The sequence below is a fragment of the Tepidibacillus infernus genome (assembly GCF_048898065.1).
In the GTDB taxonomy this organism is placed as follows: domain Bacteria; phylum Bacillota; class Bacilli; order Tepidibacillales; family Tepidibacillaceae; genus Tepidibacillus_B; species Tepidibacillus_B infernus.
The window spans coordinates 1,036,644-1,094,314 of record NZ_JBLWFI010000001.1; the positions used below are offsets into that span (position 1 = coordinate 1,036,644).

A 57,671-nucleotide genomic window follows, 5' to 3' on the forward strand; every position below is an offset into this window, starting at 1 on the left:
CTGATTTCCAAGCACTCCTGGTAACAATCGAACCACACTATCAACAATTACCATTGCAGCTAATTCTCCACCTGTAAGAACATAATCACCAATCGATAGCTCGTCTGTGACTAAATGTTCCCTAATTCTTTCATCAAATCCTTCATAATGACCACAAAGAAAAATAAGATGTTCTTCCTTTTTCAATTCTTCTGCCTTTTTTTGTGTATAAGGTATTCCTTGCGGGGTCATCATGATGATTCTTGCTTTTTCATAATTTGGGATCGATTCTACTGCATAGAAAATTGGCTCTGGTTTAAGAACCATACCATTTCCACCACCATATGGATAATCATCCACTGTTTTATGTTTGTTGGTAGCAAAGTCCCGAAAATTAATCGTGTTAATTGTTACTGCGTTTTTTTCTTGTGCTTTTTTTAAAATACTAGATTGTAATATACCTTCAAACATTTCAGGAAATAGCGTCAATATATGTATATTCATCTTGATCACCTGAATCTAACTTAATAAACCTTCAATCGGTTCAATGATAATCTTTTTTTCATTTACGTTAACTTCCTTCACTATAAGTTCTACATAAGGGATAAGAATCTCTTTTTTCGAAGTGGCATCCTTTACCACCCAAACATCATTAGCGCCAGGGGATAAAATTTCTGTAACCGTTCCAATTTCTTCATCATCTGTAGAATATACTTTACAACCAATAATTTGATGAAAATAAAACTCCCCTTCTTCCAAATCATGTTGCTGTTCTTTGGAAATCCACATATATAATCCTTTATATTTTTCAACTTGATTAATATTATCATAGCCTTTTAACTTGACCAAATAAAGATTCTTATATGGCTTTGCCGATTGAATCATCGCAGATTGTTGATTTGGATGATTCTCCGACCCTATAAAAATCTGGTTTCCTTTTTTAAATCTTTCATCAGGAAAATCTGTATGTAAATAGATCTTTAATTCACCTTTTATCCCAAATGTATTTACGATTTGTCCAATTTTAAAAAAATGGGTATCCAACTTATTCTACCCTCTTTCTAATTTCTGTTATAATACCATCTTTAATAATAATTTCATAGCGATGAAAAATTTGATCCCAATGATCACCGACATTTACTTCTATTTCGGTATCTACCGTACTATGAAAGATTTCATCTCCTATATTTAGTTTCTCCACTTGTTCTAATTGAACCACCAATTGTTCAAGTTTTTCTTTTCTCTTTTGATGTTCATATCCAATCCGATCTTGAACAATTCTAACTGCTTCTTTTCCTTTTTTCTCAGCTTCCGTTAACAATTTCTTTTGTTGAAATTTTAATTGTTCTAACTCAACTTTAATCTGCTTCATTGATTGTTCAATTTCAGTGACCAACAACTGCTTGGATTGATTGGTTACAACCATCTTCACTGGGACAGGAATCTTAATTTTCATAAAACACCGCCTTTTCAATAAAACTGGTGGAGATAAGTGATCTGGATGATATTTTCTTTTGATAGAGCAAAAGGTGGGGATATCCCCACCCTGTGTTTAGATGATTTCAATCATCACACGTTTGTTTTCTTTAACTGCTGCAGCACTCACAACAGTACGAATTGCTTTTGCAATCCGCCCTTGTTTACCTATAATCTTTCCCATATCTTCTGGGGCAACAGATAGTTCATAAACAATAGACTTATCACCAGTTATTTCATTCACACGAACTTCGTCAGGATGATCAACAAGTGCTTTAGCCAACACTTCTACTAGTTCTTTCATAAGAAAAGACCTCCAATGGATAAATGATCCATTATTATTGTTCGACTTATTTCTCTTGTTTTAATTCGTGTGCTTTTTTCAAAATTCCAGATTTACTGAATAAGTTACGAACAGTGTCAGATGGTTTTGCACCAGTTTGCAACCATTTTAAAGCTTTCTCTTCATCAATATTGATTTGCGCAGGTTGTGTTAATGGATTATATGTCCCAATTTCTTCAATGATACGTCCATCACGAGGAGAACGGGAATCTGCTACAACCAAACGATAGAATGGAGCTTTTTTTGCACCCATGCGCTTTAAACGAATACGTACTGCCATGTTGTTCACCTCCTTTAGCAAATAAAAATCGTTTAAAATAATTAAATAAAAGGAAATTTAAATCCTTTTTTCTTTTTTCCTTTTGTCTTTGCCATATTAGAAAATTGCTTCATCATTTTTTTCATATCTTCAAATTGCTTGAGAAGTCGGTTGACGTCTTGGATACTTGTACCGCTCCCATTTGCAATACGACGTCGTCTACTTGCGTTTAGGATTTCCGGATGCTGTTTCTCTTCTTTTGTCATCGACATAATAATGGCCTCAACATGTGCTAATTGTTTATCGTCAACTTTTAGATCTTTTAGGCCTTTTGCTTTGTTCAATCCTGGGATCATGCCAAGGATTTCATCCAAAGGCCCCATTTTTTTAACTTGTTCTAATTGATCTAAAAAGTCTTCAAATGAAAATTCTGCGCTTCGAATCTTCTTCTCTAAATCTTTAGCTTTTTGTGAATCCACTGTGGCTTGTGCTTTTTCAATAAGAGTAAGAACATCACCCATTCCGAGAATACGGGAAGCCATTCGATCAGGATAAAAAGGTTCAATTTGATCCAATTTTTCACCCATACCCACAAATTTAATTGGGCAACCTGTTACTGCTTTGACTGAAATTGCAGCACCGCCACGCGTATCTCCATCTAGCTTTGTCAAAATCACACCTGTTAGCGATAGAGTCTCATGGAAGCTATTTGCTACATTCACTGCATCCTGACCTGTCATTGCATCAACAACCAATAATATTTCATGGGGTTTTACTTCATCCCGAATCTGTAGCAATTCATTCATTAGGGTTTCATCAATATGAAGACGCCCAGCTGTATCAATGATTACCACATCGCGATTTTCTGCCTTTGCATATTCAATACCTTTTTTGGCAATTTCAACAGGCGATACTTCGTTTCCTATACTAAAGACAGGAATCTTTAATTGTTCCCCTAGTACTTGTAGTTGTTTAATTGCCGCTGGTCTGTAAATATCTGCGGCAACTAATAGCGGTTGTTTGTTTTGTTTTTGTAAATATTTTGCTAGCTTACCGGTATGGGTGGTTTTACCTGCCCCTTGTAAACCTACCATCATGATGATTGTTGGCGGCTTGGGGGACATATTTAACTTACTCTGGGTTCCTCCCATCAATTGAGTAAGTTCTTCATTAACCACTTTAATGACCTGTTGGCCAGGTGTTAAGCTTTTTAGAACCTCTTGACCAATGGCTCTTTCCTTCACTCGAGAGACGAAATCTTTAACCACCTTGAAGTTAACGTCAGCTTCTAATAAGGCCAAACGAACTTCGCGCATCATTTGATTAACGTCTTCTTCTGACACCTTGCCTTTACCGCGTAACTTGTTAAAAGTTTCTTGTAGTCGGCCAGCTAACCCTTCAAACGCCATTTCTGACCGCCTCCTAATCTATTTGTCTTAAAAGATTTATTTTTTCTTTTAATTGAAGGAGAAACTCTCCCTCTTGTCGATCAATAAGCTGCTCCATTTCTTCTAAAATCTTTGTTCTCTGTTCATATTTTGCAAGAAGCTGAAGCTTACCTTCATATTCTTCTAACAAATTTTCAGATCGTTTGATATGTTCATAAACCGCTTGTCTACTAATTCCAAATTCTTCAGCTATTTCACCTAAAGAAAAATCATCTTGAAAGTACAATTCCATATATTGTTTCTGTTTCTCTGTTAAAAGATCTTGATAAAAGTCGTGAAGCAAAATGAGTCTTGTTGATTTTTCTAACATTTTTGACCACCTCACTATAAAGAGAGTAATCTGTAAAGACTATTCCCTTTACAAGAAATATATTACTGGCTATAGAAACGAATGTCAAGCTGTTTTTATTGTCAGATTTCTTCCTGGTCTTCTTCAAGAAAACCTTGTGCAAATAATGCATTGGCAAATTGATCTGCATCAAACTCTTGCAAATCGTCCATTTTTTCACCTAAGCCAACTAGTTTGACTGGTATCTGTAATTCATGGTGAATAGCAATCACGATTCCGCCCTTTGCTGTTCCATCCAATTTAGTTAAGACCAAACCTGAAACACCTGCAGATTCTTTAAACAATTTGGCTTGTTGTAACGCATTCTGGCCAGTCGTTGCATCTAAAACTAATAGGACTTCATGAGGTGCTTCAGGAATCTCTTTTTTAATCACGCGAAAAATTTTATTTAACTCCTGCATTAAATTCACTTTGTTATGGAGACGTCCAGCCGTATCACATAGCAGTACATCCACTTGCTTTGATTTTGCTGATTGAATGGCATCGAAAATCACAGCAGCTGGATCAGAACCTGCTTGATGTTTAACGACGTCTACCCCTACTCGTTCTCCCCAAACTTCTAATTGCTCAATCGCTCCTGCTCTAAAGGTGTCACCTGCAGCCATCATCACCTTTAATCCTTCTTTTTTTAATTTGTGAGCCAGTTTGCCAATCGTAGTGGTTTTCCCAACTCCATTTACTCCTACAAAAAGAATAACGGTTAAACCTTCAGATTGAATATTTAATTCATTTGATTGCCCATCTTTTAAAAAGTTTACGATTTGTTGAGTTAGAATAGGTTTTAACTGATTTGCATCTTCAATTTTTCTAGTTTTTACTTCTTTTCTTAATTGTTCGATCAAGTCAAGAACTGTATGAACACCAACATCAGCACCAATTAAAATTTCTTCTAATTCTTCAAAAAATTCTTCATCAATTTTTTTGGTACGAACGATTAAGTCTTCCATTTTTTCTACAAATGAATCTCTGGTTTTAGATAATCCCTCTTTAAACTTTGAGGTAACTTCTTGTGTCTTATTGGCAATATTTTCTTTTAATTTCTTAAAAAAACCCATATTTAATCCCTCCTAGGCCAATTGCATCGACTTTTCCTTTTCTTCTAATTTGACTGAAACCAATCGAGAAACCCCAGATTCCTGCATGGTCACTCCATACAACACATCAGCGCCTTCCATTGTTCCTTTTCGATGAGTTACGACAATAAATTGTGTATAGGAACAGAATTCTCTTAAATATTCAGCAAATCGATAGACATTTGCTTCATCAAGTGCTGCTTCAACTTCATCAAGAACGCAGAATGGCACTGGTTTGACGCGAAGGATTGCAAATAATAAACCAATCGCTGTTAAGGCTTTTTCTCCTCCAGATAATAAGGCTAAATTTTGTAGTTTTTTTCCAGGGGGCTGTGCAACAATTTCTATTCCCGTTTCTAACAATTGATCTGGGTTAGATAATATCAGATCAGCCCTACCGCCACCAAATAGTTTGGAAAAAACGATTTGGAATTGTTCTCGAATCGCTTCAAAACTCTCAATAAATCGTTTTGCCATCTCCTGATCAATTTCTTTAATCACTTGATATAACGTTTGTTTTGCTTCAACCAAGTCATCTTTTTGTGTAGATAAAAATTGATAACGCTCAGATACTCTTTCAAACTCCTCTATAGCTCCGAGATTGACTGAACCTAGACCTTGAATTTTTTCTTTTAATTCTTTCACTTGTCTTTTTACCAAGTCGATATTTTCAACTTTCATTACCTGTTGTCGTGCCCATTCAAAGCTCATTTGGTATTCTTCTGTTAATTGTGTTAATAAATTTTCTAATTCAGTATCTAGGCGACTTATTTTTACTTCACATTGATGGATACCAGATTCCACTGTCTTTAATTTTTTTCTGATTTCTTTTGCATCAAGCTCTTCTGTTTCAATTTCTTGAAGCATTTTTGTACGAACGTTTCGTTTTTCTTCGATTTGTTTTTGGAATTGTTCCTTTGATATTCGTAACTCCTTAATGGTGTCACTAATTGTAGATTCATCTTGTTTCTGTATGATCAATTCATTTTCTAATTGAATCAAAATTTGTTGTTGTTGTTCTAGTGAAGCTGAGGCTTCCTTCAAATCTGTATCTAGTCTTACAACTAATGATTGACTGCTATCCTTTTCTTGTTGCAAACGAGCCAGATCGATTTTTAAATCTGTGATCGTTTTATTGGTTTTTTCCTTTGTGGATTCATCTTGTTTTCTAATCGATTCTGCCTCTTCAATATTTTTTTGCAGTAGCTTTTCCTTTTTACCCTTTTCTTCAAGGGTATTTTTTAATTCTTCCTCTTTCGTATGATAACTGTTCCATTCGTCTTTTGATTGTTCGATTTCTTGATAGATAATCATCAAACGCTCTTCAATATTTTTTAATTCAATTTCAATTTGTTTATGCTTTCCAAGAAGTTCTTGTTCTTTGATCCGCTCTTTCTCACCTTGATTACGAATTCTCTCCAATAATTCCTGTGTCGAATGGATATTTAATTTGATTTTTTCCATATCAACTTTTTGATTGGATAACTCTTTTTTTGTCTGTTCAATTTGCTCTGTCAATTCATCAATTTCTCGTTGTCGGCTTAATAAATTGATATTTTTTCTTTGCTGGCTTCCTCCAGTCATCGACCCCCCTGGGTTGACAAGATCACCTTCTAAAGTAACGATGCGATAACGATATCCTAATGTTTTTGTTATTTCATTAGCCACTTTTAGATCGGAAGTGATGATTACTTGTCCCAAAAAATATTCGATAATATCCTTGTATTGTATATCTACTTCAATTAAATCGATGGCAACGCCAACATAACCATTGACCTGTTGAATTTTACCTAAATCATATGAACTTATTTTCTTGCCTTTGATGACATCGATAGGTAGAAATGTAGCTCTCCCAAGTTTTTTATCTTTTAAATATTGAATGGCATGTCTGCCAACACCTTCATTCTCTACAACAATATACTGTAAAGAACCACCTAAAGCGACTTCAATCGCTATCTCATATTTTTTGGGGACCTGAATCAATTCGGCAACTGCACCATGAATACCTTTAAGTTTTTGAGTTTCCCGGATTTTTAGTATTTCTTTAACCCCTTGGTTAAATCCTGAGAAATCTGCCTGCATTTCCCTTAGTACTTGTTGTCTGGAATTTAAAGCATCTAACTTTTGTTGTTGATCTAATAATGTTGCTTGTTTTTCTTCTTGTTGCTTTCCTAATTCCCGTTGTAAATGAAGCTGTTCACGATACTGTTCGGAGAGTTGTTCAATTTCGTCCTGAGTATGTTGGATTTCACGACTAATATTTTCCAACTTTTCAGCATGCAATTTCTTTTCTTTTTCAATTTGCTCTCTCTCTCCATTTAACTTATCAATACGGTAGGTAAGACTTTCTTTAGAACTCGCCAAATGACGAATCTCATTTCGAACGGTTGCCATTTCATTTAACAGTTCAAAATATTCTTCTTTCAAACCTTCTATTTTATCTTCATGATTAGCGATCAGTTGACTTAAGGAACTTTCTTCATTCGCTAGTTGTTTTGAAAGTTGAATGATCTTCTCTTCTATCGTTTCTAGTCGCTTTTTTTCTTGCTGCAAATGATTTTGAATTTCAATTTTTTTAAATTGGAATTTTTCAAGATTTTGAATCGTTTGCGTTTTTATCGTCTGGTTATTTTTCTCTCTTTCTCGAAAGACTTCTCTTTTCCCCTCTGTTTTTTCAACTTCTTCACTTATGTTGAGTAATTGTTGCTGGAGTTCATCTAGTTCATTTTCCAGTTGGTTAATGTGCCAACGTTTTTCTGCAATAATCGCATCCATTTGACTTAACTGGGAAGTGATTTCGATTTGTTCTTTAGTCAACTCTTTTTTTGCATTTTCAGTGTTTTGCCATTCCAAATGGGCTTTTTCAATATCATGAACATACCATTGTATATTTAATTCCTTTAATTGATTCGCATAATCTTTATATTGTTTTGCTACTTTTGCTTGTTCTTCTAATGGTTCTATTTGATCTTTTAATTCATAGATCAAATCATTAATTCGAACTAAATTTTGCTCTGTCTCATCTAATTTTTTTTGTGCTTCCTTTTTTCTTGTTTTATATTTAACGATTCCTGCCGCTTCTTCAAAGATTCCTCTGCGATCTTCTGATTTAGAGCTCAAAATCTCTTCGATACGACCTTGGCCAATTATGGAATAAGCCTCTTTGCCGAGTCCTGTATCCATAAATAACTCATTAATATCTTTTAAACGGCAAGGTTGATTATTGATATAATATTCACTTTCACCTGAACGATAAAGTCTTCTTGTAACGGTCACCTCAGAATATTCCATATCTAATGAACGATCTTGGTTATCTAATGTAAGAGATACTTCGCTATAATTAACAGGTTTTCTAGAATCACTTCCCGCAAAAATAACATCTTCCATTTTTGCGCCGCGGAGGGTTTTGGCACTTTGCTCACCCAGAACCCAGCGGATCGCATCCGTGATATTACTCTTTCCACTACCATTCGGACCAATCACTGCTGTAATTCCAGGAACAAATTCAAATTCTGTTCGATCAGCAAATGATTTGAACCCCGATAATTCTACTCTTTTAAGGTACATGCTTTCCTCTCCTTAAAACCTATTTCAATTCTTTTATTTTATCATAATCATGAATGAAAGCCCACAAAAGTGACGATTCCCTTCGAGGTTACTTTTGCTGGTACCATGATAAAAGAAATTTATGCTTTCCAATTAAGAAAAGGTTTGTATATTCCATCGCGCTCCGTCATCCGTGCCCTTCTATGAATACAGATTACGGAGAGAAGGGCACTTCTTAAGGCACACAAAGTGTACAAGTCGTGCTACACAGCTAAAGCTGCTAGTCACGCTATGTCGCAGCTTATGGAATATACAAACCCTTAAATGACAAATGGAAGAAAGTTATACTTTCTTAATCTTTAAAAAAAAGGAGCAGTGGTTTGCTCCCTTTTTCTATACGTTAACATCTAATTTTTTTAAAGCTTGTCGAGCTGCCTGTTGTTCAGATTCTTTTTTGCTTTTACCAATCCCATGGCCGTATACCTTTCCTTCAATTTGTACTTCAGAATGGAATTCACGATCATGAGCAGGGCCAATTTCTTCAACAATTTGATATACGATATTTCCTAAGTTATCATGCTGAACAAGCTCCTGTAATTGACTTTTGTAATCATGAACAAGAAAAAAGTCACCGTGATCAATCTTAGGAAATACGTACCTCTCTAAAAATTGTTTTACTGATTCGATTCCTTGATCCAAATAAAGAGCACCAATAAAGGATTCAAATACATCTGCAAGTAATGCAGGGCGAGCCCTTCCTCCAGTCAATTCCTCGCCTTTTCCAAGTAAGATATAGTCCCCGAAATGAAGGAATTCTGCAAAGTCTACTAAAGAAGATTCACAAACGATTGCAGCCCTTAGCTTCGTCATTTCTCCCTCTTTCATCTTTGGAAACTTATGAAAAAGATAGTCGGATACCGTAAGTTCTAATACTGCATCACCCAAATATTCTAAACGTTCATTATCTTGTAAATTACGATTACGATGTTCATTCACATAAGAGGAATGGGTAAAAGCCTGCCTCAAGATTTGGGTATTATGAAAAGAAATACCCAAATCTTCTTGAAGCAGTTTAAAATCTCTTGCCACTATTGTCACCACCAAGTTCCTATTCTTGATATTTTTTCATAATAATCGTTGCATTATGACCACCAAATCCTAGTGAGTTGGATAGTGCAACTTTAATTTCTTGTTTTCTATATTCATTGGGTACGTAATCAAGGTCACATTCAGGATCTCTTGTTTCATAGTTAATCGTTGGCGGGATGATTCCATTTTGTAGGGCTAGCGCCATCGCAATCGCTTCAACTGCTCCAGCAGCTCCTAATAAATGTCCTGTTACAGATTTTGTCGAACTTATAGCCAGTTTATAAGCATACTCTCCAAATGCTGCTTTAATCGCCATGGTTTCAAATTTATCATTCAATTCAGTCGAAGTTCCATGAGCATTAATATAATCTACTTCTTCAGGTTGAATATTCGCCCTTCTTAAAGCCATTTTCATTGCTCTAGCTGCACCTTCTCCACCAGGAGCAGGACTTGTTAAATGATAGGCATCTCCAGTAGCACCATAGCCAATCACTTCAGCATAAATTTTTGCTCCACGACTTAAAGCATGATCTAACGATTCTAAAATCAGAACTCCTGCTCCTTCACTCATGACAAAGCCATCTCGATCTTTATCAAAAGGGCGACTTGCTCTTTTTGGATCCTCATTTCGTGTAGAAAGAGCCTTCATAGAAGCAAAACCGCCGATCGCTAATGGGGTAATGGTTGCTTCAGTTCCTCCAGTAATCATGACATCTGCATCCCCACGTTGAATCATCAAATACGCATCTCCGATCGCATGGGTTCCAGTTGCACATGCAGAAACAGGTGCACTGTTTGGTCCTTTTGCTCCTGTAAATATAGAAACCTGTCCAGATGCCATATTACCTATTAACATAGGAATAAAAAATGGACTAATTCGTTTTGGACCTTTCTCCAGCATGACTTTATGTTGTTCTTCTATTGTTTTTAACCCACCAATACCAGAGCCGATATAAACGCCCACATGATCTGCGTTTGTATCATCTATCACTAAATTTGCATCATTAATTGCCATTTTTGATGCAGCGATAGCAAATTGAGTAAAACGATCCATCCTTTTCGTCTCTTTTTTATCGATATATTCTTCAGGATTAAAATCCTTTACTTCCCCTGCAAATTTAATTGTAAAATCAGCAGTGTCAAATTGAGTAATATAATCAATCCCTGAATTGCCATGAATCAAGTTATGCCAAAATAAGTCGATATGATTCCCAATAGGAGAAACGACTCCCATACCAGTTACAACGACACGTTTATCCATTATTACACCCCTTATGACGCTGTTTAAGGAAAAGAAAGTTATACATTCTTTATTGAGAAGAAAGTCCCGGAAGTTCGGGACTTTATGTTGTACTTACTGATGAGCTTTAATATAATCTACAACTTCTCCTACTTTGGAGATTTTTTCTGCATCTTCATCAGAAATTTCTATCTCAAACTCATCTTCTAACTCCATCACTAATTCTACAATGTCTAATGAATCAGCGCCAAGATCATCTTTAAATGAAGATTCAAGTTTTACCTCTTCTTCATCAACTCCCAGACGATCTACAATAATTTTCTTTACACGATCAAATATATCTGCCACGATCGTTCACCTCCTCTCCAGTATTATACGAAAATGATTAGGAAAAAACTAGTCACATGACCATTCCACCATCTACATGTAACACTTGTCCAGTCATATAGCTAGCATCCTCAGATACCAAAAATCTGACAACTTTTGCTACATCTTTGGCTGAACCAAGACGAGCTAATGGGATTTGCGATAATAGTTGTGTTCGAATCTCCTCTTTTAGAGAAGCGGTCATATCTGTCTCGATAAAACCTGGGGCTACCGCATTAACAGTAATTCCTCTAGATGCAAACTCTCGGGCCAATGTCTTAGTCAACCCAATTACCCCTGCTTTTGCAGCGACATAGTTCGCCTGTCCCGGATTACCAAGAACACCGACAACTGAAGAAATATTGATGATTCTTCCTTCTCTTTGTTTCATCATTTGCCTAGACACAGCTTTACTTAACAAGAAGACACTTTTTAGATTGGTATCGATGACAGTGTCCCAATCCTCTACTTTCATTCTCATAATTAAGTTGTCCCTAGTAATACCAGCGTTATTTACAAGTATATCAATTTTACCGAATTTGGTTAAAGTCAGATTCACCATATTTTCTACATCATCAGGGTTAGACACATCAGCTTGTACCACTAATGCTACTCTTCCTAACTTCTTTACGAGCTCTGCTACTTCCTCAGCTCTTTCTCTATTTCCCATGTAATTGATAACCACATTGGCTCCTGCTTCTGCTAAAACTAATGCAATCTCTCTACCAATTCCCCGAGAAGCGCCAGTTACAATAGCCACTTTAGAATTCAGCATTGGATTGCCCCCTTTATTTTAAGCTATTTTTAAAGTTTTCAAATGAAGTAATATCTTCAATCGAATAAGTTTGTATTTGGTTATTAATCTTCTTCACTAATCCTGTTAGTACTTTTCCAGGACCCACTTCAACAAATGTATCAATTCCTTGGTCGATCATCCATTCAATTGAATCAGTCCATAAAACAGGGGACACCACTTGTTCTACTAAATGGTGTTTGATTGTTACAGGATTGGTCTCAGGTTTGCCTGTTACATTCATGACAACTGGAACTATTGGTTCCACTATTTTTGTTTCATTTAAGTAAGATTGTAATTTTTCTTTCGCAGGTTTCATCAAGCGGGAATGGAATGGACCACTCACTGCTAGGGGGATTACTCTTCTTGCTCCCTTTGCTTTTGCTTCTTGGCTAGCCATTTCAACCCCGGTTTTACTTCCAGAGATGACAATCTGATTGGGTGTATTAAGATTAGCTAATTCCACAATATGGCCTTTTTCTGTTATTTCACGGCAGACTTGATCTAATTCATTTTTTTCCATTCCCATAATGGCTGCCATTGTACCTTCCCCATTTGGAACGGCTTCTTCCATCCATTGGCCCCGTTTCTTAACTGCCTGCAAAGCATCTTTAAAAGATATACCCTCTGCTGCTGTTAAGGCACTATACTCTCCTAAACTATGCCCAGCAACAAAATCTGGTCTTACTCCCATCTCTTTAACTACATTCCATATCGCTAAGCTAGCAGTAAGGATTGCTGGTTGTGTATGGACTGTTAATCGCAAATCTTCTTCTGGTCCATTAAACATCAATCCAGATAAAGAATAACCCAGCCATTCATCGGCTTGTTGAAACGTTTCCCTAGCACTTGGGTATTCTTTATAAAACTCGGATCCCATCCCTACATATTGGGAACCTTGCCCTGGAAAAATGATCGCTATTTTTTGCATTTAAATCCTCCTTACTTTTGCTTAAACCATTTTAAAAGAGTTGCTCCCCATGTTAAACCGGCTCCAAAGGCAACGAGCAAGACATAGTCGCCATGCTTGATTCTCTTTTCTTGTAAAGCTTCATCCAAGGCAACCGGAATCGAGGCAGAAGACATATTGCCATAACGATCAAGGTTAACAACGACTTTGTCGCGGTCTAATTCTAAGCGTTGTACAGCATAGTCAATGATTCTTAAATTCGCTTGATGGGGTACAAGAAAATCAATATCTTCTTTGTTTAGACCAGCTTTTTCAATTACACGCATTGGTGATTGTTCCATCGTTTTAACTGCAAATTTAAAAACTTCGCTACCTGCCATCTGAATATAATGTAATTTTTGCTGTACAGTTTCATCGGAGGAAGGCATTCTTGAACCACCTGCTGGTAATTTTAACAAACTACCACCTGAACCATCGGAGCCTAATTCAAAGGATAGAAAACCATACCCTTCTTCGACAGGACCAAGGACAGCTGCTCCAGCACCATCACCAAATAAAACGCAAGTATTTCGATCTGTATAATCTGTAATTTTAGATAATGTTTCTACGCCCACAACAAGAACATATTGATAAGTACCTGATTTAATAAATTGAGAACCTGTGGATAAACCATAAATGAAGCCTGAACAACCTGCTGCTAAATCAAAAGCTGCTGCTCGATTAGCCCCTAATTTATCTTGCAAAATATTAGAAGTTGAAGGAAAAGATGTGTCAGGTGTTACCGTTGCGACAATGATTAAATCTAATTGTTCTGGTGTTATGTTTGCTCTTTCTAAAGCTAGCTTTGCAGCTTCATAAGCTAAATCAGACGAAGCTTGCTCTTTGGAAGCGATTCTTCTTTCTCTAATTCCTGTTCTTGAGACGATCCACTCATTATTGGTGTCTACCATTTTTTCTAAATCAAAATTTGTTAACACTTTTTCTGGAACATACGAACCTATACCTAAAATTCCAACACTATTTGTCACCATTTTGATTCTCCACCCCTTTTGCAATTTCTTGCTCTATTTTTTCGATTACTTGATTTTTCAAAAATAATCTAGCTTGTCGGACAGCATTCATAATCGCTTTGCTATCTGATGAGCCATGTGCTTTTATAAAAGCACCATTTACTCCGAGAAGCGGAGCTCCTCCTACTTCGGAATAATCCAACTTTTTCTTGAAATTCTTAAGTCCTGGTTTCAGTATCGCAGCTGCTAATTTTGTTAATGTGTTATGCATAAATTCCTTTTTTAGCAATTGAAAAACAGTACTAGCAACACCCTCTGTTGTTTTAAGAAGAATGTTCCCAGAAAAGCCATCAGTAATCAGCACATCACATACGCCATTTAAAACATCCCTAGCTTCCACATTTCCGACAAACTGGACTGAAAGTGCTTTTAAGAGTGGGAATGTTTTTTTTGTCAGTTCATTTCCTTTCGTATCCTCTGTACCAACATTTAATAATCCTATTCTCGGATTTTGTATGCCTAAAACTTGTTCCGAATAAATTCTTCCCATTACAGCATATTGAACGAGATGTTCTGGCTTTGGATCCATGTTTGCTCCTACGTCAAGAATTAAAATTTCATTCTCACCCATTGTTGGTAAAACAGGAGCTAATGCTGGCCTTTCAATTCCAGCTAGTCTTCCTGCGATTAATAACCCAGAAGCCATAAAGGCTCCCGTGTTACCAGCGGTAATCACTGCATCCACTTCTTTTTCTTTTACCATTCTTGATGCCACGACTAATGATGCTTCTTTTTTCTTTCTTACCGCTCTAGCTGGTTCGTCCTCAGTCAAAATCACTTCTTCCGCATGTTGAATGGTCAAGTTCTTTGGGAAGGGTTCAGTTTTCACTTTATTGATTTCTTCTGTTTTGCCAACCAGGACAATCTCAATATCATTAAAACGTTTTGCGGCATCAATTGCCCCTTGTACTGTACTCTTGGGCGCAAAATCACCGCCCATAGCATCAATCGCAATTTTCATGACGATCCTCCTATTCAAGCTATAGTCCCTTGGATCGATAAACCGTAAATTTTCCTTTAAACACAATCTCATTTCTCACAAAGGTTTCTACTTCTATTTCGCTTCGATCAAAATGTTGGTCGATCACTTTTGCTTTAGCGACAAGTCTTTCATTTAAATAAACAGGTCGAATAAAACGAATCTCAGCTTTAGCTGTTAACGCAATTTCTTCATTGATTAACGCGACAGCTAATGAATTGGCCTGTGCAAATATATAATGTCCTCTAGCAATTCCCGTTTTATTAAAAACTTGATCCTCTTGAATTTCCATCATCGAGATTCCGTATTGATCCAATTGTAAATCGAGGATTTCACCGATCACTTCATTTATTTGTAATGATTTTACATGATCATTATTCTCTTTAGCCATCGATTTTAGCCGTTCTCTTTGTTCTGGAATTCCTAGCTCCATTCGATCTAAGCGAATCGTTTGAATACTCACCTGAAACTTCTTTGCTAGTTCTTCATCAGTTATCAACGGATTTTCATCCACCACATTTTTTAATTCTTCTTGTCTTTTCTTTTTTGGAATTCGTGCGATGGTAATCACCACCTAATCTTATCACCTATTTTTAGTATCAGGTACTAATTAGTATAGTAAAAAAATACCGCTTTTTCAAGCGGTAAAGGAAAATTAAGTATAACGATTAAAATAGAAAAGCAAGAACATTGTGTCCTTGCTATCTGAGATTATTTACTTATAACTTCTTTTCCTTTGTAAGTTCCACAATTTTTACATACACGATGAGCTAATTTATACTCACCACATTGTGAGCATTTTACCATTCCTGGTACTTCCAATTTAAAATGAGTACGGCGCTTATCGCGACGGGTTTTAGAAGTTCTTCTAAAAGGTACTGCCATGAATCCCACCTCCTTGAAGAGATTAAAGTCTATACAAAATGAGTAAAATGACCTTTTTATTTTACTCTGATGTATCATTTTGGTCAAACCATTTTGCTAAATCTGCTAACCTAGGATCAACCTTCTCCTGTTTACATTCACATGTTCTCTCATTTAAGTTGATTCCACAGGTTGGACAAAGTCCTTTACATTCCTCATGACAAACCGGGACATAAGGAATATTTAACAATACATTTTCTTGGACAACAGCAGTTACATCGATTTCATCACTCTGTAAGATATGAATCCTCTCATCGTCATCGTCCCATTGTTCTTCCAAATCTTTGGATAAAAAGACCTCATCAAGTTCACTTTGCAATGGATAGTCGAAAAAGGATAAGCATCTTGAACATTGTAATGTTAATATGGTTTGGACTTGTCCTTTTAGGATGTAGATATCTGCTGTTTTATCAGCTAGAGCTGTCACTTCAACGGGTTTTATCCCCTTAATCTGGTCAATCTCTTTTGTTAAATGAGACAAATCTTCAGTATAGTGAAGTTTTAAAGGTACTTTGCTTTTATCCAGTTCCCAAGTTTTGATAATCAAGACTGTCACCTCATAAACAACAAGTTTCATTATATCTTATCATTTTTAAATTTGTCAATCATTGTTTCTTCGGTTATAATACCTTTGAAACGGGGGATTCTTATGACTACACTAGGAATTATTGTTGAATACAATCCATTCCATAATGGCCACCTTTACCATTTACAGCAGGCCAAAAAAATGATCCATCCTGAGACCACGATCGCGGTAATGTCCGGTTCTTTTGTTCAGCGTGGAGAACCTGCGATTGTGGACAAATGGACAAGAACCAAAATGGCTTTACGCCAAGGTATTGATCTTGTTATCGAACTGCCAACGATCTTTGCCACTCAATCAGCCGATTGGTTTGCATTTGGCGCGATTTCCATTCTTGAACATTTAAAGGTTGATCACTTGGTCTTTGGAAGCGAGTCAAATTCCATCTCGTCCTTATACCAGATCGCCCATGTATTATACAAGGAACCCGATTCATTCAAAAATAGAATAAAAGAAGCTCTTTCATTAGGCCATTCTTACCCAAAAGCACTATCTCTATCCTTAGAGTCATTTTTTGAACAGGATCAGGTTCGATTAAAAGAACCAAATGATCTTTTGGGCCTACAATATTTGATCCAATTGAAAAAATTAAACAGTAAGATTCAAGCTCACACAATTCAAAGAAAATCAGTCCATTATCACGAACCTATGCTTAATCATTTTGATTCTTTTGCAAGTGCAACAGCGATAAGAAAAAATATTCTTTCAACCAACCGTTTGGATCAAATTGAACCCGTCGTACCTTCTAGTACCTACCATGAATTAGAACGAGAATTACAACATCAGAGAATCCATTCTTGGGATCACTTTTTCCCTTTTCTCCAATTTCTCTTAACGACTAAGTCCCATTCTCAACTAAAAGAAATACATGGTATTGAAGAAGGGATAGAGTACCGGTTAAAAGAATATGCTTTTACCTCTTCCAATTTTGAAGAATTGATTCAGTCCATCAAAACAAAACGATATACACGGACAAAACTCCAACGGATGCTCCTTCATATCTTGTTAAATGTTACAAAGGCTCAAATTGCTTCACTAGATATGAAAAAAGGTCCTAGTTATCTGCGAATCTTAGGATTTAATGAACGCGGACGTGCTTATTTAAATCGAATCAAACATCAGGTACAAGTTCCAATGATCACAAAAATCTCTCGTCATCAACCGCAAATGTTTGAAACGGATGTTCAAGCAAGTATGGTTTACGAATTAGGATTAAAAAATCGTTTACTAACAAAGTTAGAATACAAACAAAAACCTATTTTTTATTCTCCTTAGGGGATAAGCCTTGCAAATATTTTAGGGCTTCTTTTACATTAGATACGGGTACGATTGTAAGGGGATTTCCTAAGGAGCGATTTGACTCTTTAGCTTCTTTTTGGTTTGTATCATCAGTAGCAATATCTTTTGGTACAAAGAAGATCTCTGCCCCCTTTTCATAAGCGGCCTTTACTTTTAAGCGAGCTCCCCCAATCTGCCCTACGGTTCCATCTGGCTGAATCGTACCTGTTCCAGCAATTTGATAGCCCTTTGTGAGATCTTCCGAAGTCAATTGATTGATGATTTCTAAAGTAAACATTAAACCAGCTGAAGGTCCGCCAATATCTTCTGTGTTAAATACAACTTTTTTGGATGGGATCACTTCTCTTTCTTGAGCAGGATAAATTCCAAAACCCACTCTCCTCTCACTTTGAGATTTTGTTTCCAGATCTAAAGAGGTTTGTTGAGAAAGTTTAGCTAATTGTATTGACTTTAAGTAAGTTTTTCCTTCCCTTATAAAACGTACATCAATGTTTTCACCAACCTTTTTCTTTTCAAGTATATGTAATAACTCCTTTACTTCTTTTATTGATTGGTGATCAACTTCGATAATTAAATCTCCTACTTTAAATATGTTTTCTGCTGGCATCCCCTTAACCACTTCCATCACGAGAATTCCATTATTTTTTACGATTATTGGTTGGTTAATGGCTTGGAAAGCTGCAATCATTGCATCTTCTTGGGATATTTTCATCACCTGCAATTGCCTCTTCGAATAATCCTCAGGATTTTCATTTTCACCTAAAACTGCCTTTTTAGGAAGCGTCTCCATGTAAGGGTCTAGATATGTATAAAGGTAATATGCCAAATTTCCTGTTCCTAGTGCAACGGTCGTTAACAAGAAATTTCCTTTTTCTTTGTATCCCCCTTGTACTTCAATCATAGGACTTAATTCCATTGCAGAACCAGGACTTGTAATAAAATAAGGTACTGGTATGTAAAATGTGAGGTAAACAAAAATAATGATAACCATTACCACCCATTGAATCCGTTTTATTTTACGCGATTGAACATTATTATTTTTTTCCATGATGATTCTCCCATTGTATTAGTGCTTCCTTAATTTCTTCAATCACTTCGTTAGCTTTTCGATAACCTTCATCAATAATATCCTTCACATTTGTAAAGGATGTCGTACTAATCTCCCCAACATTAGGGCGAATGACGTAATCGGCACTTATGATTTGTTGGTGATAGATTTGCCTTTCCATAATATCGATCGTCTGAGTTATTACATCAAAAATCGATTTTACTTTCATTTTAGCGTCAACCATCCCAACATCTACAGCGATCACAAATTCTGCCCCCATTTCTCGTACCGAATGGATAGGGACACGTTCAACAACCCCTCCATCTACAAGAAGTTGATCATTTACTCTCTCCGGAACAAAAATTCCTGGAATCGAAATACTAGCACGAACAGCTTGAGCGATTGGCCCTTCACGAAATACTTTCTTTTGGCCGTTTTCAATATCTGTGGCAACAATAGCCAAGGGAATCGGCAAATCTTCTATATTCTTCCCATGAGTAAGGATTCGTATTAATTCTTTTATCTTATCACCAGTTATCAACCCCAATTTGGGAACTGAAAAGTCTAACCAATATTTACGCTTTAAATGAATCGCTAATTTTTCAATCATGTTAATATCATTATGATTTGCAAATAAAGCACCAATTAAGCTTCCCATACTACTACCAGCAATAAAATCAATGGGAATTTGATGTTCTTGCAACACACGCAAAACCCCAATATGGGCTAATCCTCTTGCCCCTCCTGAGCCAAGGGCAATTCCGATCTTTGGTCTCATCTGTATATCACCTCTTTTTCAATCATATGCCTTTCATGTAGAGATAGTCCAGTATTCCTTCCAATAACAAAGTATGAAAGGTTGGTCTAAACGGGACAGACCTTACGTACATATGTAAAAGGAAGGTGAATGGAGGGATGCTATGAACACATCTAAAATTGGAAGTTCTCATTTAAAAACTTTAGTTTCTGGCATAGCAGCAATTTTTTTGGCCATTGCCATGGTGATGTTTCCCGATACAGCCTTTGATGCTTCTTTACAAGGCTTAAGAATTTGGTGGGATATTATTTTCCCGGCATTATTGCCTTTTTTTATTACATCGGAAGTTTTATTAGGGTTTGGGGTCGTTCATTTTATGGGTGTTTTATTAGAACCTTTAATGAGACCATTATTTAATGTGCCAGGCGTAGGTGCCTTTGTTTTAGCCATGGGCTTTGCATCAGGATATCCTATGGGAGCAAAACTCACTACTCGGTTAAGAGAGCAAAACATGATTACAAGAATAGAGGGAGAAAGGCTTGTGTCATTTACAAGTACCTCTGATCCACTTTTTCTCTTCGGTGCCGTCGCAGTCGGCTTTTTTCATGATGTAGAATTAGGGGTTCTTATTGCACTTATTCACTACTCTTCAAGTATTCTTTTAGGTTTTATTATGCGTTTTCATGAAAGAAGCAATAAAGAGCGTATTATCATTCCAGACCGTTTACATAACCAAAGAAATATATTGGTTAAAGCTTTTAAGGCCATGCATCGGTCTAGATTAAATGATGGCCGAAAGTTAGGAAAATTACTCGGAGATGCTGTTACCTCATCCATACAAACCTTGTTAATGATCGGCGGATTTATTATGGTATTTTCCGTTATTTTATCGATTTTGACACAAATTCAATTTACAGAAATCCTTACGAAGGGCATCACTCTGTTTTTACTCCCATTAGGCATTGCACCTGAAATGTCCCAATCGATAATTTACGGTTTCTTTGAAGTCACATTAGGTGCAAAAACAGTGAGTGAAGCTTCTACAAGTATTCCAATGGTCGAAAAATTAGCGATTGTAAGCGGTATTGCTGCATGGAGTGGCATTTCTGTCCATGCTCAGATTGCTGCTATTCTGCAAAGGACAGATATTCGCTATACACCTTTTTTATTTGCAAGAATTCTTCACACATTTATCGCCTTTATGATTTCTTTTATCGTTTGGAAACCATTTCATCTTGAGCAAGCTGCAAATAGTTTGCCGACATTTATATACCAATATTCTACAAGTCAGACCTCAATTGTTTCTCTTTGGAATACCTTTACCTACCAAAGTACATTACTATTATGGTTGCTTTTTATTTTGCTTCTGTTATCACTCTTTTCTTATTCAATCAAACGCAAACACGGTAAATAGTTTCTTTTTGCGATTGATAAAGAAGGAAGGCACCTACGTAGTTGATGCTGTAGGTGCTTTGTATTATTTCTTGGTATTGAATTTTTCCTTCAGTGCTTCTTCTACAAACTGAGGCACAAGGTCACTTACTGAACCATGATGTCGTGCGACTTCTTTTACAATACTTGAACTTAAGTAAGAATATGTGTTATTAGTCATCATAAAAAAAGTTTCAATATCATCATCAAGTTTTCGATTGATGGAAGCCATTTGCAATTCATACTCAAAATCTGAGACGGCTCTTAACCCTTTAATAATCGTATTTGCTTGTTTTAATCGCATATAATCAATCAATAATCCATGAAAACTATCAACCTCTACATGTGGTATCCCCTTTATCGCTTCACGAATGAGTTCAACCCTTTCTTCCACTGTGAATAAAGGGTTTTTGTTTGGATTAATTAAAACTGCCACTGTTACTTTATCAAAGATTTTTGCTCCTCTTTGGATAATATCTAGATGACCAAATGTCACAGGATCAAAGCTTCCTGGATAGACTGCGTGTATCAATGTTTAAACCTCCATTTATTGTATGACGATTAGATTTCATTTTGAAAAATTGTGATTCTTGTATTTCCGTAAATCGCTTTTTTAATCACTCGAAAATGGTCAATTCGTTCAGCTAACTCTACTTTACTATCGTGTTCAGTAACAATAATACCATTAGAATTGATCAAAGTGTATTCATAAAATGTATGTAATAGTTTTTCTATCATATTTAATTTGTAAGGAGGGTCAAGAAAAACCATGTCAAAATGCACTTCTCTCTTATACAATACCTTTAAAGCTCTTTCAGCCTCATTGAGATAAACTTCTGCTTGGCTAGAAAACCCAGTCGTTTCTAAATTTTGTTTGATCACTTCAATACTTTTACGATCACGATCTATAAAAATGGCGTGTTCCATTCCACGGCTTAAAGCTTCGATACCTAGCCCACCTGTACCAGCAAATAAATCTAACACATTCCCCCCATTTATATAGGGATAAATCATATTAAAAATGGATTCTTTTACCTTATCTGTAGTTGGTCTCGTATGGGTTCCTGGGACAGGCTTTAAGAATCTTCCCTTCGCTTGGCCAGCTATGACTCTCATGAAATCACTCTTTCCTTATACAGTAAAAAAATTATTTTTTCAGGTATAATATTCCCATTTTCGGTAATCCTAGTATTAGCAATACAAATGGTATTGCAGACAACCGCGGAGAAGACTTACGTTTCCCCATAAGCTCTTCCTCCGGTTTCTCCTCTCCCATTTCGTTGATGCACCTTGCGTGCATTAACCCCACAGAGGCTTTTTTTCTCTGTGGGATTTTTTTTTCTAGCTATCAACTGTCTTTTTCTGAAACAAGCCTAATAATTCAATTTCTTTTTTTAACCTACTCCATTTTTCTTGTTTCCATAGCTCTTCATTTTGAATCAATTGTTCTGCATCTTTTCTAGCAACTTCTAATGTACGGTAATCTTCTATCAGATCAGCAAGTTTAAAATTAGGTACTCCACTTTGTTTTACACCAAAAAAATCACCTGGCCCTCGCAATTCCAAATCTCTTCTCGCAATTTCAAAACCATCATTTGTTTCTGTCATGACTTTCATCCGTTCTTTACCTGTTTCTGATTTAGGATCAGCCAACAAAATACAATAGGATTGTTCAGAACCTCTTCCTACTCTCCCTCTTAATTGGTGCAATTGGGCTAATCCAAATCTCTCTGCATCATAAATGACCATAAGCGTTGCATTAGGAACGTTTACTCCAACTTCTACCACAGTTGTTGAAACCAAGACTTGAATCTGATTCATACTGAATCCTAACATGATTTCATCTTTTTCTTTAGGATGCAATCTCCCATGCATAAGTCCTATTTGATATTGCGGGAAATGTTGAATAAGTGCCGCATGAATGTCGATAGCATTTTGAACATCTAACTTATCTGATTCCTCAATTAAGGGGCAAATGACATAAGCTTGTCTACCTTGATTGATTTGTTTTTCCATAAAATCTAAGACTCGCGGAAACGTATCCGGTTTTACCCAATAAGTCTCAATTTTCTTCCTACCTGCTGGGTATTCATCGATCGTAGAAACATCCATATCCCCAAAAGCGGTAATGGCTAATGTTCTAGGTATTGGTGTCGCTGTCATATAAAGAACATCAGGGGTCTTTTCATCCCCTTTTTTCCTTAATAAAGCCCTTTGTTCTACTCCAAATCGGTGCTGTTCATCGGTAATCACTAAACCAAGTTTGTGAAATTGAACATCTTCTTGTATTAAAGCATGTGTACCCACTATGACATCGATCATCCCCATTTGTAACTGCCCCAGCATTTGGTGCCGTTGTTTTTCTGTCAATTTACCTGTCAATAAGCCAATTTCAACACCAAAAGGGGTAAGAATCTCTTTTAATGAATCCAAATGTTGTTCAGCCAATATTTCTGTAGGAACCATTAACGCTCCTTGGTAGCCAGTTAAAAAATTTGCATATAAGGTAATGGCAGCCACAACTGTTTTCCCAGACCCAACATCCCCCTGAAGTAATCGATTCATTGCATAGGATTGAGACATATCATGTAAAATTTCTTTTAACACCCTTTTTTGCGATTGAGTAAGCTCAAAAGGAAGGGTTTTGATCAACGGGATGAGTTGCTGCAGATCGATATTTCTTTCTATCCCTTCCCAATTTTCTCGGTTCATTTTTTTAAAAAGTTGAAGGCTTAATTGATAAAATAAAAGTTCATCATATACAAGTCTTCTTCGAGCAAGTTTTCCATCCTGAGTGTTTTTGGGAAAATGAATCGCTTGATATGCCTCGCGTAACGTATACAATTTGTACTGATCGATGATATCCTGTGGAAGATATTCTTCGATTGCTAGGCCAAACTGTTGTAAGCTTTGCATCATGATTCTTCGAAATCCCTGTTGATTCATATTTGTTGGTAAGGTGTAGAAAGGTAAAAGATTCCCTTTTTTTGTACTAACCGCCCTATCCAAAAACTCTGATTCACTTACTGTGATTTGTAATCGATACTTATCCCACTTACCAGTTAGGAGAATTGGACGTCCTGCTTTCAATTGATTTTTCAAAAAAGCTCTGTTAAACCAAGTTGCAGTAATGACAAATTGGTCAACAACGACGCGAACAGATACTATATTTTTTTTATTTGGTAGTCGTTTTAATAAAGGGTCACTATAAATCTTCCCTTCTATCGTGACCTTATCCCCGTGTGAAACTTCAGTGATTTTTTTTACACCATAGTCTTCATAACGATAAGGAAAATATTGGAATAAATCCTTAACCGTACGTATACCCATACCTAAAAGATCATCTGCTTTTTGCTTTCCTATTCCTTTTACACCAACTACTTCTTGTTGTAATGGATCGATACTCATTTCTTTTTGTGTAAAGGTGCTCCAAAAATTTCTATTTCAAAATTTCTTGCGGTTGGTGTAGCTGCTAAACCACCTAAAGCAGTCTCTTTTAAAGGCATCGGCATAGCGCAGCCAATACGATACATGGTTTCAATCACTTCATCTGGCGGAATCACACTTTGGATTCCTGCCAATGCCATATCAGCTGCAATCATTGCATTTGCAGCTCCCATCGCATTTCTTTTCACACAAGGAACTTCAACAAGACCCGCTACAGGATCGCAGGTTAAACCTAGCATATTTTTCAATGCAATAGCTAATGCATTGGCTGATTGGGTTGGTGTACCTCCTGCCATTTCAACCACAGCGGCTGCAGCCATTGCTGTAGCTGAACCGACCTCTGCTTGACAACCTCCTGCTGCTCCAGAAATAAAGGCATTGTTTGCAATGACTAATCCGATCGCCCCTGCTGTAAATAAAGCATGAACCATTTCTTCTTCTGAAGAATGCAATTTTTTTGCGGAAGCAAAAATCGTTCCAGGTAAAATCCCTACTGAACCAGCCGTCGGAGTTGCGACAATCGTTCCCATGGAAGCATTTACCTCTGAGGTAGCCACAGATTTACTTACCGCTTCAAGAATCGTTGAACCTGAGAGATAATGGCCATTTGCCAGATATTGAGCAAGTTTTTTCCCATCTCCACCACTTAAGCCACTTCGCGATTTTATTTCTTCTGTTAAGCCTTTTTCAATTGCGTCACGCATCACATATAAACTATTTCTCATTTGTTCAACGATATCTTCCTTAGATCGATTGTGTATTTCCATCTCCGATTCGATCATGATCTCCGAAATTTTCTTATTTTGTGATTCGGCCAATTCTACAAGTTGAGTAATAGATGTAAATTTCATTTGTCGTTTCCTCCACTAGCTGGTTTTAAGAAGAACAACACGTTTTACGTGAAGTAAGCCTTCAATTTCTTTCATCACTTTTTGGTTTATAGGCTGATCGGTTTCAATTACCATAAGGGCGGTTGAACCTTTTTCTTTTCTTGCTACTTCCATATAGCCAATATTAATTTCGAACAGACTTAAAACATTGGAAACAGAAGCAATCACACCAAATCGATCTTCATGAATCACAATTAAAGATGGGACATTTCCAGAAACCTTAATTTTAAATCCATTGATTTCAGTAATCTCCGCTTTACCACCACCAATAGAAATACCGGTGACTTCCAATGAGTTGTGATCATCCTCAAGGTGAATTTTTGCTGTATTTGGATGATCTGCTTCCTCTTCACTGATTACAAACTGTACGTCTATGCCAAAATCTTTTGCAATCACAAGAGAGTCTACGATTCGATTATCATAGGTATCAAAGTCTAATAAACCTCCAACAATCGCCACATCCGTACCATGCCCTTTATAAGTGTTTGCAAAAGACCCATATAAGGTGATAATGGCCTTTTTTGGCATTCTACCAAAAATACTTCTTGCAACTCTTCCTATTCTTGCTGCCCCAGCGGTATGTGAGCTAGATGGGCCAATCATAACCGGTCCAATAATATCAAAAACAGAATGATATTTCATATTCTCCTCCTGTGCCTAATCAAGTTTGTTCTAAGCAAAAAATCTTTCTTTCATCCATAAAAAATTTTCTCAAATTCATTAACCTTTAGCAAGAGTAAACTACTTTCACATCAGATTTAATCATATTCCCTCTTTTCTTTTGTAACAGACATTCAGTTGATTTTTCTAACTGTAAAAAAACCCCTTGCCTAAAATAAAATGTCCTTTACAAAGGGTACATTTTAAAATAGGCTTGGGGTTTATCAGCAACACTCAACTAAGATTTATACATCATGATTGCTAATGTTCCAGGACCTACATGAGTACCGATAACAGGTCCGATTTCCGTAATGACAAAATCCTGAACATTCATTTTTTCCCTTACGAGTTCTTCTAGCTTCTGAGCTTCTTCAAGGTTTATTGCATGAGAAATTCCTACACGTACTTTTTGATCTTTTGCATAATCCATTAACATTTCTATAATCTTCGAAGTCGCTTTATTCCGTCCTCTTACTTTGTCAATTGCAAAAACTTCTCCTTGGTCATTCAAAGACAAAATAGGTTTGATGTTTAATAAAGATCCAAACAATGAGGAAGCCCTTCCAATACGTCCACCTTTATGTAAATAAGTTAAAGAGTCCACTAAAAAATAAACTTGAGTATCCTTTATAAGTTCTTCTGCTATTTGAATCGCTTCTTCAAAGCTCTTGCCTGCCTTTACTGCTTCAGCAACTCCTACAACAATGATCCCAATCGAGTATGAAGCCTTTTTTGAATCTAAAACTGCAACTTCGATTCCTTCTTCTTCGACCATAGACTTAGCAAGGAGTGCTGATTGGACGGTTCCACTTAATGCAGCTGATAAATGAATCGAAATGATTTTGGCTTCATTTCCATTTGCCAACTTTTGATAAGTTTTAACAAAATCCATTGGAGATGGCTGTGATGTTGTTGGCAACTCATCAGATTGCTTTAATTTTTCATAAAAAACATTGGGCGTAATGGTTTCCCCATCAAGGTAGGTTTGATTTTGCATATGTACCTTTAATGGGACAACCGTTATTCCTAAAGATTGTGCAAGCTCTTTAGGGATATCTGCAGTACTATCAGTAACGACATAAACCTTCCCCATTTTGTCACCTCTTATTCCTCAAGGGAGAAAATAAAATAATACAATGGTTGACCGCCATTATGTATTTCAACTTCGAGGTCTGGATAAGTTTCAGAAATTCTTTTCTCTAATTCATTCAATTGTTCAATATTTACATCTTCGCCATAGATAATGGTTAAGATCTCTTGATTTGTATCAATCATTTCCTTTAATAACATAAATGACGTCTCAAGCATGTCATTGGAAGTAGAAATGATCTTTCCGTCGGCAATCCCTAAATAATCACCAGCTTTAATTTCCATACCTTCAAATTTTGAATCTCTAACTGCATAGGTTACCTGTCCAGTTTTAACGTGTGCTAAGGCTTCAACCATCAATTCTTTATTTTCTTCTAATGAAGCATTCGGATTAAATGATAATAAAGCCGTCATTCCTTGAGGAATAGATTTAGATGGAATCACCGCGACAGGCTGATCCACAAGTTTTTGCGCTTGTTCAGCTGCAAGAATGATATTACTGTTATTTGGAAGAATAATATATTTTTCTGCATGAACTTCTTTCATGGCATTAACAATATCTTCAGTACTTGGATTCATCGTTTGCCCACCACTAATGACGAAATCTACCCCAAGACTCTTAAAAATTTCACTAATCCCTTCTCCCAAGGCAACAGCAATGATTCCATAGGGTTGTACCACTTTTGTCGCTTCATCGTCCATATTTTCTTCAGTCTTTCCATTACTAGACTCAACATTTCCAGCAGTATCATGATAATATCCTTCACCTAAGACGATGTGGCTATGCTGCTCCCTCATATTATCAATTTTAATTTTATGTAGACTTCCAAAGTTCATTGCAAAATTTAAAACGTCACCAGGATGTTCCGCGTGAATATGAACTTTAACAATTTCATCGTCAGCAACAACTAAAAGAGAATCACCAAATTTAGAAATATTCTTTCTAAATTCTATCTCATCAAATGATTTAGCTTTTATTATTTGTTCATTTAGTCTAACGATAAATTCGGTACAATATCCAAATTCAATTTCTTCTGTTGAGAGCTTTGCTTGAACGGGTTGATGTTTATGAGCCATCTCTGCCAAACTAGTTTGTTCTCTATTTTCCATCACCGATTCTTCAAATTGAAGCGTTTCTTCCCCTTTTAGAGCAGCCAAAAATCCTTCATAAATAAAGATTAAGCCTTGTCCCCCGGCATCAACGACCCCAACTTCTTTTAATACAGGCAACAAATCCGGTGTCTTCAATAGAGCAACTTTTCCTTTAGCAATCGTCTCTTCCATCACTTTCACGATGTTCGTTTCACGGCGAGCCACTTTTATCGCTTCTCGAGCCGCTTCTCTAGACACCGTTAAAATCGTTCCTTCAACAGGTTTCATTACCGCTTTATAAGCAGTATCAACACCTAGTTTAAGCGCATCAGCAAATTGTTTACTATCGATGGTCTCAAAGTTACTTACATATTTAGAGAAACCTCTAAACAACTGTGACAAAATCACTCCTGAATTTCCCCTCGCTCCCATCAATAAACCTTTTGCAAGGGCCCCAGCAGCTTTGCCGATATGATCGGTATTGATTTTCTTCAACTCGTTAACACCTGATGTAAGTGATAAATTCATATTGGTTCCTGTATCACCGTCTGGGACAGGAAATACATTTAGCGCATCAACATCTTTTACATGACGATTAAGATTTTGCGCTCCAGCAAGAACCATTTGCGTAAATAATTTTCCATCTATTTGTCGGTCGTTCACAAAAATCCTCCTTACCTACACTTGGGTCACACGGACACCTTGCACCATTACATTTACTCTAGAAACCTTAACACCAATCGTATTCTCTAATGTATAAATTACTTTTTGTTGCACATTATGAGCAACCTCTGAAATTTTAGTACCGTAACTAACAATAATATACATATCAATAACAACCTCTTCATTTTCGCTACGCACTTCAATTCCTCTGCTAAGGTTCTCTCTTCTTAGTAATTCCGCAATACCATCTTTAATTTGCTTACGAGAAGCCATACCAACCAAGCCAAAGACTTCCATTGCTGCAACTCCTGCAACAGTAGCAATCACTTCGTTGGTAATAAAAACTTTGCCTAACTGATTTGACATTTCAATTGTCATGAGTTAATCCCCCTAAGAAATAGTATACCTTTGGGCTATATCTTATTTTACTATATATATTGTCATAATAAAAGTTTTTGATGATTTTTTATGGAATTCTGGTTCAAACTCGACTTGAAAAAAGGAATTTGATATGCTACTATATCCAAGTATGTAATTCTTTGTGTATGTAACATCATTATTATTCATGTTTTTTAAGTAGTTTATAAGGGGGTGGGCACATGTCTCGTAAGTGCTATGTTACTGGTAAGAAAGGGCGTACAGGAAATGCTGTAAGTCACTCCAATCGTAAAAATAAACGCAAATGGGGCGTTAATGTACAAAAAGTTCGTATTTTAGTAGATGGCAAACCAAAACGTGTTTATGTAAGTACTAGAGCTTTAAAATCAGGTAAAGTTACTCGTGTTTAATGAAGATTTTTGAATACAAAAAAGCACCAATCTTGGTGCTTTTTCTACTGTTTAAAATGAAGAATAAGTCCTATTCACGAACTTACTTCTCTTTTTGGAAGATTCCCATGACGGCTTTTACAAAGCCTCCTAAAAATTTTGGAAGTTTGATTGTATAGAATCTCACCCCTACCCCTCCCTTATGGAAACGTTCATTATTCTCAGATTTAATGAAAAGATCATCAAATACACAAGTGCCTAATACAGTATATTCATCTATCCAATAAAATGTACAAAAAAAGCAACTATTTTTTATAGCTGCTTAGTCTTTACTTTCAATGATTAATAATATTCCTTTTAAGATTGAAATCGTTCCCTTTTCCTCTACTAATTCATTACTTATTCCATAGGGTATGCCTAGTTTCATTACTGCATTTTGAAGCGGGTATTTGAATCCGGAAATCGTTAATCCCTCTACTTGATCACTAAATGGAATTAATGATACATAAGTATATTTACTTTTATCAATAATTTTTCTCTGTCCAGGTAAAAGGATTTGAATTCGGTTATTTCCACCTATCATGACAGCTTCCACATTCTTTTCAGCTGCTTGCAATAGGACATGAATGTTCGCTATTACATGGTCTAACCGGGTTCCAATCCCCCCTAATAAAGTAATGCGTTTTATATTTAAAGTAAGTGCTAACTGTACAGCTAATTCTGTATCTGTTTCATCCTTTTCGGCGGGAGACTGATGAATTCGATCGGCGTATTGGGTTTTTACTTTTTCAAAGAAAGAAGTATCAACCGAATCAAAATCGCCAACAATATAATCTGGTACAATCCCATGAATAATAAGCCATTCTGCCCCACGATCAACCCCAATTACAATTGCACTTTTTTTGATGAAGGGTAAAATGCTTTCAGTAAGTAGTCCACCTGTTACAATCATAACCTCTTCCTTACCCATTTACTGCTCCCTCACTTCTTTACCATATGGTTAGATTTATAACTAATTGTATCAAATTTATATGAATGAAGAAAAAAAGTTATCTTTCTTTACTAAGAAAAGGGACATGATTTACATGCCCCACTCTCAAGTTATTCAGCTGATAACCAAGCTTTTATTTTCTCTTCGTTCTCTTCTACCCATTTTTTTGCTGCTTCTGTCTCATCCATTCCATCCTGAATCCATCCCATTACTTGTTCCATATCGGAAGGTTCCCAATAAAATTGATCAAAGAAATTGTAAAGGGTTGGATCATCTTCTTTTAAACCTTTACGAACAAGTGTATCGATTTCCTCTGCTTCTCCATATACTCCCTTTGGATCTTCAAGATATTTTAAGTCATATTTTGCAAACATCCAATGAGGGGTCCAACCTGTTACTACAATCCACTCATTATTTTTATAGGCTCGATCTAGTGCTGCTGTCATAGCTGCATCGGAACTTGAGCGAAGATTAAGGTCTAGCCCATATTTTTCGATGGCAATATCAGTTGTAGCCATAATTCCTGCCCCAGCGTCGATTCCGACGATGTCACCATTAAATTTGTCTTTATTCTCATTTAACTCTTCAATAGAGTTAATATCCACATACTTTGGTACTACTAAACCAATAATCGTTCCTTCTAAATTAGGCCCTAAATTTTCTAACTTATCTTTGTGTTTTTCATACAATGCTTTCTGTGTGGTTGGTAACCAAGCAGCAACAGTTGCATCTGCTTCACCACTAGCGACAGAGTTGTACATTGCACCAGGATTTACCTGTTTCATATCAACTTCATAGCCTAATTTATCTTCCAGAATGGTTTTAACAACATTTGTGCTTGCAATTTCTGATGCCCATGCAACATAAGAAAGAGTAACTTTTCTTTTTGCTTTTTGTTCATTTTTTGCTGTTTGATCCTCTGAAGTTGGAGTTGAACTACATCCACTTAGAACCAAACCTAAGCTCAAAATGGAAATTAATAAGAAAACACCTACTTTTTTCATGTTCATGAAATTCCCCTCCTATTTTTTATCTATTATTTTTGCGTTGACCAAGGTTTTGGGTTAGGCGGTCTAAAATAATAGCTAATACAACAACTGCTAATCCTGCTTCAAAACCAACACCAATTTCTAAATTGGTAACCGCATATAAGACAACTTCACCCAATCCTGAAGCCCCAATCATTGAGGCAATAACAACCATGGACAACGAAAGCATAATCGTTTGATTGATTCCTGCCATAATCGTTGGCAAAGCTAAAGGGATTTGCACCTTCCATAGTTTTTGTCCGCCTGTAGAACCAAAGGAATCTGCAGCTTCAACTAATTCACTAGGTACCTGTCTAATGCCTAAATTCGTTAATCGGATCGTTGGAGGCATCGCAAATACGACAGATGAAAGCACGCCCGGTACCACTCCAATACTAAAGAACATTATTGCAGGTAATAAGTAAACAAAGGCTGGCATGGTTTGCATCATATCTAGAATTGGGGTAACAAAGTCCCTTACCACATCATTTCTTGCTGACCAAATACCAATCGGGATTCCAATAATAAAAGAAATAAAAGCTGAAGAAAGAACTAATGATAAAGTTTCCATGGTTTCTTTCCATAAATCCATATTATAAATGTATAGAAATCCTATCAAAGTAAAGATCGTCATTGATTTTTTCTTTGTTAATAACCAGGACAGTAAGACGATCCCAATGATGAAAACTGGAATAGGTATGGTTTGCAAGAAATGGGTAAGAGAATCAATAGGAACACCTACACCTTTTTTGAAGGCATCAAAAAAAGGTTGGTACTCTGTGGTCATAAATTCAGTTATTTGATCTATCCATTCTCTTATTGGTAGTTTGTGATTATTCATCCATTGGTCCATCTTCATTCACCCCGTTTCCTGATAAGGCTCCAATCACTGCGCCACGAATCACTGCCCCTTTTAAACGTTTATCTTCATCGACAACAGCAACTGGTATTTTTGCTACAGCAACTAAAGGCAATAAGTCACTTAATACCGTTTCCGGCTTAACCCTTAGCACATCTTTTATCATGACTACATCAATAGGTAAATTCTGTTTTATTGCCCTATCTGCATCCTCTGCTGTTAACGCGCCAACTAGTTGTTTTAAACGATTGACTACATAAATACTAGATATTCCCAAATCTCTCATTCTTTTTAAAGCGACTCTAGGGCCATCTTTTTCAATCGTTACCGACTCAGGTCGTTTCATTACATTAGCTGCCGTTAATACTTTAGACCAGTCTACATCTTCAACAAATCGTTCTACATACTCATTAGCTGGATTCATCATGATTTCTTCTGGCGTACCAATTTGTACAATTGATCCATCTTTCATCAATGCAATCCGGTCGCCAATTCTTAATGCCTCATCCAAATCGTGTGTAATAAAAATGATTGTTTTTTTCATTTTAGCTTGTAATTCAATTAATTCATCTTGCATTTCTTTTCGAATCAAAGGATCTAAAGCACTAAAGGCTTCATCCATCAATAAAATTTCTGGATCATTTGCTAGTGCCCTTGCTAGTCCAACCCTTTGTTGCATTCCGCCACTTAATTGATCAGGATATTGTTGTTCCCAACCCTTCAAACCGACCAATTCTAAGGCCTGTTTCGCTTGTTTTAACCTACTATCCTTATGTAAACCTTGGATTTCTAATCCATACTCCACATTTTCAAGAACAGTTTTATGAGGAAATAGCGCAAACCGTTGGAATACCATACTAATCTTTTTCCTTCTTACCTCTCGAAGTTGATCTTGTCTCATCTTCGTGATTTCCTCATTTTGAATCCATATCTGGCCAGCTGTGGGTTCAATTAATCGATTAAGCATTCGCACTAATGTAGACTTACCACTACCTGATAATCCCATAATCACAAATATTTCACCCTGATAAACATCAAAGTTCGCTTGATTTACTCCTACTGTTAATCCTGTTTGATTTAAGATTGTATTTTTATCGATTCCTTTATTTAACATTTCAATTGCTTTACTGGGGTTGTGACCAAAAATTTTAGTTAAATTTTTCACCTCTAATATCTTCTCCATAATCCACCTCTTCTCGAAGCACATTTCAAATGACTACTTTTTTATTTTAAGAAAACCTCGAATAAGAAACAAACATCATATTCCGTTATTTCCTTTTATATTGTTCATTCAGAAAAAACTGTACAAAATTATTTTAATGTATACTTAGAAATCCTTTCAGATCCTGCCATATGATACCTATCTTAACTCTTTACTGAAATGGCTCAATTAGTTACAATAAAAATCGAATGTTTTAATAAGAAAAGTACATTTTAGTATAATCATTTTTTTTAGTTTGAATGAATAAATAGACGTTAAGATGGGGAGCTGATCCATCAATGAGAGATGATCAACAAATCTTAGAAGAGGCTCGGGAAAGGGTCATTCAATCGATTGCTGATAACATGGACTTATATGGGATTACAGACTCTATAGGTAGATTATATGGTACTCTTTATTTTTCTGATCGTGCCTTAACCCTTGATGAAATGCGGGAAAGCTTAGGTATGAGTAAAACCAGTATGAGTACTGGAGTTCGAACTTTATTAGATACAAAGATGGTACATAAGGTTTGGAAAAAAGGTGTAAGAAAGGATCTTTACCAAGCAGAAGGAGACTGGTATAAAACCTTTTTTGATTTTTTCTCTACAAAGTGGAAAAGGGCTATTGAAATCAACTTAGCAGCTATTGAAAAATCAAAACAAGATTATAGTTATTTGATAGAACGAAAGGAAACTATACAAGAAATCAGAGAGCTCGCCCAATTAGACTTAAAAAAGCTAGAAGAAGCTGAAAGCTATTATTTTTGGTTAGAAAAACTAATCGACACTTTTGAGTCAGGGGAGATTTTCAAACTGATTCCAAAAATCAAAGATAACCCACAAAAGTGACGATCTCCTTCAAAGCGTATTCCGATTACTTTTGTGGGGTTCTGTTATAATAATGAAAAAAAAGTTATATTTTACCGATAAAAATAGGGGGAAGCGTTGTGTTATCCCCTTATTTCTTATCCTTTTAAACTAGTGATGGCTTTGATTCGATCATTTTGTCCAAACACAAAGGAACCTGCGACTAATACATTGGCCCCTGCTCCAATCACAGATTGATAAGTCTTGTCATTGATTCCTCCGTCTACTTCAATACCTAAAGATAAACCTCTTTCATTAATTATATCCTTTAACTTCTTTATCTTTGGAAGAGTAGCAGGAATAAAAGACTGCCCTCCAAATCCTGGATTTACTGTCATGATCAGTACCATATCTAGGTCATCAAGAACATATTCTAATTGATCTAATGGAGTAGCTGGATTGATGGCAACAGAAGCTTTCACTCCAAACTTTTTGATCAAATGAATAGTTCGGTGCAAATGATCGGTTGCTTCAGCATGTACCGAGATTATGTCGGCACCGCTTTTTGCAAAATGCTCAATATATTGATCTGGATTTTCGATCATCAAATGAACATCTAATGGCAATTTTGTAATAGGTTTTATTGATTCTACAATTAGAGGCCCAATTGTAAGATTAGGAACAAAATGTCCATCCATTACATCAATATGCAGGAGATCAGCGCCTGCCTGTTCAACGGATAGAATCTCTTCCCCTAGTTTTGCAAAATTAGCAGAAAGAATGGATGGTGCAATTTTAACCACAAGCAATTACCTCCACTTATTTTCTTCTTTTTCCTTTATCTCTTTTAAAAAGCTTATATAATGCTCATAGCGATCACGATCAATCAACTGCTCGTTTACCGCTTCTTTTACAGCACAACCGGGTTCATTCAGATGTAAACATCCTCTATATCGACATTGATCTGAAAATTGATGGATTTCTTTAAAAAATTGATTTAATTCTTCTGACTCAATCTCATGAAAATCTAGTTGACTAAATCCGGGTGTATCCGCCACCATCCCGCCTTCTGGTAAATGAATCAATTGAACAACTCTTGTCGTATGCTTTCCTCGGCCTAATTTGAAACTAATATTGGAAGTTTCTAATTGTAAATCAGGCAAAATCGCATTTAATAACGATGATTTTCCTACACCTGATTGTCCTGCAAACACCGAAATCTTGTTCTTTAACATTTCATTCAGTTCTTCTATGCCTTTTCCATTTTTGCTACTCGTTTTGATGATCGGATATTCCATCTGTTCATAAGTTTGTAGCAGGTTTTGCAACTTATTTTCTTCAGCTAAGTCTAATAAGTCTAATTTTGTAATGCAGATGATCGGTTTAATTTCTGCCTTTTCAACATGAACAATAAACTTATCTAATAATAAAGTACTAACATCGGGTTCTTTTGCTGAAAATACCAAAATGGCTTGATCTACATTGCTAATTGGTGGACGAATCAGTTGATTTTTTCTTATTTTGATTTCTGTGATAAAGCCTTCATCTTCATTCACTTGATCAAAGCTTACATAGTCTCCTACTAAAGGAGATTGTTGGCGTAATTTAAATACACCCCTAGCTTTACAAGCAATGGTTTTCCCTTCCGACTCAACATAATAAAAACTACTTAAAGCTTTTACAATTTGCCCCTCAGGCATAAAGTACCTCCAATTTTAATAATACTGAACGGTCTTCATTTTAACTAGCTTACCATTTTTATAAACATTGATTGTCCCTTGTTGATCAGGCAATAGTAGAAGTTCTATATTATCGTAAAACTTCGGTCCTGTGATCGTTTCCTTTTTCCAAATTACATCTTTTCCCCTTGCATCACGTAGAATAATCGTAATCTCTGCACTTTCATCTTCCTCAAGATCAACTAATAGATCGCTATAGATCGATTTTAATTCTTTAGGATATCCAAGGCTTACATAAATATCCACTTGATCTCCAGCAGTCACTTCCTGATTAGGATCAAAAGGAAATTGTCGATAGACTTTTCCTTCTGGTTGTTGGTAAGAATAATCTTTTTGTACCCTAGGTACTAAACCTATAGCTGTGACCATCGCAACCGCTTCTGCTTCATCTCTTCCAATTAGATTTGGCATTTTCAATTGTTCTTTTCCTTCACTTATAAATAATATTACTTTTTGTTCATCAGGTACAACCATCTCTTCAGCATTAGGTTCTTGCTTGAACACTTCGCCACTAGGGACCTCATTATTAAATTCTTTTTTTATTTCAATATGATTTTCATTGAATCCTAGCTGTTGTAGAAAGATTTTTGCTTGCCGCTGCTGCTTATTCAGCAGATTTGGCATCGCTACCTTTTCCTTACCTAAACTAATATAAAGTGTGATTGACTGACTTGTTTTCATCGTTTCACCTGGATAAGGTTCTTGTTTGATTACTTTCCCCTTTTCTACAACTGGATCTGTTTTTTCTTCTATTTTATAAGTCAGATTTAATTCTTGAAGCAGTTTAATTGCATCTTCTTTCGATTTTCCCTCTAGCAAAGGGGCTTCTATTTCTGGAACGACAAGTTTACTGCTTATATACTGAAATCCAAAAACACCAAGCAATAACAAGAAAAATATCGTTAAAATCGGGACTAATTTAGGCCGTAACGACCTTTTTTTATTTTTGCGTGACTGGGTAGAATATGCGTCATTTGCATTAAACTCCTTCATTGCAGGTATGGTTATTGTATTTTCTTCATCATCATCAAAAACATCTGTTTCCAAAAGGATCCTTGGCTCGTGGATACGTTTTGGGTCTAAAGCAGTCTTTATATCTTTGAACATTTCTTCTGCTGAAGCATATCGTTTTAAAGGATCTTTCATCAATGCTCTTAATATGATATTCTCTACACTTTGGGGAATACTGGGATCAAGTTCCCTTGGATAGATAAAATTTTCCTGTAAATGTTTTAATGCGACCGAAATAGGGCTATCCCCCGAAAAAGGTAAACTACCAGTAATCATCTCATAAAGGACAACACCTAATGAATATAAATCTGTTTTTTCGTCAGTCCAGCCCCCTCTAGCTTGTTCAGGAGATAAATAATGGACAGAACCTAAAACTGACCCTGTTTGTGTAATCGTTGCTGAGGAAACAGCTCTGGCAATTCCAAAATCCGTTACTTTTACTTGACCTTGATTTCCAATTAAAATATTATGAGGTTTAATATCACGATGTATAATATGATGTTGATGCGCATGATCTAATGCTAACGCAATCTGTTCAGCAATCTTTAAGGCCTCTTTTATTGGAAGTTTTCCTTTTCGTTGAATCACTTCTTTTAAAGTTGAGCCCTTCACATATTCCATAACAATATAGTAGATTTCTTTTTCTTCCCCAATATCAAAAATCTTAACGACATTTTCATGGGATAAACTAGCTACAGAATGGGCTTCCCTACGAAATCTCTTAACAAAGTCATCATCATGTACATATTGCTGACGTAAAACCTTAACAGCAACTTCTTCTTGAAGAACTTCATCTATTGCCCGAAAAACGTCAGCCATGCCACCTCCGCCAATTTTCTCCACAATCTTGTATCGGTTTGCTAATAGGATGCCTATCAATTCAGATCACCTCTTTTCCTGAGCCAATTCATTTAATCATGGCGAATGACAATCACAGAAATATTGTCTTCTCCACCTGCTTGATTGGCTAATTCAACCAAATGATCTGTAATCTCTTGCGGAGATAATCGTGCTTGGTTGACTACTGATAATATTTTCTCTTCAGACAAGCGGTTAGTTAAACCATCAGTACATAATAATAGAGTTTGATCTTGACTCCATTCGATAACATGCATATCAATTTTTACATTTTCATCAGTACCTAATGCCCTAGTTAATACATTCTTTTTAGGATGGTTTATCGCTTCTTCTTGAGAAATTTGGCCACTTTTTAATAATTCATTCACTAAGGAATGGTCAGTCGTAAGTTGTTTAACCTGGTTTTCAGTAAATAAATAAGCACGACTATCCCCAATATGGCCTATAATAATCCATTGAGGACTGATGATGGATGCGATAATGGTTGTTCCCATTCCCCGATAATCTTCTTGATTTATCGATTGCTGGTAAACCTTAGAATTGGCTTGGCGGATTACGAATTCTAAGGCGTTTTGATATTCTTCAATTGTTCGTTGTTCTTGAATCGTTGATTGTAATTCTTGATAGATCGTTTCGACTGCTGTCTTACTTGCAATCTCTCCAGCCAAGTGTCCCCCCATACCATCAGCAACAATAGCGATCATCAATTCATTGGTATAAGGTTCACTCAAGTACACACAATCTTCATTGATTTCTCTTACCTTGCCCACATCTGACCGAACCGCAGCTAACAAACTCCTCACCTCATAGTTTAAATTCGTGTTTTATATGTTTTGCCCGTAATTGACCACACGCTGCTTCAATATCTCCACCTTGTTCCCTTCTTATGGTCACATTTACTTTATGTTTTTCAAGGATTTTTTTGAAATTAAAAATTTGATTTCTAGGTGTTCTTACATAATCTCTTTCTGGTACATGGTTTACAGGAATTAGGTTTACATGACATTTCAAATCTTTAATTAAATTGGCTAATTCTTCTGCATGTTCATCCTGATCATTTACGTTTCCCATTAAAGCATATTCGAATGTAATTCGTCGATTTGTGGTATTTACATAATAATGACATGCTTCCATGAGCTTCTTTAATGGATATTTTCGGTTAATAGGCATTAAACGTGTTCTTAATTCATCATTTGGTGCATGTAAAGAAACCGCAAAACCTACTTGCCATTTTAGATTAGCAAAATCATAAATCCGTGGAATAATTCCACTGGTAGAAACGGTAATATGTCTTTGACCAATATTTAGCCCCCTATTGTCATTCACGATTCGGATAAATTGAATCGTAGGCTCATAGTTATCAAAAGGTTCACCTGAACCCATGACAACGATGCTACTAACCCTACCCTCTTCTTTATCAAGAATTTTTTGTGATTCAACCACTTGGGCAACAATTTCTCCAGGGGTAAGATTTCTAGCAACACCTCCCAATGTTGAGGCACAAAAGGTACATCCCATCTTACATCCTACCTGTGTCGTAACACAAACGCTATTCCCATAATCATGTCGCATAATCACCGTTTCTATCGCATGACCATCATAGAGTTGAAATAGGAATTTCACTGTTCCATCTTGAGATGTGTGCTGATTAAGAGTATGAAGGGCTTGAAATTCGAACTGATCCTCTAATTTTTGCCGAAGTGTTTTTGATAAATTAGTCATCTGTTCTATTGAATCAACCCTTTTTACGTATAACCAATCAAAAATTTGTTTTGCACGATAAGCAGGCTCTTGGTTTTCTTTTAGCCAATTTTCCCATTCTTCAAAAGTTAAATCATAAATATTTGTTTTCTCCATGTTGTTAATCACCGTTTCTTAACAAATTTCACTACTTTATTCTAAGGATCCGACTAATGAAAAAGCCATCGCTATCAAAGTAATGAGGTAGAATTTGAATCATTCCTTGTCTTGTATCTAGTTTCTCATTGATCGCCTTTGGTAATACATTGGCAATCTGCTGATCTAGCCTGAAGTCCGAATGTTGTTCTATAAACTCTCCCACTATTTTTTGATTCTCCTCAGTAGTCATTGTACAAGTACTATATACGAGAATCCCGCCTGGTTTTAATAAAAGAGATACGTTTTTTAAAATATCTTTTTGAATCTTCGTCAATTCTTCAATATCTGTTTCTGCTTTAACCCATTTTAAATCAGGTTTCCTACGTATAACCCCTAATCCAGAACAAGGAACATCTAATAGAATACGATCAAACACTTGTCCAAATTGTTCTTTGATTTTCCTAGCATCCGAATGAAGGGTTTCAATGATATGTAAGCCAAGTCTTTCTTGTTGTTCTTCAATCAATTTGATTTTATGTTTATGTAAATCCGCTGCAATAATTTTCCCTTGATTTTGCATGAGTTCTGCTAGATGTGTCGTTTTTCCTCCTGGAGCAGCTGCAGCATCAAGAACGAACATACCGGGTTTTGGGTCTACTACATGTGCAACAAGCATTGAGCTTTCATCCTGAATAGTAAAATACCCATCTTTGTACCAATGGGTAATTGCAAGATTGCCTCTACCTTTTACTCGAATCCCTTGTTCTGATAGAGGAGATGGAAGAACTTCTGTGTCCTCTCCTAATTCCTCTTTTATTTTTTCCATCATTTCATCCCTAGTAATCTTTAAAGGATTAACCCGAATTGAAGTATGGGGAGCTATGTTGTTAGAGCGACAAACTTCTTCTGCTTCTTCTATGCCATAATCACGAATCAACCGTTCCACTAACCAATCAGGGTGAGAATGCTCGAGAGCAATACGTTTCACATCGTTCAAATCAGTAGGAAATCGAATCTGATCTTTATTCCGAATGATGTTTCTTAACACACCGTTTACCAAGCTAGCGATCCCTTTGTGCCCTTTTTTCTTTGCAAGATTAACTGCTTCATTTACAATTGCATGTACAGGAACTCGGTCTAGATACCATATTTGGTAAACACTTAAACGAAGCAAACTTCGGACCCAGCTTTCTAATTTACTGGTCTTTAAAAAAGGTTGTAGAATCCAATCAATTGTATTTAGATGCTGAATCGTACCATAAATCAACTCTGTAGCAAAATTAGCATCTACTCGAGATAAATTGGCCTCTTTTAGCGCTTGATTGAGTTGTAGATTACTATAGGCTTTATCTTTATCGACTTTGGTCAAAACCTCTAAGGAAACTTCCCTAGCTGTCCATTTCTTGTTCATTGCTGTCACCCATTTTTTCTCCTTTTGCTACTGTTGTACCCTGTAAAAAAGAGCTGATATCCATCTTTCTTTTTCCAGCCGGTTGAACTTCCTTTAAGGCAATTGCCCCATTTCCTGTCGCAATAAGACATTCACCCTTGTCCACTAAAAGTACGGTACCAGGCTTTTCTTGATGGCTAGTATCAACAGGTTCTGCCCACCATATCTTAAACACTTCATCTCGAAAGGTGGTGAAAGCGACTGGCCAAGGATTTAAACCACGAATTTGATTATAGATTTCTCTATTCGTTTTATTCCAATTAATTCTTTCATCTTCTCTTTTTAATGTTGGAGCATAAGTTGCTAGTTCATGTTGTTGGGGAATGGGGTTTATTTCTCCGGACTCAATTTGTCTGATCGTTTCAATTAAAAGCTTGGAGCCTGCCTGACTTAATTTATCATGTAAGCTACCTACAGTATCTTTCTCTTCAATAGGAACTCTTACTTGGGTTAAGATATCTCCTGCATCTAACTCTTTTACCATATACATAATGGTAATCCCTGTTTCCTTTTCACCTTGAATAATACTTTGATGAATAGGAGCCGCTCCACGATACTTTGGTAAAAGAGAAGCATGAACATTAATCGCTTTGAACCTTGGCTTTTCAAGAATCGCAACTGGGATAATTTGGCCATAAGCTGCCGTTATAATTAAATCAGGTTCCCATTGCAATACATGTTGTATCGCCGTCTCCTCTTTAATTTTTACCGGTTGAAAAACTTCAATCCCTAATTGTTCTGCTAGTACTTTAACTGGTGGAGGTGTCATGATTTGTTTTCTTCCCTTTGGACGATCTGGTTGTGTTACAACACCTACCACTTGATAACCTTCATTGACTAAATGTTGTAAAGAGGGCACCGCAAAATCTGGGGTGCCCATAAAGACGATACGCATCAACTTCACTCCTATAGGTTTAAATCTTCTTTATAATATTCCTCTGCTAAGTCAGTAAATAAAATTCCATTTAAATGATCAATTTCATGTTGGAATGCTCTCGCCAATAATCCATGCCCCTCATAAATTCTCTCTTTACCGTTTCGATCCAAGGCTTTAACTTTCACATGTTCTGCTCTTGAGACTTTTCCTACTACACCTGGTACACTTAAACAACCCTCTGGCCCTATCTGAACGCCATCTTTTTCAATAATTTCAGGATTGATAAGTTCAATGAGCCCCTCACCTATATCAATCACAATCACACGTTTTAAAATAGCGATTTGGGGGGCAGCTAACCCTACGCCTTCTGCATCGTACATGGTTTCGGCCATATCGTCTAGTAACTTATGGATGCGTGGGGTAATTTCTTCTACCGGTTTGGAAATTTGTCTTAATAGTGGATCTGTATCTTTTAAAATCACTCGAATTGCCATTTGATTCCCTCCTTACATTAATACATAGGGGTCTACATCTATACTGATCAACAATTGCCGATCTTTCAATGCTTCATTTACATGTTTAATCGCTTGCTGAATCCATATCATAATAGATGATTCATCATTATATTTTATCATGCATTGAAACCGATATCTATCTTTTATGCGTGAAATGGGTGCAGTTACTGGACCCAAAACTTCAACATTTGCAGAAACCAACGCTTTCATTTCCCTAACTAGACGTTCACTTGCCTTCATGACGACCGATAGTTCGGGATGACTCAATTGAATCGCAATCAATTTTCTAAATGGAGGATAATCCATCATTTCTCGATGTTTTAATTCTTGTTGGAAAAAGGATTGAAAATCATGTTGACTAGCATGTTGAATACTATAATGTTCAGGCGTATAGGTTTGAATCACCACATCACCAGCCAATTCATGTCTCCCGGCTCTTCCGCCTACCTGTGTTAATAATTGAAAGGTTCGCTCTGCCGCTCGAAAGTCTGGTAATCGTAGCATTGTATCTGCAGCAATCACTCCTACTAAAGTAACTTTAGGAAAATCTAATCCCTTGGCAATCATTTGCGTACCTAAAAGAATGTCTGCCTCGTGTTTGCGAAACGACGTCAGAAGTTTTTCGTGAGACCCTTTTTTACTTGTGGTATCTACATCCATCCGAATCACTCTAACACCTGGAAATCTCCTTGCTAATTCTTCCTCTACTTTTTGCGTTCCAGTACCAAAGTAGCGAATATGAGAGCTACCGCATTCAGGACAATTTTTGGGTTCATGTTCAGCATACCCACAATAGTGGCAGCGTAAAACATGATTTGTTTGGTGGTAGGTTAAAGAAATCTCACAATGTGGGCATTTCATCACATAACCACAAGAACGACACATGACAAATGTAGAGTACCCTCTGCGATTTAAGAATAAAACGATTTGTTCTTTTTTGTCTAACCGATCCTCGATTTTTTCTTGTAGTGCATGACTAAACATGGACCGGTTTCCTTTTCTTAGCTCCTCCCTCATATCAACGATATGAATGGTAGGCAAAGCTCTACCTAATACTCGATTCGGCAATTCTACCAAATGATAACGCTGATGGATCGCTTCGTAATAAGACTCCATGGAAGGCGTTGCACTTCCAAGAATAACGGTCGCTTGGTGATAGTTTTGTCGCCACAAGGCAATCTCCCTAGCATGATATTTTGGATGTTCTTCTTGTTTATAAGAGCTTTCATGTTCTTCATCAATAATAATAAGTCCCAAATCTTTAAATGGTGCAAAAATAGCAGACCTAGCTCCTACTACAATTTTTGCCTCTCCTCGTTGAATTTTTCGCCATTCATCAAGTCTTTCTCCTTGAGATAAACGACTATGTAATACAGCAACTAGAGATCCAAACCTTCCTTTGAAACGTTCAACCATCTGAGGTGTTAACGAGATTTCCGGGACAAGAACAATCGAATCTTTTCCTTTCTCTAAATGATGTTCAATGACCTGTAGGTAAATCTCTGTTTTCCCACTTCCCGTTACTCCATGTAAAAGAAAAGGACTTTTCCTACCATTTTGGAAAGATTGAATGATTTGTTGTAATACCCCTTCTTGTTCAGCGGTTAATTGAACTTCTTTATCATGAAAATGGCGATCTTTGTATGGGTCTCTTCCCTGTTCTTTTTCAGTGATTTGCAAATAACCCCTTTTGATTAACGTTTGAACAGTGGAACGGGTCACTTTTAAAGTAGCTAGAAGGAAAGCCAACTCCATTTCTTCAGCTTGATTGATTAAAAAGTACTCCAAAATCTGTCTTTGCTTTGTTGCCTGTTTTGGAAAACTGGAGATTTCTAAAAGTAATTGCTCTGATGGCATCTTCAATTGAACAACATTTATTTTTTTCTTTGTTGCCTTATTTTTGATTTGTTTATCTAGTCTTAGTACCTCTTTTTTGATCAAAGATTTAAGCAGATGAGATCGATCAGGAAATTGTTTTAAAAGTTGCGATTGTTTAACTGGTTCATTCTCACTAACCCAGTGTTTAATCTCTAATTCTTCTCTAGAGAGTTGACCTTCTTCCTCATTTTCACCAATGGATATCGCTTGCTCTATTTTTGTTTTAAGTGCTGATGGGAGTAACATTTGCATCGTTCTAAAAAGATGACTTGTATAATATTGACTCATCCATTTTCCTAATTCGATTAACTCCGTTGTAAAGGATGGCTCAAGGTCCAAAACTTCTTTAATAGGCCTCACTTGCTTCACGTCTGTTGAGGAATGAAGGTCAAGTACAAAGCCTTCTGTTGTCCTTGAACCTAATGGAACCAATACGCGTACCCCCGGTTCAACCCTTGATAACAAATGTTTGGGGATTGCATAATCAAATCCTTGGTGGGACAAATCCGGAATATCAATCACTACCGTTGCATACACTCTAAATCATTCCCCTACTATTCTTTTATTGATTTCAGTGAGAATATGATGTGCTAATTCTTTTTTGCTTAATTTTGGAAAGTTGATTTGTTCTCCTTTTTTTGTAATTACTGTAACGACATTGGTATCTTGTTCAAAACCGGCACCTTCCATTAAAATATGGTTGGCAACGATCATATCCATATTTTTCTTCAATAATTTTCCTTTTGCCTGTTCTAATAAATCCTCAGATTCTGCTGCAAATCCTACAAAAAATTGGTCATTTCTTTTCCGTTCCCCTACTTCTAAAGCAATATCTTTGGTTCTCTCCATCTCAATCACCCAGGAACCTTCTTTTTTCTTAAATTTATGTGGGTAAACTTCTTTTGGACGATAGTCGGCAACTGCAGCTGTTTTAATAATCACATCCGCCTGATTAAGCTGGTTCATCACCGCTAAATACATCTCTTCAGCAGATTCAACGGAAATAAAATGTGCACCAGCGGGTGGAAGAAGATTGCTTTTTCCAGAGATTAGAATTACTTCGCCCCCCCGTTCTAATACAGCTTCTGCCAAAGCATACCCCATTTTTCCTGTAGATCGATTGGTAAAGTAACGAATCGGGTCAATTTTTTCCCTTGTCGCACCAGCAGTAATTAAGAATTTTTTCCCTTTTAAATCCTGCTTTTGATTTAGAAATTCCTCAAGCTTTTCTACAATAAATTCGGGTTCTGCCAATCTTCCTTTACCAACATAACCACAAGCCAACAATCCTTCTTCTGGCTCAATAAAGCGAATTCCGCGTGCTCTTAGTATTCTCATGTTTTCTTCAACTGCAGGATGTTGATACATATGTACATTCATCGCAGGTGCTATGAAGATTGGGCTTGTTACAGCTAATAATGTAGTTGTTAACATATCATCGGCAATCCCATGTGCTAATTTACCAATGACATTGGCTGTTGCTGGAGCAACCACGCTGAGGTCTGCGTTGTCAGCAAGATCAATATGTGAAACTCCTTTGGGGTCTTTTTCATCAAATGTATCGATAAAAACATGGTTTCTTGATAAGGTTTGCAAAGTGAGTGGTGTAATAAACTTGGTTGCTGATTCTGTCATGATCACTTGCACATTGGCACCTTTTTTGGTTAATTGACTAACTAAAGATGCTGCTTTAAAAGCAGCGATCCCTCCTGATATTCCTAATAAGATATTTTTCCCCTTCATTTTCAACGCTCCTTATGCTTACAAGGGAGTGAAATGACCCTTGTATTAAGGTGGAATTGAAAAAAATAACAACCAAGCGGGTTGTTATTTTTTTCAATTTCTTCATTATTTATTCTCTACAATTATTTTCTCATCATAGATCTCTTCTAAAGCTTTACCCACATACTTATTTGATTTTGCACGTTCAACAAGTAAGGGTTCTCCATCTCTTAATACTCTAGCTCTTCTACTAGCAGCAACAACCAAAGAATATTTACTATCTACTTTTTCTAATAATTTATCAATTGATGGATATAGCATTATAATTCCTCCTTTAACCATTGTTCATAATATGGTAAGATTCGTTCTTTTCGCAAACGTTCAGCTTCAATAATCGCTTGAATTCTTTTCACTGCTTTTGATACTTCATCATTAACCACTGCATAATCATAATGTTTCATCATTTGCAATTCATTTCTAGCTGCATTAAGTCGATTCATTAGACTTTCATCCGATTCTGTCCCACGATGTATAATACGATTTTTTAATTCAGCTAAAGATGGAGGCATAAGAAAAATAAAAATTCCTTCAGGATATTTTTCTTTTACCTTTAAAGCCCCTTGTACTTCAATCTCTAATATGATATCTTTTCCTGTTTGTACGGTTTGTTCTACAAAGCCCCTAGGAGTTCCATAATAATTTCCTACGTATTCTGCCCATTCAAGCAATTGATCCTCTTTTATCATTTTTTCAAATTCTTCGCGGGATTTAAAAAAATAGTTAACACCATTTTCTTCCCCTGCACGTGGTTTTCTTGTAGTGGCAGATACAGAATAAATAATATCAGGTTGCTCATGGCGAAGCAAAGAACAGACCGTGCCCTTTCCCACACCCGAAGGGCCTGATAAAACAATTAACATTCCTTTTTGTAAGAACATTTGAATACACTCCTAGCTACTCTTCACTCACATCATCTTTTGAGTTAAGGCGATGGGCAACCGTTTCGGGCTGTACAGCAGATAAAATCACATGATCGCTATCTGTAATAATCACCGCTCTTGTTCTTCTACCGTAGGTAGCATCGATTAGCATTCCACGATCTCTTGCTTCTTGAATAATGCGCTTGATTGGTGCTGATTCTGGACTAACAATGGAAATAATACGGTTTGCTGAAACAATGTTTCCAAAACCAATATTGATCAATTTAATAGACATTCTATGTACCCTCCTAAATATGATTATTTCCTATTATTCAATGTTTTGAACTTGTTCTCTTATTTTTTCTAATTCACTTTTTAACTCAACAACAATTTGGCTTAAGAGAAGATCATTTGCTTTCGAACCAATCGTGTTCATTTCTCGATTCATCTCTTGAATCAAGAAGTCTAATTTCCTTCCGATTGGTTCATCCTGTTCCATAATGAGTAAAAATTGTTGAAAATGACTTCTAAGTCTTGTAATTTCCTCATCGATATTTGCTTTGTCCGTAAAAAAAGCGATTTCGTTTAGAAAACGTGCCTCATCAAGTTCAACTGTATCATTTAACCAGTCAGAGATTCTTGTTTTTAACTTTTGACGATAATCCTCAATGACTTGTGGTGCTCTATTTTCAATTTGAATTAATAAATCCATCATTTTATGTACGCGCGAGGTCAATTCCTCATACAAAGCATTACCTTCTCGAAGCCTCATCGTCATTAAGCTTTGACAGGCTAATTCCACAGTCTTTAAAATTTCAGGAACAAACAGATCAATATCGGGAAATTCTAACTCGAATTGAATGAGTTCTGGGACTGTTAAAAGATCTTTTAAAACTAGCTGACCCTCAAGATTTAAACGTTTTTTTATCTCTTGAATCACTTTTATGTATTCATCTAACAATTCCCAATCTACTTTTATAGGTTGCTTTGATTGGTCATCCCTTCCGACTACAATGAAGACATCCACTTTTCCTCGTTTCACATTGGTTTGGATGATTTTCTTCATTTGTTCTTCAATGGCCATCCATTCTTTTGGCATCTTAAACATGATTTCATTATATCGATGATTAACAGAACGAATCTCTACTGACCACTTTAAACCCTGAAAACTAGATTCTGCTCTACCATATCCAGTCATGCTTTTGATCATCTATATCACATCCATGACATTATTCTAATCAATTTTAGATCATCGTACAAGTCTTTACGTATAAATATAGTCAAATATAGCGAAAAAATAAAGAAAACCAACCCAATAGGGTCAGTTTTCTTTGAAAAACTTCGTTATACGCCGCAAAAGAATAGCATTAAAATTCAAATTCAACAGAAGATAGACGATTCCTAATTTCGTTCATTACACGAAGCTCATCCTGCTCATCTTTGGCCACAAAAGTGACTGAAAAACGCACAAAATGACCTGCATCATCCCAAGGAACAGTAGAGATTAATTTTTCTTTAATTAAATATTGAGAAAAGTCCTCGGCTGTATTAAAACGTAATCCCCCTTTTATTCCTTTTGGTGCTTCTACATACATAAAGAAAGAACCTCTAGGTTTTTTTGCTTGAAAACCTAAATCATTTAAGGTATGAGCCAATAAATCATGGCGACGAGAATATTTTTCTGCAGTTTTTTCGGTAATTTCTGAATGCCTTAAAGCATAAATGGCTGCTTCCTGAATCGCAAGAAATTGTCCTGAATCATTGTTATCTTTTACATCAGCAAATGCTTTAACCAGAAGCTCATTTCCAGCTACAAATCCAATCCTCCAACCTGTCATATTGTAGGATTTGGATAAGGAATGTACTTCAATACCAACTTCTTTGGCTCCAGGAATAGATAAAAAGCTTAACGGTTTTTGACCATCGAAAACTAATGCGGCATAAGCAGCATCATGAACGACAATAATTTGATTTTCTTTAGCAAATTTAACCACTTTTTCAAAGAACTCTCTAGTAGCACTTGCCCCTGTCGGATTGTTAGGATAGTTCAAATATAATAATTTCGTTCTTTTTAATGTTTCTTTGTCAATTGAATCAAGGTCAGGTAAAAAGTCATTTTCTTTTAATAATGGAAGGTGAACGACTTCTCCCCCTAACCACTTGGTATGAGTACCTAAGATTGGATAGCCAGGAGTAGTCATAAGCGTTACATCCCCAGGATTGATAAAAGCACTTGGTAGCATCGATAACGCTGATTTGGCCCCAATCACATGAACTACTTCTTTGTCTGGATCTATTCCATCTACACCAAAAACATTTTTTAAGTACTCTGAAGCAGCTACTTTAAACGCTCTACCCCCATTATCGGCATATCCTCGATTATCAGGATTTTTTGCCGCTTCAAATAAGGTATGAATGACCCCTTCATCAGCCATTGCATCAGGTTCTCCAACCCCTAAATCCAATAATTCCACCTCAGGAAATCGCTCTTTTGCTTCTTTTTTAGCTCGTTTAATCTTTTCAAACTTATAAATCTCATTCTTCTTTCCATATTGGTTTCCACCAATTCTTTCCGCAAAAAGTTGTTGAATATAGCTTTCTGTCATGTTCATTCCTCCTTAAAATTCAACGGGAGTAAGCCAATTGCCAGTAAATACTTCCCTTGCTTCTCCTGTCATATACACTTTATTATCTTCTGAATTCCAAAAAACTTTTAAATCTCCACCTTTTAGATGAATGGTTACATCCCTAGAAGCTTGTCCAGTCAATACAGATGCTACCCCAGTAGCACAAGCACCTGTTCCACAAGCCAAAGTTTGTCCAACCCCTCTCTCCCATACTCTCATTTCTAGCTCTTTGTCAGATTTTACTGTTACAAATTCTACATTAGTTTTTTTCGGAAATAAGGGATGTGTCTCGATTTTGGGGCCCCACTTTTCTACATCAAAGTCTTTTGCATTTTCAACATAAATCACCGCATGAGGATTACCCATCGATACAGCTGTAAAGTGGAACGTAACTCCATCAACCTCAATGGTTCGATCCACGACTTGTGGATCATGAATAGCTGTAGGAACCAATTCGCCTTTAAGAATAGGCTCACCCATATCTACTTCAACGGTATTTACAATTCCCTCTTTTGTATGTAATTTTACATGTTGAATTCCTGCTAAGGTTTCTACACTTAACTTTTCTTTATTCACTAATTCGTGATCGTACACATACTTTGAAACACAACGAATCGCATTCCCACATTGTTCTGCTTCTGTTCCATCGGCATTAAAGATTCTCATCCGTACATCTGCTTGATCAGAAGGTAAAATAAAAACGAGGCCATCTGCACCGACACCAAAATGACGGTCACACATTGCAATTGCTAATCTTTCCACGTCTTTGGGTATATTCTTATATTTAGATACGATCACAAAGTCATTCCCAAGTCCATGCATTTTTGTAAATTCCATAAATACCATTTCCTTTCCTATAAACCAAATTGAAAGACTCCCTACTATAGTAAATTAGCAGGGAGAGTTTTTCTTGTTTATGCTTTTCTTAAAGAAAAGGCTTGCCTTGTAAACAATTTACCAATCCCAAAAGCTAATGTTGGTACCGCTCCAGCTACGGTTACGAGAATCCAATCAAATAGATTGAGTGGAACTGTTCTAAATATAGGTTGTAATGGCTCGATATAAATCACACCAATCAAAAGTAGAAGGGAGGATAATACCGCTAATAGCAAATACTTATTTTCAAATGGGTTGCGATGAAAAACTGAAATATCACTACGGCAATCAAAAACGTGAATTAACTGAGCCATCACCAATGTAGCAAACGCCATGGTTTGTGCTTTGGTAAGGTCTGAAGGATTTTGTTGTAATGTAATCCAAAAAACCCCGAGCGTGATCAGCCCAATTAAAAATCCACGACTAATAATTTTCCAACCTAAGCCTCGTGCAAAAACATTTTCCCGACTATCTCTTGGAGAACGATTCATGATGTTTTTCTCTGCCGGATCAACTCCAAGCGCAATAGCTGGCAACCCATCAGTTACTAGATTGACCCAAAGGATTTGGATGGGTACAAGGGGTAAAGGTAATGCCAACATCATTGCAAAAAACATCGTTAAAATTTCCCCTACATTTGATGCAAGTAAATAACGAATAAACTTCCGAATATTATCGTAAATTCCTCTACCTTCTTCAATGGCAGCTACGATGGTTGCAAAATTATCATCACTAAGGATAAGGGAAGAAGCCTCTTTTGCGACATCTGTCCCTGTAATCCCCATTGATATCCCAATATCTGCTGCTTTAATGGCAGGGGCATCATTTACTCCATCCCCAGTCATCGCAACAACATGACCATTAGACTGTAGTGCTTTTACTATTCGTAGTTTATGTTCTGGGGAAACTCGTGCATAGACATAAATATCTTCGACTTTATTCATAAATTCGGTATTAGACATATTATATAAATCCTGCCCATTTACTGTCAATCCACTGGGTGGAAGAATCTGTAGTTGTTTTGCAATAGCCATTGCTGTGGTTTGATGGTCTCCAGTTATCATGATCGTTTTAATTCCTGCTCGTTTACAGGTTTGTATTGCCTGTTTTACTTCATTCCTTGGTGGGTCAATCATCCCCACAATACCAATAAAGGTTAAGTTTCTCTCCGCTAAATCTTCAGAAAAAATGTTTTCACCCATTTTCAAATCTTTGTATGCAAAACCTAGATTTCGAAGGGCTTTACCAGCCATTGATTCAATGGCTTGCTTTACATGATTTTTTATACTTTGGGTTAAAGGAATCACCTTTCCATCCCATATGATGGTAGAACAGCGATCCAATAGCACATCAGGTGCACCTTTAACCGCAACCATTTGTTGATGATGTTTTTGTACCACCACAGACATCATTTTTCTAGTCGAATCAAAAGGGAACTCCTTTTTCCTTTGCCAGATTTGTTCTAATTCCTCTTTCCATAAGTTTGCTTTGGCTCCAAGTGTGATCAATGCCCCTTCAGTTGGATCTCCTTGAACCATATAATTTGACTTTTCTTTCTTCAATAACCCCTTCTTTTCCTTCTGCTCAACCAAGTGGGCATTATTACAAAGGACACCTATTTCTAATAATCTTTTTAAGGCTCCTTCTCTATCTGGTTTTATGGAATAAGAACTTTGATAAAATTCACCATTAGGGTCATAACCTGTGCCAGTTACTTGAATATCCTGACCCCCAATCCATATTTCTGTTACAGTCATCTTATTTTGAGTCAATGTACCTGTTTTATCTGAACAGATAACGGTGGCACAACCTAAGGTCTCAACAGAAGGAAGTTTCCTCACAATTGCTTTTCTTTTTATCATACGTTGCACACCAAGAGCTAAAGCAATGGTTACGATGGCTGGCAATCCTTCAGGAATCGCCGCAACAGCTAAGCTTACTCCTGCTAAAAACATGGCATAAGCATTTTGTCCATGCCAGATTCCAGTCATCACAACAACAGCCGTTAAAGCTAAAGAGAGAACAATAAGAATTTTCCCTAATTGTTCCAATCTTCGTTGAAGTGGTGTTTCTACTTCTTCTGTAGATTGGATAAGGTCTGCAATTTTCCCCATTTCTGTGTTCATACCTGTTTCTACTACGATACCTAACCCAGTTCCACGTGTAACTAAAGTACCCATGAACGCCATATTTTTTTGATCCCCTAAAGGCAAATCTTCAAACGTGATTGTCTCAATTTTTTTACTTACAGGTACTGATTCACCTGTAAGTGCAGATTCCTCTATATAAAGCTCATTGCTTTCAATCAATCGAATATCGGCAGGAATCCGATCGCCAGTTTCTAATTGCACAAGATCCCCAGGTACAACTTCAACCGCTGGTATCGTTTGAAGAACCCCATCTCTGATCACTTTCGCATGGGGAGCAGCCATTTCTTTTAAGGCTTGTAAGGATTTTTCTGCACGAAATTCTTGAATAAAACCAAGAATGGCATTTAAAATTACAATCGCGATAATCGTAATCGCATCCGTATATTCTCCTAACAACCCTGAGATTAAAGTTGCAACAAGAAGGACTAAAACCATAAAATCTTTAAACTGATTAAAAAAGATGGAGAGTGGTGAAATTGCCTCTGCTTGTTGTAATTGATTTAGTCCGTGCTCTTCTAATAATTTTTCGGCTCTTTTTGTTGATAACCCAGTTTCTTTTTTGACGTGGAAAACATCCAAAATCATTTCATATGGTATGGTGTGCCATTTCTGTTTTGTCACTTCATTCCCTCCTTGAACTTCCCTCATCATCGTAACTTTATTCAGACGAGCTTTAAAAAATTCCTCTCGATTTGTCCAAATGATAAAACTGCATTATACTTGTACAAGATAGTCCACAAAAGTGACGACTTCCTTCGAATCGTATTCCGATTACTTTTGTGGAGACCCATTATAATAATAGGGGTGAAAGAAAATGGCATTTGACGGTTTTGTCACTAGAGCTCTTGTTCATGAACTTTCGGAAAAGATAACAAATCAAAAAATCCATAAGATTTATCAACCTCATCAAACAGACTTAGTGTTTTTGATACGAGGTTTTCAAGGTAACCAACAACTATTGATTTCAGCAAATCCTACTTATCCAAGAATCCATTTAACTACTCGAAATTTCATAAATCCGGCAGAACCTCCTATGTTTTGTATGCTACTTAGAAAACATTTAGAGGGTGGTGTAATTGAACAAATCAGACAAGTTGATCATGAACGGATCATAGAGATCGATATTAAAACAAGGGATGAATTAGGGGATATTCATACGAAGCGCTTAATCGTTGAGATCATGGGTAGGCACAGTAACATTATTTTAGTTAACCCTGATACCAATTTAATCATTGATGGGATAACCCATGTTACACCAGCGATTAGTAGTTATCGCCAAGTCTATCCTGGGCGGGAATATATTGCTCCACCTGCCCAAAATAAATTGAATCCTTTAGAAGTTACCCAAGATCAATTTTTCTCAGTTCTTCAATTTAATGAAGGTAAAATAGAGAAACAGTTGGTTCAACAATTTACGGGCATGGGTCCATCTGTAGCAAAGGAAATTTTAGTTTTGGCTGGTTTACCTACAAGGGAAAATGTCTGGAATTCGTTTTCGAATTGGATGGATAAAATAAGGCAGCATGATTATCTACCAACCATTATTGTGAGTGAGGAGAAGACTGATTTTTCTGTACTTCCTCTTACCCATATGGCAGGACAGATGGAATCTTTTACAAGTATCAATGTTTGCTTAGAACAGTTTTATGATCAAAAGGCCGAAAGAGATACGATTCGTCAAAAAGTACTGGACTTATCAAAATTATTAAGCAATGAGAAACACAAAAATGAAAAGAAAATAGATAATCTCCTTAACGATTTGGAAGACGCAAAAAAAGCCGATCAATACCGACTTTTTGGAGAATTAATTACAGCCCATCTTCACCAAATCAAAAAAGGAGATCAAGAGGCAAATGTGATCAATTATTATGATGAAAATCAAAACAGATTAACGATTCCACTGGATCCTTTAAAAACACCATCTGAAAACGCACAAATGTACTTCAAAAAATATAGTAAGTATAAGAACAGTCTAGATTATATTGAGACACAGTTGGTTCAAACGAGAGAGGAAATTTCTTATTTAGAAACGATTTTAACCCAGCTTGAAAATGCAAGCGTTCAAGATATTGACGACATACGTGAGGAATTGATAGAACAAGGCTATTTAAGAGATAGAAAAAGACAAAACCGGAAAAAGAAAAAAGACCCAGAAATTGAACAGTTTATATCTACCGAAGGTCATCCGATCTTTGTGGGTAAAAATAATCGCCAGAACGAATATTTAACTCATCGACTAGCTTCCTCCTCCGATACTTGGCTGCATACAAAGGATATTCCTGGCTCTCATGTCGTAATTAAGTCGAGAGAATTTGGTGAAAAGACACTACTTGAAGCAGCAATGCTAGCCGCCTATTTTAGCAAAGCAAAACATTCTAGCCAAGTACCCGTGGATTACACACGAATTAAATATGTAAAAAAACCAAATGGAGCTAAACCTGGTTTTGTGATCTACGAGAACCAAAAAACAGTATTCGTCACACCAGATGAAAAGCTAGTTGAGACATTGAGAAGAAAAAAATAATAAAAAAGTATATTGCAAACGTATTAAAACGTTGCAATATACTTTTTTTAAACCTGTTCATATTCACCTTCAGGTAAGTGAATCCATCTTTTTAGGTATCCTTGCTCATAAAGGGCCTTGATTAGAATCAATAAAACTGGAGATAAAATAATACCTGCTACTCCAAATAATGATAAAGAGATAACCATAAATGAAAGCATCGTAAAAGCCGAAACTCCTAAAGAATCCCCCGTTATTTTCGGTTCAGCAATCTGTCTAAAAACAATCACAACAGCAAGTAGAACAGCAATCCAAATTGCGGTAAAAGTTTGTCCGACAATGAGTAGATAAATAATCCATGGAATAAATAAAGACGAGACCCCAAGTAAAGGAAGCAAGTCAAACAGTCCTGCCAACAAAGAAATAGAAAAAGCATTTGGAATCCTAAGGATTAGTAAACCGATAAAAATGATGATAAAAGTGAATGTAATTAATTTTAATTGGGCTTTAATATACAGTACGATTCCTTTAATGACATTTTCTTTTAAAAACCTATAGGCCTTTTTAAAAGTATTCGGGGTTTTCTCATTTGCAATTTTTCTCCAAACCGTAATCTCAATGCTTAAAAAATATGCTAAAATCACACCGATAACAAAATTGACGACTAAACTAGATAAAGAGGTAATCGAAGAAAAAATCGTTAATAAAACCACAGATAAGAGCTTTGAACCCTTTTCCGCAAAATCAATTAGGTATTGTTTTGCTTTTTCAACCACATCTGGCGGAAGAGCATTGATTTCCCCTTGAACCATATCAATCTTTTCAGAGAGTTCAAATTGTAACTGGTAAATATAATCTGGTATCATCTGTGATAAATGATAGATTTGTGTAGCAAAAATAGCTCCTAATGTAATCACAATACTTAATACAACTAGAATAAAAACGAGTGTAGAAATAGTTGTCGCTGTGATTTTTTTTAGTCCTTTTTTATGTAGGAATTTTGCTAAAGGTTCAATCATTAAGAAAATCACCAATGCAAAAAAGATTGGCTTGCCTATGCTATAAAGAAAACTAAAAACATACATGATTAAATAGACGGTTAGTACAATAAGGAATAGATCAAAGGCAGTCCGTCCATATTTTTTATAAAAAGATAGCATTCTGATTGATCACCACCGATATTATTCATTTCTATCTTTCCATTGTCAACGTAAAATTGTCTTTTTAGTCAAAATGGATAACTTTATCTTATTCTACTTTTCTACTTTTTTTCCTGCATAAAACTAAATACCCTTTTTTAAAAAGAATGATTATATAAAAATCATGTCCTTTAAAATAAGAGTTCATACCCATTTATTAATTCGACTGTTCTTTCTTAATTGAACCTTCCTGTATTAAAAGAATAGAAATAAGAATCATGAGAATTCCTGCCAATTGATGCCATGACAAATAATCACCAAATTGTAGGATTCCAATCAGGGTAGCAACAATAGGTTCAATGGTTGCAGTAATCGAAGCCCTACTAGATTCCACATAGGATAAGCCTTTAGTATAGAGAATATAAGCTAATGCCGTTGGAAATAATCCAAGTCCAATTATGTAGGTGAAAGCTTTAAAAGAAACCATTAAATTGAAAGACGTCCATATCCGGGTAGTGGGGACAAGGACAATACTCGCAAATACAAAGGTATAAGTTGTAATTGTCAACGGTTTATACTTCTTTAAAGCAGCTTTCCCAAAAATACTATATAAGGAATACCCTACCCCTGCCCCAATCCCCACAAGAAACCCATAGGTTGAGATCTGTGTAGATTCCATATTTGGCAAATATCCAATCACAAACATAATGCCAATAAAGGTTAAAAATAGGGAAACTAGCTTTTTCTTTGTAAACCATTCTTTAAAAATGATACGAGAAAGGATTGTAACAAAGGCAGGTGCAGTATAAAGGAGTATAGCGGCTAATGAAAGAGAAATCTCTTGAATAGCAGTAAAATAGCTCCAATTAAAAAAAACAATGCTAAAAATTCCTGTACCGACAAAATAAAAGCTATCTTTTAAATTTATTTTTAACAATGACCGATCTGTAAAATAGACATAGGGTAACAGAATCATTGTGGCCATCATTACTCGAATCGCAACGACTTCAATAGGAGATAAACCAAACTGATATAATCCTTGAACAAAAATACCAATGATTCCCCAAAAAACTGCGCTTAGTGCAATGAAAAGGTAAGCCCATCTCTTC

General features: G+C 36.3%; 58 protein-coding genes (2 of these 58 cut by a window edge). 5 read left to right on the forward strand and 53 right to left on the reverse strand.

What is annotated here, in order from left to right; translation table 11 throughout:
* From trmD to TEPIDINF_RS05395, 19 genes are all read right to left on the reverse strand, one after another.
* Positions 1-483, reverse strand: the 5' portion of a protein-coding gene (trmD, locus tag TEPIDINF_RS05305) for a tRNA (guanosine(37)-N1)-methyltransferase TrmD (protein WP_069798047.1). 258 nt of this gene lie to the left of the window's left edge; 483 of the gene's 741 nt are visible here — the first part of the coding sequence; the start codon lies at positions 481-483; its stop codon lies beyond the left edge, outside the window.
* Positions 484-498: 15 nt separating this feature from the next.
* On the reverse strand, positions 499-1,023 hold the full coding sequence (gene rimM / locus TEPIDINF_RS05310) for a ribosome maturation factor RimM (RefSeq protein WP_421691487.1): 525 nt from the start codon (positions 1,021-1,023) through the stop codon (positions 499-501).
* 1 nt (position 1,024) lies between these two features.
* Positions 1,025-1,435, reverse strand: a complete 411-nt coding sequence (locus tag TEPIDINF_RS05315; protein WP_068724483.1) for a YlqD family protein — start codon at positions 1,433-1,435, stop codon at positions 1,025-1,027.
* 96 nt (positions 1,436-1,531) lie between these two features.
* Complete coding sequence (locus TEPIDINF_RS05320) at positions 1,532-1,759, reverse strand: KH domain-containing protein (RefSeq protein ID WP_068724486.1); 228 nt, start codon at positions 1,757-1,759, stop codon at positions 1,532-1,534.
* Between the two features lie 46 nt (positions 1,760-1,805).
* Positions 1,806-2,078, reverse strand: coding sequence for a 30S ribosomal protein S16 (gene rpsP / locus TEPIDINF_RS05325; RefSeq protein WP_068724487.1), 273 nt, complete (start codon positions 2,076-2,078; stop codon positions 1,806-1,808).
* A gap of 41 nt (positions 2,079-2,119) precedes the next feature.
* Positions 2,120-3,466 (reverse strand): signal recognition particle protein, encoded by a 1,347-nt coding sequence (gene ffh / locus TEPIDINF_RS05330; RefSeq protein WP_421691488.1) that lies wholly within the window; start codon positions 3,464-3,466, stop codon positions 2,120-2,122.
* 13 nt (positions 3,467-3,479) lie between these two features.
* A complete protein-coding gene (locus tag TEPIDINF_RS05335; RefSeq protein ID WP_068724493.1) occupies positions 3,480-3,815 on the reverse strand; it encodes a putative DNA-binding protein in 336 nt (111 codons plus the stop codon).
* Between the two features lie 101 nt (positions 3,816-3,916).
* A complete protein-coding gene (gene ftsY, locus TEPIDINF_RS05340) occupies positions 3,917-4,909 on the reverse strand; it encodes a signal recognition particle-docking protein FtsY (RefSeq protein ID WP_068724495.1) in 993 nt (330 codons plus the stop codon).
* A gap of 12 nt (positions 4,910-4,921) precedes the next feature.
* Positions 4,922-8,494, reverse strand: a complete 3,573-nt coding sequence (smc, locus tag TEPIDINF_RS05345; protein WP_421691489.1) for a chromosome segregation protein SMC — start codon at positions 8,492-8,494, stop codon at positions 4,922-4,924.
* A 372-nt stretch (positions 8,495-8,866) separates the two neighbouring features.
* Positions 8,867-9,571: a ribonuclease III gene (gene rnc / locus TEPIDINF_RS05350; RefSeq protein WP_399168416.1), complete on the reverse strand. Its 705-nt coding sequence runs from the start codon at positions 9,569-9,571 to the stop codon at positions 8,867-8,869.
* A 10-nt stretch (positions 9,572-9,581) separates the two neighbouring features.
* Complete coding sequence (gene fabF, locus TEPIDINF_RS05355) at positions 9,582-10,823, reverse strand: beta-ketoacyl-ACP synthase II (RefSeq protein WP_421691490.1); 1,242 nt, start codon at positions 10,821-10,823, stop codon at positions 9,582-9,584.
* Between the two features lie 93 nt (positions 10,824-10,916).
* Positions 10,917-11,150 carry an acyl carrier protein gene (gene acpP, locus TEPIDINF_RS05360; RefSeq protein ID WP_068724502.1) on the reverse strand — a complete coding sequence of 78 codons (234 nt, stop codon included), beginning with the start codon at positions 11,148-11,150 and terminating at the stop codon, positions 10,917-10,919.
* Positions 11,151-11,202: 52 nt separating this feature from the next.
* Positions 11,203-11,943, reverse strand: coding sequence for a 3-oxoacyl-[acyl-carrier-protein] reductase (gene fabG, locus TEPIDINF_RS05365; RefSeq protein WP_421691491.1), 741 nt, complete (start codon positions 11,941-11,943; stop codon positions 11,203-11,205).
* 13 nt (positions 11,944-11,956) lie between these two features.
* Positions 11,957-12,892 (reverse strand): ACP S-malonyltransferase, encoded by a 936-nt coding sequence (gene fabD, locus TEPIDINF_RS05370; RefSeq protein WP_421691492.1) that lies wholly within the window; start codon positions 12,890-12,892, stop codon positions 11,957-11,959.
* Positions 12,893-12,903: 11 nt separating this feature from the next.
* Positions 12,904-13,902, reverse strand: coding sequence for a beta-ketoacyl-ACP synthase III (locus TEPIDINF_RS05375; RefSeq protein ID WP_421691493.1), 999 nt, complete (start codon positions 13,900-13,902; stop codon positions 12,904-12,906).
* Positions 13,889-14,902, reverse strand: a complete 1,014-nt coding sequence (plsX, locus tag TEPIDINF_RS05380; protein ID WP_421691494.1) for a phosphate acyltransferase PlsX — start codon at positions 14,900-14,902, stop codon at positions 13,889-13,891. Before plsX ends, TEPIDINF_RS05375 begins: the two co-directional genes overlap by 14 nt.
* 19 nt (positions 14,903-14,921) lie before the next feature.
* A complete protein-coding gene (gene fapR / locus TEPIDINF_RS05385; protein ID WP_069799673.1) occupies positions 14,922-15,494 on the reverse strand; it encodes a transcription factor FapR in 573 nt (190 codons plus the stop codon).
* A gap of 137 nt (positions 15,495-15,631) precedes the next feature.
* Positions 15,632-15,805, reverse strand: coding sequence for a 50S ribosomal protein L32 (gene rpmF, locus TEPIDINF_RS05390; RefSeq protein ID WP_068724514.1), 174 nt, complete (start codon positions 15,803-15,805; stop codon positions 15,632-15,634).
* A 61-nt stretch (positions 15,806-15,866) separates the two neighbouring features.
* Positions 15,867-16,391: a YceD family protein gene (locus TEPIDINF_RS05395; RefSeq protein WP_069799671.1), complete on the reverse strand. Its 525-nt coding sequence runs from the start codon at positions 16,389-16,391 to the stop codon at positions 15,867-15,869.
* Between the two features lie 102 nt (positions 16,392-16,493).
* On the opposite strand from TEPIDINF_RS05395, the gene TEPIDINF_RS05400 reads away from it, so the two are divergent.
* Positions 16,494-17,702 carry a nucleotidyltransferase gene (locus tag TEPIDINF_RS05400; RefSeq protein WP_421691495.1) on the forward strand — a complete coding sequence of 403 codons (1,209 nt, stop codon included), beginning with the start codon at positions 16,494-16,496 and terminating at the stop codon, positions 17,700-17,702.
* Here the strand turns inward: TEPIDINF_RS05400 and TEPIDINF_RS05405 are convergent.
* Positions 17,683-18,774 carry a SepM family pheromone-processing serine protease gene (locus TEPIDINF_RS05405; protein ID WP_069799667.1) on the reverse strand — a complete coding sequence of 364 codons (1,092 nt, stop codon included), beginning with the start codon at positions 18,772-18,774 and terminating at the stop codon, positions 17,683-17,685. The two genes, TEPIDINF_RS05400 and TEPIDINF_RS05405, sit on opposite strands and share 20 nt — an antisense overlap.
* Positions 18,761-19,552 (reverse strand): patatin-like phospholipase family protein, encoded by a 792-nt coding sequence (locus TEPIDINF_RS05410; protein WP_421691496.1) that lies wholly within the window; start codon positions 19,550-19,552, stop codon positions 18,761-18,763. Before TEPIDINF_RS05410 ends, TEPIDINF_RS05405 begins: the two co-directional genes overlap by 14 nt.
* A gap of 142 nt (positions 19,553-19,694) precedes the next feature.
* On the opposite strand from TEPIDINF_RS05410, the gene ylbJ reads away from it, so the two are divergent.
* Complete coding sequence (gene ylbJ, locus TEPIDINF_RS05415) at positions 19,695-20,945, forward strand: sporulation integral membrane protein YlbJ (RefSeq protein WP_421691497.1); 1,251 nt, start codon at positions 19,695-19,697, stop codon at positions 20,943-20,945.
* A 63-nt stretch (positions 20,946-21,008) separates the two neighbouring features.
* On the opposite strand, the gene coaD is transcribed toward ylbJ, so the two are convergent.
* The 8 genes from coaD to TEPIDINF_RS05455 all read right to left on the reverse strand — a co-directional run bounded on the left by coaD (position 21,009) and on the right by TEPIDINF_RS05455 (position 29,181).
* Positions 21,009-21,494, reverse strand: a complete 486-nt coding sequence (coaD, locus tag TEPIDINF_RS05420) for a pantetheine-phosphate adenylyltransferase (RefSeq protein WP_068724528.1) — start codon at positions 21,492-21,494, stop codon at positions 21,009-21,011.
* 29 nt (positions 21,495-21,523) lie between these two features.
* Positions 21,524-22,078, reverse strand: coding sequence for a 16S rRNA (guanine(966)-N(2))-methyltransferase RsmD (gene rsmD, locus TEPIDINF_RS05425; RefSeq protein ID WP_069799661.1), 555 nt, complete (start codon positions 22,076-22,078; stop codon positions 21,524-21,526).
* 225 nt (positions 22,079-22,303) lie between these two features.
* Positions 22,304-24,370, reverse strand: coding sequence for an ATP-dependent DNA helicase RecG (recG, locus tag TEPIDINF_RS05430; protein ID WP_421691498.1), 2,067 nt, complete (start codon positions 24,368-24,370; stop codon positions 22,304-22,306).
* Positions 24,367-25,260 (reverse strand): L-serine ammonia-lyase, iron-sulfur-dependent, subunit alpha, encoded by an 894-nt coding sequence (sdaAA, locus tag TEPIDINF_RS05435; RefSeq protein ID WP_421691499.1) that lies wholly within the window; start codon positions 25,258-25,260, stop codon positions 24,367-24,369. Before sdaAA ends, recG begins: the two co-directional genes overlap by 4 nt.
* Positions 25,261-25,275: 15 nt before the next feature.
* Positions 25,276-25,941: an L-serine ammonia-lyase, iron-sulfur-dependent subunit beta gene (gene sdaAB, locus TEPIDINF_RS05440; RefSeq protein ID WP_069799656.1), complete on the reverse strand. Its 666-nt coding sequence runs from the start codon at positions 25,939-25,941 to the stop codon at positions 25,276-25,278.
* 256 nt (positions 25,942-26,197) lie between these two features.
* A complete protein-coding gene (locus TEPIDINF_RS05445) occupies positions 26,198-27,052 on the reverse strand; it encodes a DegV family protein (protein ID WP_421691500.1) in 855 nt (284 codons plus the stop codon).
* An 11-nt stretch (positions 27,053-27,063) separates the two neighbouring features.
* On the reverse strand, positions 27,064-28,803 hold the full coding sequence (locus tag TEPIDINF_RS05450; protein WP_069799652.1) for a DAK2 domain-containing protein: 1,740 nt from the start codon (positions 28,801-28,803) through the stop codon (positions 27,064-27,066).
* Between the two features lie 15 nt (positions 28,804-28,818).
* A complete protein-coding gene (locus TEPIDINF_RS05455; RefSeq protein WP_068724544.1) occupies positions 28,819-29,181 on the reverse strand; it encodes an Asp23/Gls24 family envelope stress response protein in 363 nt (120 codons plus the stop codon).
* Between the two features lie 221 nt (positions 29,182-29,402).
* Here TEPIDINF_RS05455 and rpmB point away from each other — a divergent pair, with 221 nt between their 5' ends.
* On the forward strand, positions 29,403-29,591 hold the full coding sequence (rpmB, locus tag TEPIDINF_RS05460; protein ID WP_068724546.1) for a 50S ribosomal protein L28: 189 nt from the start codon (positions 29,403-29,405) through the stop codon (positions 29,589-29,591).
* An 82-nt stretch (positions 29,592-29,673) separates the two neighbouring features.
* Here the strand turns inward: rpmB and spoVM are convergent, their stop codons facing one another.
* From spoVM to proV, 5 genes are all read right to left on the reverse strand, one after another.
* Positions 29,674-29,757 (reverse strand): stage V sporulation protein SpoVM, encoded by an 84-nt coding sequence (gene spoVM, locus TEPIDINF_RS05465; protein WP_068724548.1) that lies wholly within the window; start codon positions 29,755-29,757, stop codon positions 29,674-29,676.
* A 135-nt stretch (positions 29,758-29,892) separates the two neighbouring features.
* Positions 29,893-30,540 (reverse strand): thiamine diphosphokinase, encoded by a 648-nt coding sequence (locus tag TEPIDINF_RS05470; protein WP_069799650.1) that lies wholly within the window; start codon positions 30,538-30,540, stop codon positions 29,893-29,895.
* Positions 30,541-30,671: 131 nt separating this feature from the next.
* Positions 30,672-31,571 carry a glycine betaine ABC transporter substrate-binding protein gene (locus TEPIDINF_RS05475; protein WP_220126432.1) on the reverse strand — a complete coding sequence of 300 codons (900 nt, stop codon included), beginning with the start codon at positions 31,569-31,571 and terminating at the stop codon, positions 30,672-30,674.
* Between the two features lie 19 nt (positions 31,572-31,590).
* On the reverse strand, positions 31,591-32,430 hold the full coding sequence (locus TEPIDINF_RS05480) for an ABC transporter permease (protein WP_069799691.1): 840 nt from the start codon (positions 32,428-32,430) through the stop codon (positions 31,591-31,593).
* Positions 32,423-33,631: a glycine betaine/L-proline ABC transporter ATP-binding protein ProV gene (gene proV, locus TEPIDINF_RS05485; protein WP_069799648.1), complete on the reverse strand. Its 1,209-nt coding sequence runs from the start codon at positions 33,629-33,631 to the stop codon at positions 32,423-32,425. The genes TEPIDINF_RS05480 and proV overlap by 8 nt, the downstream gene beginning before the upstream one ends.
* A 317-nt stretch (positions 33,632-33,948) precedes the next feature.
* Here proV and cudC point away from each other — a divergent pair, with 317 nt between their 5' ends.
* Positions 33,949-34,500, forward strand: a complete 552-nt coding sequence (gene cudC, locus TEPIDINF_RS05490; protein WP_068724560.1) for a choline uptake/conversion transcriptional regulator CudC — start codon at positions 33,949-33,951, stop codon at positions 34,498-34,500.
* Positions 34,501-34,616: 116 nt separating this feature from the next.
* On the opposite strand, the gene rpe is transcribed toward cudC, so the two are convergent.
* The 17 genes from rpe to TEPIDINF_RS05575 all read right to left on the reverse strand — a co-directional run bounded on the left by rpe (position 34,617) and on the right by TEPIDINF_RS05575 (position 53,541).
* Positions 34,617-35,261: a ribulose-phosphate 3-epimerase gene (gene rpe, locus TEPIDINF_RS05495; RefSeq protein ID WP_421691501.1), complete on the reverse strand. Its 645-nt coding sequence runs from the start codon at positions 35,259-35,261 to the stop codon at positions 34,617-34,619.
* Positions 35,262-35,267: 6 nt separating this feature from the next.
* Entirely contained in the window at positions 35,268-36,158 is an 891-nt protein-coding gene (rsgA, locus tag TEPIDINF_RS05500) for a ribosome small subunit-dependent GTPase A (RefSeq protein WP_421691502.1), read from the reverse strand.
* A gap of 15 nt (positions 36,159-36,173) precedes the next feature.
* The gene (pknB, locus tag TEPIDINF_RS05505) at positions 36,174-38,087 is read right to left on the reverse strand and encodes a Stk1 family PASTA domain-containing Ser/Thr kinase (RefSeq protein ID WP_084818828.1); all 1,914 of its coding nucleotides are present in this window, start codon (positions 38,085-38,087) and stop codon (positions 36,174-36,176) included.
* A gap of 32 nt (positions 38,088-38,119) precedes the next feature.
* Positions 38,120-38,860, reverse strand: coding sequence for a Stp1/IreP family PP2C-type Ser/Thr phosphatase (locus tag TEPIDINF_RS05510; RefSeq protein WP_069799642.1), 741 nt, complete (start codon positions 38,858-38,860; stop codon positions 38,120-38,122).
* 10 nt (positions 38,861-38,870) lie between these two features.
* Positions 38,871-39,923 (reverse strand): dual-specificity RNA methyltransferase RlmN, encoded by a 1,053-nt coding sequence (gene rlmN, locus TEPIDINF_RS05515; protein ID WP_068724570.1) that lies wholly within the window; start codon positions 39,921-39,923, stop codon positions 38,871-38,873.
* 31 nt (positions 39,924-39,954) lie between these two features.
* Complete coding sequence (gene rsmB / locus TEPIDINF_RS05520; protein WP_421692144.1) at positions 39,955-41,316, reverse strand: 16S rRNA (cytosine(967)-C(5))-methyltransferase RsmB; 1,362 nt, start codon at positions 41,314-41,316, stop codon at positions 39,955-39,957.
* Positions 41,294-42,250 (reverse strand): methionyl-tRNA formyltransferase, encoded by a 957-nt coding sequence (fmt, locus tag TEPIDINF_RS05525; RefSeq protein ID WP_068724572.1) that lies wholly within the window; start codon positions 42,248-42,250, stop codon positions 41,294-41,296. Before fmt ends, rsmB begins: the two co-directional genes overlap by 23 nt.
* A gap of 11 nt (positions 42,251-42,261) precedes the next feature.
* Positions 42,262-42,726, reverse strand: coding sequence for a peptide deformylase (def, locus tag TEPIDINF_RS05530; RefSeq protein ID WP_068724575.1), 465 nt, complete (start codon positions 42,724-42,726; stop codon positions 42,262-42,264).
* Between the two features lie 12 nt (positions 42,727-42,738).
* Positions 42,739-45,162 (reverse strand): primosomal protein N', encoded by a 2,424-nt coding sequence (gene priA, locus TEPIDINF_RS05535; protein WP_069799637.1) that lies wholly within the window; start codon positions 45,160-45,162, stop codon positions 42,739-42,741.
* Between the two features lie 6 nt (positions 45,163-45,168).
* Positions 45,169-46,368, reverse strand: a complete 1,200-nt coding sequence (coaBC, locus tag TEPIDINF_RS05540; protein WP_069799635.1) for a bifunctional phosphopantothenoylcysteine decarboxylase/phosphopantothenate--cysteine ligase CoaBC — start codon at positions 46,366-46,368, stop codon at positions 45,169-45,171.
* Between the two features lie 105 nt (positions 46,369-46,473).
* A complete protein-coding gene (gene rpoZ, locus TEPIDINF_RS05545) occupies positions 46,474-46,668 on the reverse strand; it encodes a DNA-directed RNA polymerase subunit omega (RefSeq protein ID WP_068724579.1) in 195 nt (64 codons plus the stop codon).
* A complete protein-coding gene (gmk, locus tag TEPIDINF_RS05550) occupies positions 46,668-47,285 on the reverse strand; it encodes a guanylate kinase (protein WP_068724582.1) in 618 nt (205 codons plus the stop codon). Before gmk ends, rpoZ begins: the two co-directional genes overlap by 1 nt.
* Positions 47,286-47,301: 16 nt before the next feature.
* The gene (gene remA / locus TEPIDINF_RS05555; RefSeq protein WP_068724584.1) at positions 47,302-47,562 is read right to left on the reverse strand and encodes an extracellular matrix/biofilm regulator RemA; all 261 of its coding nucleotides are present in this window, start codon (positions 47,560-47,562) and stop codon (positions 47,302-47,304) included.
* A 33-nt stretch (positions 47,563-47,595) separates the two neighbouring features.
* The gene (locus TEPIDINF_RS05560; protein ID WP_421691503.1) at positions 47,596-48,477 is read right to left on the reverse strand and encodes a YicC/YloC family endoribonuclease; all 882 of its coding nucleotides are present in this window, start codon (positions 48,475-48,477) and stop codon (positions 47,596-47,598) included.
* 157 nt (positions 48,478-48,634) lie between these two features.
* Positions 48,635-49,873, reverse strand: a complete 1,239-nt coding sequence (locus TEPIDINF_RS05565) for an LL-diaminopimelate aminotransferase (RefSeq protein ID WP_421691504.1) — start codon at positions 49,871-49,873, stop codon at positions 48,635-48,637.
* A gap of 12 nt (positions 49,874-49,885) precedes the next feature.
* A complete protein-coding gene (gene dapF, locus TEPIDINF_RS05570) occupies positions 49,886-50,731 on the reverse strand; it encodes a diaminopimelate epimerase (protein ID WP_421691505.1) in 846 nt (281 codons plus the stop codon).
* Between the two features lie 77 nt (positions 50,732-50,808).
* The gene (locus TEPIDINF_RS05575; RefSeq protein ID WP_421691506.1) at positions 50,809-53,541 is read right to left on the reverse strand and encodes a calcium-transporting P-type ATPase, PMR1-type; all 2,733 of its coding nucleotides are present in this window, start codon (positions 53,539-53,541) and stop codon (positions 50,809-50,811) included.
* 193 nt (positions 53,542-53,734) lie between these two features.
* Here TEPIDINF_RS05575 and TEPIDINF_RS05580 point away from each other — a divergent pair, with 193 nt between their 5' ends.
* Entirely contained in the window at positions 53,735-55,444 is a 1,710-nt protein-coding gene (locus tag TEPIDINF_RS05580; protein WP_421691507.1) for an Rqc2 family fibronectin-binding protein, read from the forward strand.
* Positions 55,445-55,491: 47 nt separating this feature from the next.
* On the opposite strand, the gene ytvI is transcribed toward TEPIDINF_RS05580, so the two are convergent.
* Positions 55,492-56,583, reverse strand: a complete 1,092-nt coding sequence (gene ytvI, locus TEPIDINF_RS05585) for a sporulation integral membrane protein YtvI (protein WP_421691508.1) — start codon at positions 56,581-56,583, stop codon at positions 55,492-55,494.
* Between the two features lie 196 nt (positions 56,584-56,779).
* Positions 56,780-57,671, reverse strand: partial view of a DMT family transporter gene (locus tag TEPIDINF_RS05590; RefSeq protein ID WP_421691509.1) — the 3' portion only. The gene runs 2 nt beyond the window's last position; the window shows 892 of its 894 coding nt (coding positions 3-894); only part of the start codon is in view: it crosses the right edge, with 1 base visible at position 57,671; it ends in the stop codon at positions 56,780-56,782.

Coding starts and splice junctions, on each gene's coding strand:
- rpoZ (WP_068724579.1), bottom strand. CDS start 46,668: ATGCTATATCCATCAATTGATAAATTATTAGAAAAAGTAGATAGTAAA.
- TEPIDINF_RS05375 (WP_421691493.1), bottom strand. CDS start 13,902: ATGGTGACAAATAGTGTTGGAATTTTAGGTATAGGTTCGTATGTTCCA.
- coaBC (WP_069799635.1), bottom strand. CDS start 46,368: ATGAAGGGGAAAAATATCTTATTAGGAATATCAGGAGGGATCGCTGCT.
- ylbJ (WP_421691497.1), top strand. CDS start 19,695: ATGAACACATCTAAAATTGGAAGTTCTCATTTAAAAACTTTAGTTTCT.
- rpmB (WP_068724546.1), top strand. CDS start 29,403: ATGTCTCGTAAGTGCTATGTTACTGGTAAGAAAGGGCGTACAGGAAAT.
- recG (WP_421691498.1), bottom strand. CDS start 24,370: ATGAGTATCGATCCATTACAACAAGAAGTAGTTGGTGTAAAAGGAATA.
- dapF (WP_421691505.1), bottom strand. CDS start 50,731: ATGGAATTTACAAAAATGCATGGACTTGGGAATGACTTTGTGATCGTA.
- plsX (WP_421691494.1), bottom strand. CDS start 14,902: ATGAAAATTGCGATTGATGCTATGGGCGGTGATTTTGCGCCCAAGAGT.
- ytvI (WP_421691508.1), bottom strand. CDS start 56,583: ATGCTATCTTTTTATAAAAAATATGGACGGACTGCCTTTGATCTATTC.
- def (WP_068724575.1), bottom strand. CDS start 42,726: ATGGCAATTCGAGTGATTTTAAAAGATACAGATCCACTATTAAGACAA.
- sdaAA (WP_421691499.1), bottom strand. CDS start 25,260: ATGAAATTTACATCTATTACTCAACTTGTAGAATTGGCCGAATCACAA.
- rpsP (WP_068724487.1), bottom strand. CDS start 2,078: ATGGCAGTACGTATTCGTTTAAAGCGCATGGGTGCAAAAAAAGCTCCA.
- fabG (WP_421691491.1), bottom strand. CDS start 11,943: ATGCTGAATTCTAAAGTGGCTATTGTAACTGGCGCTTCTCGGGGAATT.
- rsgA (WP_421691502.1), bottom strand. CDS start 36,158: ATGCCTGAGGGGCAAATTGTAAAAGCTTTAAGTAGTTTTTATTATGTT.
- remA (WP_068724584.1), bottom strand. CDS start 47,562: ATGTCTATTAAATTGATCAATATTGGTTTTGGAAACATTGTTTCAGCA.
- TEPIDINF_RS05400 (WP_421691495.1), top strand. CDS start 16,494: ATGACTACACTAGGAATTATTGTTGAATACAATCCATTCCATAATGGC.
- smc (WP_421691489.1), bottom strand. CDS start 8,494: ATGTACCTTAAAAGAGTAGAATTATCGGGGTTCAAATCATTTGCTGAT.
- rsmB (WP_421692144.1), bottom strand. CDS start 41,316: ATGAACAAGAAATGGACAGCTAGGGAAGTTTCCTTAGAGGTTTTGACC.
- TEPIDINF_RS05455 (WP_068724544.1), bottom strand. CDS start 29,181: ATGACAATTGAAATGTCAAATCAGTTAGGCAAAGTTTTTATTACCAAC.
- TEPIDINF_RS05475 (WP_220126432.1), bottom strand. CDS start 31,571: ATGAACATGAAAAAAGTAGGTGTTTTCTTATTAATTTCCATTTTGAGC.
- TEPIDINF_RS05580 (WP_421691507.1), top strand. CDS start 53,735: ATGGCATTTGACGGTTTTGTCACTAGAGCTCTTGTTCATGAACTTTCG.
- ftsY (WP_068724495.1), bottom strand. CDS start 4,909: ATGGGTTTTTTTAAGAAATTAAAAGAAAATATTGCCAATAAGACACAA.
- TEPIDINF_RS05470 (WP_069799650.1), bottom strand. CDS start 30,540: ATGGGTAAGGAAGAGGTTATGATTGTAACAGGTGGACTACTTACTGAA.
- fmt (WP_068724572.1), bottom strand. CDS start 42,250: ATGCGTATCGTCTTTATGGGCACCCCAGATTTTGCGGTGCCCTCTTTA.
- ffh (WP_421691488.1), bottom strand. CDS start 3,466: ATGGCGTTTGAAGGGTTAGCTGGCCGACTACAAGAAACTTTTAACAAG.
- TEPIDINF_RS05480 (WP_069799691.1), bottom strand. CDS start 32,430: ATGAATAATCACAAACTACCAATAAGAGAATGGATAGATCAAATAACT.
- sdaAB (WP_069799656.1), bottom strand. CDS start 25,941: ATGAAATATCATTCTGTTTTTGATATTATTGGACCGGTTATGATTGGC.
- rpmF (WP_068724514.1), bottom strand. CDS start 15,805: ATGGCAGTACCTTTTAGAAGAACTTCTAAAACCCGTCGCGATAAGCGC.
- TEPIDINF_RS05335 (WP_068724493.1), bottom strand. CDS start 3,815: ATGTTAGAAAAATCAACAAGACTCATTTTGCTTCACGACTTTTATCAA.
- gmk (WP_068724582.1), bottom strand. CDS start 47,285: ATGTTCTTACAAAAAGGAATGTTAATTGTTTTATCAGGCCCTTCGGGT.
- TEPIDINF_RS05560 (WP_421691503.1), bottom strand. CDS start 48,477: ATGATCAAAAGCATGACTGGATATGGTAGAGCAGAATCTAGTTTTCAG.
- cudC (WP_068724560.1), top strand. CDS start 33,949: ATGAGAGATGATCAACAAATCTTAGAAGAGGCTCGGGAAAGGGTCATT.
- TEPIDINF_RS05565 (WP_421691504.1), bottom strand. CDS start 49,873: ATGACAGAAAGCTATATTCAACAACTTTTTGCGGAAAGAATTGGTGGA.
- fabD (WP_421691492.1), bottom strand. CDS start 12,892: ATGCAAAAAATAGCGATCATTTTTCCAGGGCAAGGTTCCCAATATGTA.
- TEPIDINF_RS05405 (WP_069799667.1), bottom strand. CDS start 18,774: ATGGAAAAAAATAATAATGTTCAATCGCGTAAAATAAAACGGATTCAA.
- TEPIDINF_RS05320 (WP_068724486.1), bottom strand. CDS start 1,759: ATGAAAGAACTAGTAGAAGTGTTGGCTAAAGCACTTGTTGATCATCCT.
- TEPIDINF_RS05445 (WP_421691500.1), bottom strand. CDS start 27,052: ATGGGGAAGGTTTATGTCGTTACTGATAGTACTGCAGATATCCCTAAA.
- rlmN (WP_068724570.1), bottom strand. CDS start 39,923: ATGGAGAAAACAAATATTTATGATTTAACTTTTGAAGAATGGGAAAAT.
- proV (WP_069799648.1), bottom strand. CDS start 33,631: ATGGAGAAGATATTAGAGGTGAAAAATTTAACTAAAATTTTTGGTCAC.
- TEPIDINF_RS05315 (WP_068724483.1), bottom strand. CDS start 1,435: ATGAAAATTAAGATTCCTGTCCCAGTGAAGATGGTTGTAACCAATCAA.
- rsmD (WP_069799661.1), bottom strand. CDS start 22,078: ATGAGAGTCATAGCTGGCCAAGCGAAGGGAAGATTCTTAAAGCCTGTC.
- fabF (WP_421691490.1), bottom strand. CDS start 10,823: ATGGATAAACGTGTCGTTGTAACTGGTATGGGAGTCGTTTCTCCTATT.
- TEPIDINF_RS05410 (WP_421691496.1), bottom strand. CDS start 19,552: ATGAGACCAAAGATCGGAATTGCCCTTGGCTCAGGAGGGGCAAGAGGA.